Genomic DNA, 57,383 nt, shown 5'->3' with positions numbered 1-57,383 from the left:
CCTGCTGGCCGCAATTAGAACATAACAAGAACAGATATGCGCGAGTCGGTGGATCATCTTGCCCGGGTAAGGCGGCGTATCGCGGGAATCGCGAGGGAAGACCGCAACCGTCCGGATGGCCGCTTTTCGACTGGGCACGAAGAGCTGGATGCGATGTTAGAGGGTGGATTCGCCCGTGCGCGGCTTCATGAATTCTTCGCGCTGGACGTAGGAGATTGCGCGAGCGCGGCCGGGTTTGCGACGATGCTGGCGATCCGGGCAACTGAAACAGAGGCACCCCTGCTCTGGCTTCGCTGCGATGATGCCCGGCGGCGGTCGGGTGATATTTACGCGCCGGGCGTAGCTGAACTGGGCAGCGATCCGAACCGGCTGATTCTTGCGATGGCACCCGATGCGGTTGCGCTGTTGCGAGGGGCAGCGGATGCGGCGCGATGCTCGGGATTACCGGTGCTGGTGGTCGAATGCTGGGGCAAATGCCCAGCGCTAGACCTGACTGCCAGCCGCCGCCTGGCGCTGGCAGCGGAACGGTCGGGAACGACGGTGATCATGCTTCGCGCCGATGCCAAACCTTCGCCGAGCGCGGCGGAAACCCGCTGGGCGGTCCGTGCTGCCAGATCGGCTGGTGAGGCGGGGCTTCCGGCCTTCGAAATCGAATTGCTGCGCCGCCGCTCCGGTCCCGCCGGAATGCGCTGGCATTTGGAGTGGAACCGTGACCAATCCATCTTCCGGGACCCGGCGCTATCTGGCGATCTGGTTTCCCGTTCTTCCCGCGGATCGGCTGCGACGTCAGCCGCCGCCTGATTTTGCGCCCAAACAACCGTTCGCGCTCACCGGCAAAATTAAGGGCTCAATGCGGCTGGTTGCGCTCGACCCCAGCGCAGGACGGCTAGGATTGTCGAGCGGGCTTTCCCTGGCTGATGCACGGGCGCGCGTGCCCGAACTTGCGGTGTTTGATCATGATCCTGCGGCCGACCGGCGCTGGCTGGAGCGGTTGGCGGAAGCCTGCCTGCGCTACACGCCGATGGTTGCGCTCGATCCGCCGGACGGGCTGGTCATGGACATCAGCGGCTGTTCCCATTTGTTCGGCGGCGAGGAGGGTCTGGCGGAGGATACCGGGCGGCGACTGCGGGCAACTGGAATGACGGTCCGGATCGCGGCAGGTAACACATCGGCGGCGGCGCGTGCCCTGGCCCGCAACCCATGGCAGGGAGGCGACGAATGCAAGGCCATCCGCTCCCTTGGCATCACCGCGCTGGAACTGGGCGAGGAAGCGACACAAGCCTTGCTCCGCGCAGGTTTGAAAACGGTCGGCGACATGGCGGTGCGGCCAATGTCGGGGCTTGCCGCGCGGTTCAGCGGCGAGGGGGTCGAGCGGTTGCGGCACCTGCTGGGCGAGGTCGAACGGCCGATTGTTCCGATCAGGCCACCCGCGCCGGTGACGGCCGAGCGCCGATTTGCCGAACCAGTCGCGCACACAGAATACGCCTTGTCCGTCCTGTCCGAACTGGTCGCCGAAGTGGGCGAGGAGATGGGACGCCGGGATATCGGTGGGCGCCGATTCGATGCGACATTTTTCCGTAGTGACGGGATGACGCGAACCCTGTCGGTCGAGACCGGCCGACCGGTTCGCGACGCGAACAGCGTCGTCCGCCTAATTCGCGAGCGGGTCGAAGGGTTGAGCGATCCAATCGATCCCGGCTTTGGCTTCGACGTCATCCGGATCGACGTACCGGTCATCGAACCGCTGGCCGCGGCCCAGTTGAAACTGGAAGGCGGATCGATCAGCGAGATGCAGATGGCGGCACTAATTGACCGTCTTACCACCCGTCTTGGCCGCGACCGCGTGCGTCGCTTGGCACCGGTCGATACCCATATTCCCGAACAGGCGCAGATTGCCCTGCCCGCGGTGGAAGACATGAAGCCCGCCGCGTGGCAAGTGTCGGAGGCCGGTGAACCGCCGTCGCGCCCCTTGCATCTGTTCGATCCGCCTCAGCCAATCGAAGTAATGGCCGAAGTCCCGGACGGCCCGCCGCACCGATTCAAGTGGCGGCAAGGCTTCCACTATATCCGCCTTTTCGAAGGCCCTGAGCGAATCGCTAGCGAATGGTGGCGGCGCAAGGACGGCGCCGTCGACCGGCCAGGCCTGACCCGAGATTATTATCGGGTAGAAGATGCGCGCGGGCGGCGCTTCTGGATATTCCGTCACGGTCTCTATGAGGAGAAAAACAAGCCCGGCTGGTACCTGCATGGTCTGTTTGCGTGAGCGCGCCAGCCTTCGCAGAACTGGTCGCGGCGACCAATTACAGCTTCCTTCGCGGCGCTTCGCATCCGGCCGACATGATAGCACGCGCGATCCAGCTGGGCTTGACTGGCATCGGCATCGCCGACCGCAACACGGTTGCTGGCGTGGTCCGCGCCTGGGTGGCGCTGCGCGAAGGACCGGTTCGCGCCCAAGAGAAGATCAGCGAGGAGCGAACGAGGAGTAGCCGCCCCGCCAAGTTGAAGTCCGAGGAACAGGCGCTGTTCCAGACCGACCTAAAGTTGGTTGTGGGTGCGCGACTGGTGTTCATCGACGGCACCCCGGACATCGTCGCCTATCCGACAAGCCGGCGCGGCTGGGGCCGACTGACGCGGCTGCTGACCGTTGGCAATTTGCGGGCGATCAAGGGAAACTGCATCCTACGGTTCGATGACCTTGCCGCCTTTCACCAGGAACTGGCGCTGATCGTCATGCCGACCTCCAGCGCGGTGGAGCAGGAGACGCATCGAAGTCCGGTTGAGTTCGACCGGTCCGATCCGGGGACCGGACCCCGTCTGGTCGAGGTCAGCCCGCGTACCTTGTTCGATACCCTGGACAGGTTGACGCGGATCGCGCCCGGCCGAGTGTGGCTAGGCCTTTCCATGCCCCGACAGGGCGCCGATGCGCGGCGCGCGGCCCGGCTGGCCGGGACGGCGCAGGAGGCAGGCGTACCATTGCTGGCTACCAACGATGCGCTCTATGCGGAAAGCGCGCAGCGGCCCCTGCACGATATCCTCACCTGTATCCGTGAGGGAACGACGATCCATGCCGCGGGCCGGAAGCTGGAGGCGAACGGCGAGCGACACCTGAAGTCCCCGCTGGAAATGGCCAAGCTGTTCTCGGCCCATCCCGATGCGATCGCCCAGACTCAGCGGCTGCTCGACATGATCGACTTCACGCTCGACCAGCTGCGCTACGAATATCCGCACGAGCCTGTGCCGGAGGGCTGGGACGCCGATGGCTGGTTAGCGCACCTGGCTTGGGAGGCGGCGCACAAGCGTCATGGACCGGTCCTTCCCGAACAGCTGGTCAAGCTGATCGAGGAGGAACTCGAACTGATCCGCGAGCGACGCTACGCATATTATTTCCTGACCGTGCACGACCTGGTCAGGTTTGCACGGGAAGAGTGCACGCCACCGATCCTCTGCCAAGGCCGTGGCTCCGCGGCCAATTCGGCGGTTTGCTTCCTGCTCGGCGTCACCTCGATCGACCCGATGAAGCATGACCTGCTTTTCTCGCGCTTCATCTCCGAGGAACGCGACGAGCCGCCCGACATCGATGTCGATTTCGAGCATGAGCGGCGCGAAGAGGTGATGCAGTATATCTATAGCCGCTATGGGCGGCACCGGGCAGGGATCGCGGCAACCGTCATCCATTACCGGTCACGAAGCACGGTCAGGGAAGTGGCCAAGGCGCTGGGCCTGAGTGAAGACGTGTCCGCGCGCATTGCCTCAACCGTTTGGGGAAGCTGGTCGGGAGACTTGGGCGACGAGCGGATTTCCGAGGCCGGGTTCGACCTCGCCAATCCGCAGATCGTGCGGATGCGGGCTCTTTGCCGCCAACTGCTGGGATCGCCTTTCCCTCGTCACCTGTCGCAACATGTGGGCGGCTATGTGCTGACCGAGGATCGGCTCGACGAAACGGTGCCTCTTCATCATGCGGCGATGGAGAACCGCACGTTCATCGAATGGGACAAGGACGACATCGATGCCTTGGGCCTGATGAAGGTCGACGTGCTGGCGCTGGGGATGCTGACCTGCATCCAGAAATGCTTCGACCTGATGCGTAAGCATGATCTCGGCGATCACACGCTGGAAGTGGATATCGACGCCGCCGATGAGGCAGTGTTCGACATGCTGTGCAAGGGCGACAGCATTGGCGTGTTCCAGGTCGAAAGCCGGGCGCAGATCAACATGCTGCCGAGGCTCAAGCCCCGGACGCTTTATGACCTAACGGTGCAGGTGGCGATCGTCCGGCCAGGCCCGATCGAGGGGGACATGGTCCATCCCTATTTGCGCCGGCGAGCGGGCGTTGATCCGGTCGAATTTCCATCGCCCAAGCCGCCCCATGATCCGAACGAATTGAGAAAGCTGCTGGGTAAGACCTTTGGCGTTCCCCTATTCCAGGAACAGGCAATGAGACTGGCCATCGTCGCCGCCGATTTCACACCTAATGAAGCGAACCGGTTGCGCCGTGCGATGGCAACCTTCCGCCATGTCGGCGGCATGGATGCGTTCAAGGAAAAGCTGGTCGAGGGGATGATCGGGCGCGGTTACGAGCGCGACTTCGCCGAGCGATGCTACAAGCAGATCGAGGGGTTTGGCAGCTACGGATTTCCCGAAAGCCATGCCCTGTCCTTCGCCCGGCTGGTCTACGTGTCGTCGTGGATTAAATGCCATCATCCGGCGGTGTTTGCAGCCGGTATCCTCAATTCGCAGCCGATGGGTTTTTACGCCCCGGCGCAACTGGTGCGCGACGCGATCGAGCACGGCGTCGAGGTGCGCCACGTGGACATCAATACCAGCGACTGGGACTGCACGCTGGAAAAATGCGAGGATGGCAGCCACGCGGTGCGGCTGGGTTTCCGTCAGATGGACGGGTTTCGTTCGGCTTGGGCGGAAGCGTTATGCGCGGCGCGGCAGGAGGGGCCGTTCCGCGACCTGGAAGATTTAGCGCGGCGGGCATCTCTGTCCCGGCCGGCGCTTCGGTTGCTGGCGTCAGCCGATGCCTGCCGATCGGTCGGCTTAGGACGGCGCGAGGCGTTGTGGGAAGCGCGGCGGATGCCGGGCGAGCAACTTCCCTTGTTCGCGGCAGCCGATGCGGAGGAACTGGCCGCTGAGCCTGATGCAATGCTCCCTGCGATGCCGCTCAACGAGCAGGTGGTAGCCGATTACCAGACGCTTCGCCTTTCCTTGAAAGGGCATCCCATGTGCTTCCTGCGCGACCTGTTTCGGTCGGAAGGGGTGTTAAGCTGCGCGGAAACGTCGGCAGCAAAAAACGGGAAACGTGTCCGGACTGCGGGCGTGGTGCTGGTGCGCCAACGGCCGGGCAAGGGCAATGCCGTCTTTATGACCATCGAGGATGAGACGGGGGTCACCAACATCCTCCTTTGGGCAAGCGATTTCGAAAAGCAGCGACGGGCAGTGATGGGATCGCGCCTGATGATGATCGAGGGAGTAGTCCAGCGTAGTAAGGAGGGGATTGTTCACCTGATGGCCAGCCGGATCATCGACCGGACGACTGAACTCGACCGCCTTTCGCAGGCCGACAAGCCGACGATCCCGCTATCACGCGCCGACGAATTCTGGCGGCCGCAGCATCCTCGCGGCCACAGCCACCAGGGGCAGCATCATCCGCACCCGCGCAATGTGCGGATCCTGCCTAAGTCGCGTGATTTCCATTAGGCTTAAAGCGCCTCGATAACCGTCACATTGGCGATGCCGCCGCCCTCGCACATCGTTTGCAGGCCATAGCGCTTACCCCGCGCGCGGATTGCGTGAACAAGCGTCGCCATCAGCTTCGTGCCGCTAGCGCCAAGCGGATGGCCGAGCGCGATCGCTCCACCGTTGACGTTAAGGCGCTCAGGGTTGCCGCCCACTTCCTTCAGCCACGCAAGCGGGACCGGGGCGAACGCCTCGTTCACCTCGTACAGATCAATATCGTCGAGCTTGCGGCCCGACCGCTCGAGCGCGCGCCGCGTCGCCCTGATCGGCTCGTCCAGCATGATCACCGGATCGCCCGCCGTAACGGTGAGATTGTCGATCCTCGCCAGCGGAGTCAGGCCATGCTCTTTCAGAGCGCGCTCCGACACAACCAGCACGCCAGATGCGCCGTCGCACACCTGACTGGCATTGCCAGCGGTAATGACACCATCGGCGGATATGCTTTTGAGGCCGCCAAGCGCCTCCAGGCTGGCATCCGCGCGAATGCCTTCGTCGCGGTCGTGGCGGCGCGCATTGCCTTCCTTGTCGACACCCTCGATGATGACGACTTCGCGATCGAAGGCGCCGCCATCTGCGGCCGCGGCAGCCTTGCGATGGCTGGACAGGGCGAAGCGGTCCAACTCTTCGCGGTCAAACCCATACTTACGCGCCACCATCTCGGCGCCGGTGAACTGGCTGAACTCGTTGACGCCGTAGCGTTCCTTGATCGACGTGGGCCAAGGCCCGATGCCGATGCCCGCCTGCATTGGCAGAATAACCGGCGTTCCCATCGGCACGCGCGTCATGCTTTCGACGCCCGCGGCGATCACCACGTCCTGGGTCCCACTCATCACGGCCTGAGCCGCGAAGTGCAGCGCTTGCTGAGAGCTCCCGCATTGGCGGTCAATGCTTACGGCAGGGACGGTATCGGGCAGTTTAGAGGCCATCACCATGTTCCGGCCGATGTGGAAGCTTTGTTCGCCGACCTGGCTGACGCAGCCGACGATCACATCCTCGATGGCTGCCGGGTCGATGCCGCTGTTCTCGACCAAGGCGTTGAGCACTGCCGCGCCAAGGTCGGCGGGATGCCAATCGCGTAATGCGCCGCCACGACGACCGCCCGCCGTCCGCAAAGCTTCCACTATGTAGGCCTCGGCCATGCTCAGTCTCCGTGGGGGATGGACCAGGCGAGGACAAATCGACCGTCGCTGGCAAGGTTTGAAGGATCCTCGACCAGCCCGCATTCGCCCGCCGCGAGATCATTTACGGGTAGGTCGATGGGCAACACTTGCGCGTCGCGAACGCCTTGGGGAAGCGGAGGCGGTGCGTTGACGCACCAGGCCACTCCGAAATGAGGACCGTCGACCAGCACCACGCTTTCGTCGGCCAGGTGGTGGTCGAGCGGGTGGCTGTGAGGCCGGGCGTGGACGGCATGGGCAGCCTCTTCCAGATGAAGCTCGCGCGGGCGGCCATAGTCGTAAAGCCGATAGGTCAGATCGACCGCCTGCTGGATTTCAAGCACGGTCAGGCCGGGTCCCAATGCGTGCACCGTCCCGGCCGGATTATAGATGAAGTCGCCGCGCTTCGGCTGGCGCCAGTCCATGAGATCGACGATCGAGCCATCTCGAGCAGCTGCCATCAACTCTTTTGCCGGGACGTCACGAACCGTGCCGATCCCCAGTTCCGCGTCGGCGGCTACGTCCAAGACGATCCAGCACTCGTCCTTGCCACGCGGATAGCCGCGCTCGCGGGCGAGTTTGTCATCAGGGTGCACCTGGATCGACAGGCGCTCGGTAGTAAACAGATACTTCGCCATGACATCGAGCATCATTCCGACGGGCGGCTCGAACCAGATTTCGCCAACCTGACGATCTGGATCGACCGCGAAGCGCGGATCGATTCCACACCGCCCCCAAGGCTTGTCGACAATTCGGGTCGTCAGCTTCAGCACGCTATCTTTACTCCATCGCGGCGACGAGTTCCTTTAGGGGAAGGAAGGCAAATCCGATCGAGCTGTCCGAAATGCCATAGGGCATGAACAATTGGGCGCCGACCCGCATCGCACCGCAGGTGTATACGACATTTGGCACATAACCGTTGCGGTCATCGTCCTCCGCTTGAAGTACCGGATGCCGGGTACGCCCGATGATCTTGGACGGATCGTCATGGTCGAGCAGGATTGCACCGATCGAATATTGCCTCATTGCTCCGACGCCGTGCGTCAGGACCAGCCAACCCTCGTCGATTTCGATCGGAGCGCCGCAATTGCCGATCTGGATGAACTCCCACGCATATTTGGGCGTCATCAGCAGCTCGCCGCCGTCCCAACGCGCAAGGTCGTCGGAGCGGAGGAGGAAGAGGTTCTGTCCGTCCTGCCGGCCGACCATCATGTATTGGCCGCCGATCTTCCGCGGGAAAAGGGCCATGCCCTTGTTGCGGGCCGCATCGCCGGCCATTGGGATGAGGTCGATTTCGCGGAAGTTTGCGGTCCGCATCAGTTCCGAGCGGATGTCCCGGCCGGAATAGGCAGTGTAAGTGCCGATATATTCCTGCCGTCCGTCATCGTGAGTGAAATGAGTTAGCCGCAGATCTTCAAGCCCGTTTGCTTGCGCGGGCGTCACGGGAAAGATCACCATTCCCGAAGGATTGGTGTCTTCTTGCCGATAAACGGTGATGGGTCCATCGCATTGGGCGCAGTCGAGGTGCGGTGCATCGACCGCCGTCGCGAAGGGGGGTTCTGGCTGGAGCTCGAACGCACCGTTGGCACCGACCAGCCCCTCGCGAAAAGCGATTGAACTGATGTGCCCTTCGCCCACGGCGCGAAGCGACATGATGATCCGCACTGTAGTCGGATCCAGTCCGCTCTGGTCGGGATGCGGCACAACGCTGGGGTTCATCAGCGCCGCGGCAGCGTAGCTATATTCGTGACAGAAATAGGCGCCGATGAGCTGCTTGCGCTTATCCCCGATCCCTTCGAGGGAAAGGTCGAGCATCTCGCAAATTTGGTCGAAGCGGCGAAGGAACACTTTGCGGGTCTGCCAATGGCGTCGCTCGAAATCCCGCATGACGGTGCCCAGCTGCTGACCAACCTCACGATCGTTGAGCGAAAGAACCGCCGTCACCAGCCGCTGGGCACGTCCCGGCTCGGACTTGGTACCCTGCCAAGCCAAGTGAAAGGGGCGAACGACGACACGCGAAGGGTCCGCTTTGAGCCGGAGCGGATGAAGCTTGGACTGGATCATGGGCCTTTAATGGAGCGCGAGTGGCCTCGCTTCTGCGTCCATGGCGTCGTCCTGTCCACCCCGGACGGGCTTTCCAAAGCGCTGCATCGACTGTGCCGCCAGATGAAGCGAAAGGATCGATTCCGCCCCCTGATTGCGATTGATGCCGGTTGCCATCAGTCCGTCGCAACAGCTTCCGTCGGACGGGTCGGCAATCGGCACGCCTGCGTCATTGTCGCCAAAGAACCAACCGAAGACCTGTCGCGCGACGTCATGCCAGCGCCTTTCGCCCGTTGCCTCGAAGGCAGCTGATGCGGCCGCGATCGTTGCGGCCGCTTCCAGCGGTTGCTGGTCGAAGGCCAGCGGCGGCTGGTAAGGCCGCCCAAAACCGTTCGACCCAATCGGCCGGAACTTGCTGCGCGGGCCGGTCTGCCTGCCGATGAGCCATTCGAGCGTGCGCAGCCCAAGTTCAACCGGTCGTGAATCGCCGAGCGCTTGCCCGGACCGGATCAGCGCTTCAGGAAGTCGGGCGTTATCATAGGCGAGCACGGGTTCGAACCAGTCCCAGCCCGCGCGCGAAGCCTGGCCATGAAGCTTCGTCAGTTGCTCTGCGGAATGGCGCATAAGCGGCGCCGCTAGCGGATGCTCGCTGAACTCCGCAGCACCAAGGGCAGAGATTGCTGCCGCTCGCGGTGAATGAAGCGCAGCCAGATGCGGCGCGCTTTCCTCGAACAAATGACGGGCCCAGCTTCGGATTCCGGGGTCATCAGCCTTTGTAGCAAAGCCGAGTGCCCACAGCGTCCGCCCGTTGCTGTCCTCAGACCCCTCTGGCTCGAGCCATCGGCGATCGTAGGACATGAAGTTGCGAAATCGGCCAATATCCCTGTTCCAGCCATGCTGGACGAACGCCGCATAGGTGAAGGCAAGCGAACGCGCCTCGTCGTCGTTCCGGCCCACCATCACCATTAGCGCCCGCGCGTTGTCATCGATGCAATAGCCGTGATCGCGGTCCGGTACCGCAAGCCGCGCGTGCTGCGCCATGCCGACCGGATCGGTCATTCGCGTGATCGCATTGAGCGGAAGTAGGGATGGGGAGGGTGAGGCCGGTGCTTTAACGCCTTCTGGCCGGCGGCGAACCGCCAATGGTGCGAGTGCTCGCTCGACGACCTTTGGCCATAGCATCGTCCTACCGCGCCCATAGGCAGCACGGGAAAGCGCCGCGCGGCGCTCATCGTCATCGAGTAGGGCTGTCACGGCAGTGGCCAGTGCTTTCGGATCGGCCGGCGGCACCAGCACGCCATGATCGTCAGCCAAGATTTCGCGGGCATGGACATAGGGAGTCGATACGACCGGCTTCCCGACCGCCACGGCGTAGCTGAGCGTGCCGGATGTCACTTGGTTCATGTTGAGATAGGGCGTGATGTAGACGTCGCTCGCCTGCAGCATGTCGAGCAGCTGTTCCTGCTCAACAAAGGCATCGACGAAGATCAGCCGGTCGGCGATGCCCAGCTCAACGGCCCGATCCTCCAAAGATCGCCGATGGGCTTCGCCCTCGTGCCGGACGAGGTTGGGATGGGTCGCGCCGACGACGGCATAAGTTGCGTCCGGGTGTTTGGCGAGGATCGCCGGCATTGCCTCGATCATGTGCCGAATGCCCTTGTCCGGAGCGAGCAAGCCAAAGGTCATCAGCACCTTGCTGCCGGCCCAGCCAAAGCGTTCCTTCATATCGTCCGGCCGGCAGAGCGGACGATCGGGCACCCCATGCGGGATGATGTGCATGCGGCGGGGATCGACGCTATATCGCCGCCGCAATATCTCGGCGCCTCGGCTGGCCATCACGATCACCGCTTCGGCGCGAGCCAGGAGCCGACGCAAAACGACGTCTTCCTCGTCAGAGGGAGTGTCGGTCACCGTGTGCAAGGTAATGATCAGCGGCAGCCGCGACGCCTCCAGCAATTCGAGGATATGTGAACCGGCAGGACCGCCAAAAATGCCAAACTCATGCTGAAGCCAAATAGCCTCTGCTCCGCTGGCGTCGATTTTCGCAGCGCTTGATCGGTGCGCGGCAGCATCGGTTGCGGCGATAGTCCGGATATCACAGGCGTACGTGACGCCTGACCCGTCGTCCATGGCGTAATGGTCGAGGACCAAGGCCGGGTATCGGTCGCGAAGCGCATCGGCGACGTGGGTAGTAAACGTTGCCAGGCCGCATTTGCGAGGCAAGGCGTTGCCGATGAGTGCCAGATGCCTGATAGGGCAAGACTGCCTGCCGGGCGATGGTGGATCGTCCGCAATGGGCTGCAAGATGTCGATGTCGAGCGTCACGCCTCGGCCTCCATGGGAACAGGGGGGTGTCCGCCAGATCGGGACTCACCCCGTTTCCTCAACGCTCCCATCATACCATGGGTTGCACACCGTTTCGCATCTGCACAAAAAAATTCGCCGCGATGCGAAATCGGGTCGCCGCGTTTGCCTAGGCGACCTCTCCCGCCGCAACCGCGCTCGACCAGGCCCATTGGAAATTATAGCCGCCGAGCCAGCCGGTGACGTCCACAGCCTCGCCGATAATAAATAGACCCGGGATCTTTTTGCACTCCATTGTGCGGGAGGACAACTCGTCGCTTGAGATACCGCCGACGGTGACTTCCGCCTTGGCATAGCCTTCGCTGCCGTTCGGCCGGAATGCCCAGCGGTGAAGTGTCTCCTCGGCCAACGCCAACGTGCGGTCGGTGATCCCTCCCACCGCCCCAGAGATATTGAGCCGCTCTGCCAGGGCCGCGGCCAAGCGTGACGGCAGCGATTGCTCCAGCAGTCGCAAGATCGACTGGCGGGGGTCATCGCGTTTCGTCGCCGCCAGCCAGCCGCTCCGGGAGTCTGGCAGGAAATCAATGAAGACCGGCTCACCGTTCCGCCAGTAGCTGGAAACCTGCAGAATAGCCGGACCCGACAGGCCGCGATGCGTGAACAGGGCAGCCTCCCGGAAGGAGGGACTCTGTCCGGCATGAGCGACGACCTCAGTCGCGACGCCCGACAGTGTCCGGAACAGCGCTTCGTCGCCAGACAGGGTTAGGGGCACGAGCGCCGGGCGCGGCTCGACCAGTTTCAGCCCCATCGACTTGGCCAGTGCATAGACAAAACCGGTTGCGCCCATTTTCGGGATAGACGGGCCACCAGTAGCGAGAATCAGAGCAGGGGCCTCCGCGGAGCGGTCGTTACAGCGGATGCTAAAGGCAGCCCCATTTCGTTCGACAGTCGCCGGGTGGCCCAGCCACAGCTCTACGGCGGCTTCGCTGCACTCCTTCCACAAAAGGTCGACGATTTGCCGCGCGGACCCGTCGCAAAAGAGCTGGCCGAGCGTTTTCTCGTGCCAAGCGATCCCGTGTCGTTCGACCAGGTCGAGGAAGTCGTACTGCGTATAGCGGGCCAGTGCGGACTTCATGAAATGCGGGTTGGCCGAGATATAACGGTCCGGTGCAGCGTAAAGATTGGTGAAGTTGCACCGTCCACCGCCGGAGATCAGGATTTTCTTGCCCGGCTCGTCCGCATGATCGACCAACAGCACGCGTCGGCCTCGCTTTCCCGCCACGCGCGCGGCCATCATGCCGGCGGCCCCGGCGCCTAGTATGATGACATCGAATCGTTGCACGGCGCTGCAAGATACGGCGCGCGGCATCCGGTCAAGCGCTGCGTTAACGCCCACGCGCTCTCCCCAAGCTTGGCAGGTTACGCTAGAGCGCCAACCGATGAGCGCGACCTTGGTCTCCAACGATGGCTGGTTTCCTGCGAGCTGGCGAACCCGGCCGGTGCGCCAGATGCCGCCCTATGCCGATGAGTTCGTAGTTCGAAGTGTCGAAGCGCGACTGTCGGGCGCGGCGCCAGTCGTCTCCAGCGAGGATTGCGGGCGTCTGCGCGACCGGATGGCCGGTCTGGCCGGGGGCAGCGGCTTCTTGCTGCAAGGCGGAGATTGTGCGGAGAGCTTTGATGATCCGGTTGCCGAGCAGGTTGCCGGGATCACTGGACTTTTCGACGCCATGGCTGAGGTCTTGTCGCCCGCGATCGGCGGGCCGCTAATTGAGGTGGCGAGGATCGCCGGCCAGTTTGCGAAGCCGCGCAGCGCGTCTACCGAAGAGCATGACGGCGTGGTGCTCCCTGCCTATCGCGGCGACATCGTCAACGGGATTACCTTCGATGCCACTGCACGCCGCGCCGACCCGGGCCGGATGATCAGGGCGCACATGCAGTCGGTCGGAACGGCGGCCAGCCTAGCGGCTATGCGGGATGCAGCCTCGCCAATTTATACGAGCCACGAAGCGCTGCTGCTCCCGTATGAAGAGGCGCTGACACGGCGCGATCCATCGGGGCGCTGGTGGGCGACGTCAGGTCATATGCTGTGGCTTGGCGACCGGACGCGGCAGGTTGACGGCGCCCATGTCGAACATCTTCGCGGTATCGAGAATGTAGTTGGCGTGAAATGTGGTCCGGATCTCGGCGGCGACGAGCTAGTGCGGTTGGTCGATCGCCTCGACCCGCGCAACCGACCCGGTAAGCTGGTGATGATTGGGCGGTTCGGCGCACGGCAAATTGCGGATGCGCTGCCGCCTTTGCTGCGGGCCTTGCAGCGCGAGGGCCGGTCGGTTGTCTGGACCATCGATCCGATGCACGGGAACACGTCGATAAGCGGCAAGCGTAAGGTCCGGCGACTACCTGACATCCTGGCCGAGATTGACGCCTTTTTCGCAATTACCCGCGCAGAGTGCATCCACGGCGCCGGCATCCACTTGGAAATGAGCGCACTTGACGTAACCGAGTGCATCGGCGGGCGGGGACCGGCGTCGATCGACGAGCTGGAAAAAAACTGGCTGACTGCCTGCGATCCAAGACTCAATGCACGGCAGGCCGTCGACTTGGCCGCCCATGTCGCGGAACTGCTTGCTTGAACCTTGTTGCGAGACCGTGTCGTGCCCTGACCGGCGAGGTATCGATCCCCGGCGACAAAAGTTGTTCCCATCGCGCTCTAATCCTGGGTGCGATTGCAGACGGGAAAACCCGGATTCGCGGCCTCCTGGAAAGCAGCGACGTCCTATCCACAATAGCCGCCCTGCGGGCCTTGGGCGTACAGATTGAAAAGTGCGGGAAAGGCGAATGGGTCGTGAACGGTGGTCAATGGTCGACGCCAGCCGATGCTGTTGACTGCGGCAATAGCGGCACGTCGGCACGTCTGCTAATCGGTGCACTTTCCAGCATGCCGGGTGTCTCCGCGACCGTCACCGGCGATTCTTCCTTGTCGTCGCGGCCGATGGCCCGCTTGACCGGACCGCTGGTGCAAATGGGGGCGCGCATCGATGGCGGCGACCGGCTGCCGCTAAGCGTTCATGGCGGGCGGCTGGGCGGTATCGAGCATCGCAACGTCCCGCCATCGGCGCAGGTGAAGTCAGCGGTCTTGATCGCCGGACTGTCGACCAATGCTCCGGTTCGCATCGTCGAGCCGGTGCCGAGCCGGGACCATACCGAAATCATGCTGGCGGCCTTCGGTTGCCCGGTCAGCGTCGACGACACGCCCGGCGGCTGGGTCATTACCCTTGGTAATCAAAGGCGTCTTCTCGGTTGCGATCTGACCATAGGCGCCGATCCCTCATCCGCCGCCTTCCCGCTCGTCGCGGCGGCCATTGCTCCTGGGTCGGACGTGTTGGTGAGGGGGATGCTCGTCAATCCGCTGCGGACCGGGCTGTACGAAACGCTGGAGTCCATGGGTGCGGATATCGAATTGTCCAACGAGCGGATCCAGTCGGGCGAGATCGTCGCAGACATCCGGCTGCGCTACGCGCCGCTTCGCGCGTGCCACGTCCGCGCCGACCGCATCTCGGCCATGATCGACGAGATCCCTGCGCTGTCGGTTGCCTGCGCCTTCGCGGACGGGGAAAGCGTCATCGAGGGCCTGTCGGAACTTCGAGTGAAAGAAAGCGATCGGCTTGGTAGGATTGTGGCCGGGCTGACTGCCTGCGGCGTGGTGGCTCTTGCCGATGGGGACGCTCTACGCATTTTCGGTCGCGGCCGCGCGCGGGGCGGCGCGCGCATTACGACGCACGGCGATCACCGGATTGCGATGGCCTTCCTCATGCTCGGGCTTGGTGCGAGCAATCCGGTGGAGGTTGACGAGGCGGCGATGATCGCCACCAGTTTTCCGGACTTCACTGATACGATGCGCGGCATCGGGGCTGATATCGAATGAGCATCAACAGCTTCGGACACCTTTTTCGGCTGACGACTTGGGGCGAAAGCCATGGGCCGGCAATCGGCTGCGTGGTCGATGGTTGTCCTCCGGGTCTGACGCTGGATGATGCCCAGGTGCAGCGGTTGCTGGACCTTCGGCGGCCGGGCACTTCGACGATGGTCTCGCCTCGGCAAGAGCCAGACCGCGTTCGAATCCTGTCGGGCGTGTATGATGGCCGGACAACCGGTACGCCGATCGCGATGATGATCGACAATGTCGATGCTCGCAGCGCAGATTACCCGAAGGATGCGCCGCATCGGCTGGGGCATGCCGATTTTACTTACGATACAAAATATGGCTTTCGCGATCCGCGAGGCGGTGGCCGTGCATCGGCGCGGGAGACGGCAATGCGGGTCGCAGGCGGGTCGGTTGCGCGGCTGGTGATCCCTGAAGTCGAAATTACGGCGCGCGTCGTAGAAATCGGTGGAGAGGCCGACGAAGCGCGCTGGGCGGCGATGCTCGATCAGGCGCGGGCCCATAGCGACAGCCTTGGCGCGGTCATCGAATGCGTGGCGACGGGTGTGCCCGCCGGATGGGGAGCCCCGGTCTATGCCAAGCTAGACGCCGAGCTGGCCGGGGCATGCATGGGGATCAACGCGGTCAAGGGCGTGGAGATCGGCGAGGGCTTTGCGGCGGGCCGCGCAAGGGGGAAAGAAAGCCTGGATGCTACGCGCACAAGTGGCATCGATGGGGGGATTTCGACCGGACAGCCGATCGTGATCCGTCTGGCCTTCAAACCAACCTCGAGCATTGGAATCGGCGGTCGGCATGACCCCTGTGTAGGAATTCGCGGGGCGCCGGTGGTCGAGGCGATGGTGGCGCTGGTCCTGGCCGACCAAAAGCTGCTGCACCGTGGCCAGTGCGGCTAGTGGCACTTGAAGCGGTCAAAGGGTTCCAAGCAGTCGCGGCAACGCCACTGGGCTTTGCACGGCGTGGAACCGAAGCGGCTAATTTCTTCTGTATTGGCTGATCCGCAGCGAGGACAGGTGGCGGTCTTTGCCGGGTCGGGCGGCGCGATACCGTAGGCGGCAAGCTTCTCGCGGCCGACCTGGCTGATCCAGTCGGTCGTCCAGGGCGGCGACAAGACCGTTTCGATAGCGACCGTGCTAAAGCCCGACGCGTTAAGCGCTTCGCGGATCGATTGTTCGATCACCTGCGTCGCGGGGCAGCCGGAGTAGGTTGGGGTAATCACGACCTTGCCGTCGTGGACGGCGCGGACGATGCCAAGGTCGACGATCGATAGTGCCGGGATTTCGGGATCGGGAACGCCTTCCAGCACGGACCAGATGGCGGCCGGATCCATTACACCCGCTCCAGCGCCAGCGCGATCCCCTGGCCGACCCCAATGCACATGGTGGCGATCGCTCGGTTCGATCCGCTGCGCTGCAGTTCCTCGGTCGCGGTCAGGGCGAGGCGTGCGCCAGACATCCCGAGCGGATGGCCGAGGGCGATCGCGCCCCCGTTCGGATTTACATGGCTGGCGTCGTCGGCAAGTCCGAGCTGGCGCATGACGGCCAGACCCTGCGCGGCAAAGGCTTCATTCAGTTCGACGATGTCGATGTCACCGATAGTGAGTCCGAGCCGCTCCAGCAGCTTGAGGCTGGCCGGGGCCGGGCCAATGCCCATGATGCGCGGCGGGACACCCGCTACCGCGGCTCCGAGGACTTTAGCGCGAGGCGTGAGGCCATAGCGTTCGATGGCTTTGCGCGACGCGATGATCAGCGCGGCAGCGCCGTCGTTGACGCCGCTGGCGTTGCCAGCGGTGATCGACCCGCCCTCGCGGACGATGGGCTTCAGCGCTGCGAGCTTGTCGACGCTGGTTTCGCGCGGATGCTCGTCACGGTCGACGACCACCGGATCGCCCTTGCGTTGCGGAATCATCACCGGGACGATTTCGGCAGCAAGGCGGCCATTGGCTTGGGCAGCGGCGGCGCGGCGCTGGCTCTCGGCGGCGAAGCGGTCCTGGTCGTCGCGGCTGATTTGGAACTCGTCGGCAACGTTTTCGGCCGTTTCGGGCATGGAATCGATGCCGAACTCGGCCTTGAGCTGCTTGTTGACGAAGCGCCAGCCGATGGTCGTGTCATAGATGGCATTGGCGCGGCCAAAGGCACTTTCCGCCTTGGGCATAACGAACGGCGCGCGGGTCATGCTTTCGACGCCCCCGGCGATCATCAAATTGGCTTCGCCTGCCTTGATCGCGCGTGCAGCCATTGCGACCGCGTCGAGACCCGATCCGCACAGGCGATTGACTGTGGTTCCAGGCGCGGTGTCGCCGAGGCCCGCGAGCAGCGCCGCCATACGGGCCACGTTGCGATTATCCTCTCCCGCCTGGTTGGCACAACCGAGGATGACATCGTCGAGCGCCGCCCAGTCCACGCCAGGATTGCGCTCTTTCAGGGCGCGCAGCGGGATGGCAGCGAGATCGTCCGGCCGGACGTCTTTCAGCGCCCCGGCGTAGCGGCCGATGGGCGTCCGGATAGCGTCGCAGATGAAGGCGTCGGTCATTCGGCAACCCTACTCCGGCCCGAAGAGAAGTCGCGCCGTCGGTCCTGTCTCGCGACGCGCGCAGGCCGTTCGCGGTGCGTCCTCTCTCGAACAAGCTGCACTCGCTTTGCTCCGTTCCGCTTGCACTCGGCGATGCTCAAATGACCCCTCGACGCATCTGGTCGAGCTCGATGCTTTCGAACAGCGCCTTGAAATTGCCTTCGCCGAATCCTTCGTTGCCCTTGCGCTGGATGATTTCGAAGAAGATCGGGCCGATCACGTTCTGGGTGAAAATCTGCAGCAGCAGGCCTTGACCCTCGGTAGGCGCACCGTCGATCAGGATGCGGCGCTTTTCGAGTTCGGCGGTCGGCTCGCCATGGCCCTTCACCCGCTCGTCGACCAGTTCGTAATAAGTGTCGGGCGTGTCCTGGAACGGAATGCCACGATCACGCAGGATATCGACCGTCTTGTAGATGTCGTCACTGCCGAGCGCGATGTGCTGGATGCCTTCGCCCTTATATTCGCGCAGGAATTCCTCGATCTGACTTTTGTCGTCTTGACTCTCGTTTAAGGGAATCCGGATCTTGCCGCAGGGCGACGTCATTGCCTTGGAGAAGAGGCCGGTGACCTTTCCTTCGATGTCGAAGTAGCGGATTTCCTTGAAGTTGAAGAGACGCTCATAAAACTCGGCCCAGAAGCTCATCCGCCCGCGATTCACGTTGTGGGTCAGGTGATCGAGATAGGTGAGGTGGCTGGCGTGGCTTGCCTCCTGTTCATTCGCATCGGGCAGAAAGTCGAAATCGACATCGTAGATGGTGCCCTTGTGACCGTAGCGGTCTACGAAATAGAGGCGGGAGCCGCCGATGCCCTCGATCGCCGGAATGTCGAGCTCGCCTTCCGCGACATCTCCTTTCACGTCGGTTGCGCCGAGTTCGAGCGCGCGGGCATGGGCGGCCCTGGCGTCCTTCACCCGGAAGGCCATCGCGCAGGCGCACGGACCATGATCCTTGGCGAACTGCTCGGCAAAGCTGTCTTTTTCCGCGTTGATGATGAAGTTGATGTCGCCTTGGCGATGAAGGGTGACGTCCTTCCGCTTGTGCTTCGCGACGGCCGGGAAGCCCATCTTGGCGAAAAGCGAGCGCAGAAGCTCTGGATCGGGCGCGGCATATTCGACGAATTCGAAACCGTCGGTGCCCATCGGATTCTCGAGGCCCAACGGGCCGAGCTCGATGGAAGGGGCGGCGGTGGCCATGGTTATGTCTCCTTTGCGCCGCCCATCTGCGCTTGCCGCCTCGCCATTGCAAGGCGTAGGACGCCGGGATGGACATTCCCGACGGCTGGACGACCAGCGACGACGGCAAGGCGATCGAAAAATCGTTCCGTTTCAAGGATTTTTCCGAAGCGTTCGCCTTTCTCACGCGCGTCGCGCTCCATGCTGAGAAAGCCGACCATCACCCGGAATTCACCAGCGCCTGGAATCGCCTCCATTTCCGGCTGACCACGCATGACGCTGACGGGGTCACCGGTCGCGATACGGCGCTAGCCGAGGTCATCGACCGGCTGGCGCGGCCATCTGGCGTTCAGGCGGCGGGTGGAATAGGGGAAGCGTAATGATTGCCCCAACCGCCCTTTCTCGTGTTTCGCCGACGCTACGTTCGGCTGCGGCCCCCTATTATCGATACGCGGTGGGGACCTGCTGAGGCCAGTTACGTCCAGCTTTAGGGAACCACTGCCCCGCCAAGCCTCGCTTCGGCGGGGTTTTTCTTTGTCCGAAAGGATCGTTCGATGTTCAATCCCCAGCCACCCATTGCCGGAAGCGCCCCTGCCTCGTGGCACCAGCAGCTAGTGCCACAGGAGTGGGCCCGGTTCACGGCCGACGACCATCGCGTATGGGACAGGTTGTACAAACGGCAGCTGCCTTATCTGGGTGACCGGATCGTCCGGCCATTCCTTGATGGACTGGAAGGGCTGGGACTGGGCGACGGGGGAATCCCCGAGCTTGAAGCGCTCAGTGACCGGCTGGAAGCGATGACGGGCTGGCGGCTGGTATCGGTAGCGGGCATCGTGCCGGACCACGCCTTCTTTGACATGCTGGCGGATCGCCACTTCCCGATCGGCAACTTTATCCGGTCCACCGACAGCCTCGATTATCTGGAGGAGCCAGACTGCTTCCACGACATTTTCGGTCATGTGCCGATGCTCACGAACCGGCATGTCGCCCGGCTAATGGAAGCGATGGGACGACTTGGCGGGTCCGCCATTGCTGCGGGGCATGGCGAGCAGGTGAGCCGCCTTTACTGGCACTCGGTGGAGTTCGGTCTTGCCCGCGAGAGCGGCGAGGTCAAAATCCTTGGCGCAGGTTTGGCGTCCAGCTTCGGCGAGGCGCATTTCGCATTGGAAGCAGACGTCCCGCGACCCCGCTTCACGTTGCCCGATGCCGCAGGCACGCCATACCGGAACGACTGTTTCCAGCCGCTTTACTTCGTGTCCGACTCTCTTGAGGGCGTCGCAACGGAGCTGGAATCGGTCGACCTTGACGCGTTGATGGCCTTGAGCAACCAGGCCTCGCTAGGTCGCCGCGGGCTTTAGCGGGACGCGAGATCGTCCGGCGAAGGTTCACCAACGCCGGACAGCATGGCACGATAATCGTCAACCAGCGCCTGGCAGTTGCGCAGCCCGATCTTCAATTCCGCACTCAGCTCTTCGACCTCTGCATGAGGGTCGGTGGTGAAATCGTCTTCCATGAGGCAACCCGATGATTTTTATGAAAAACTATCGGGGAGCCGATCGGGTGCCACGGCTCAACGACGGTCGCTGCCCGTTCGTCGATAGTCCTGGTTAATGAACGGAGCGGTGACGATCGCCTTCGGTACCTGCATCGATCCTCGCGGGGTGACAGGGCAGGGGTGCGACCGCTATGCGCGCTGGCATGAATGAAACCCCGGTAGCACGCGAATATCGAACCGGCTCTGATCCGCGCACGCTGCGCGATGCGCTGGGCTGCTTCGCGACAGGTGTCACCGTCGTTACCTGCATTGACGAGGACGGGAGCCCGGTCGGGCTGACCGCCAACAGCTTCACATCGCTGAGCCTCGACCCGCCGCTGTTGCTGGTTTGCGTCGCCAAGTCGGCGGCAAGCGCTGGACCTCTGAGCGCAGCCGAGCATTTCGCGGTCAATGTCCTGCAGACCGGCCAACGGCCCGCGTCAATCACTTTTTCAACGCGCGTCGAGGACAGGTTCGGCTGCACCGAGTGGAGCGAAGGCGAGCATGGCGCGCCCGTACTAATGGATTCGCTGTCGGTATTCGAATGCCGGCGGCATGCGATCCACGAGGGCGGCGACCATTTCATATTGGTCGGTGAAGTTGTGAAGGCGACGTTCGAACCCGGCCTCGATCCGCTGCTCTATTTCCGGGGCAGCTACCGCCGTCTGCACTTCGATTAGCTGAGTATCGCCGCGCTGACCGATCTACAGGTGCGTGACTTAACGTGAAAAAAACGGCAGCGTTCGCGCATGGCTGACCGGGGGAAAATCGAGTCGCCAGGGGGCAGGGCTCGCGGCAGTAAAGCCGCGGGGCGGCAGTCGCCGGGTGGGGCAATCGGGGACCAGACCGGCAACCTGGTCGGGGTGCTGGATTTCCGGCGCATGTTGGCGATCGCCGACGCGCTGCCGGTCCTGATCGCCTATCTCGATTCCGGGCAACGTTATTTGTTCGTCAATCGCGCGCTGGCCGATTGGCTTGGCATGCCGCGCCGCCAGGTACTTGGACGGTCGATGCGCGACGTGCTGGGCGAGGAAGCGTACAAATCTCGTGAACCGATGATCCGGGCGGCGCTTGCCGGGGAGCGGCAATGGTTCGCGGCGAATTTTGATCACCCGACGCGTGGTCCTCTAGCCGTGCAGTCCGAATATGTGCCGCAGCGCGGGGCCGACGGTTCCGTCGAGGGCGTCGTGCTGCTGATCCAGGACGTGACCGAGCAGCGTGCGGCGGAGCGGTCGCTTCGGGAAAGCGAGGCAAGGTTCCGCCGCATCGCCGACAGCGCCCCGGCGCTGATGTGGGTCAGCCGGCTCGACCGGTCACGCGACTTTGTCAACGAAGCCTATGCCGAGTTCGTGGGCTTGGACGTCAAGGACGCCTGCCAGTTCGATTGGCGCGCCGCTATCCACCCGGATGACGCCGAGCGCGTCGTGGCCGAAAGCATCGCCGGCGAAGCAAGCCTGAAGCGATTCACGCTGGAAGCGCGCTATCGGCGGGCGGACGGCGAATATCGCTGGCTGAGATCCGTGTCGCAGCCTCGCTTCGGACCTGACGGTGAGCTGGTTGGATTTATCGGCGTGGGTTCCGACGTGACCGCGGAAAAGGATGCGGAGAGCGAGTTGAAGGCGCAGGTCGCAGCGCGGACTGCGGCGCTTGGCGAAAGCGAAGCGCGGGTGCGGGCGCTGTTCGATTCCGCGCTGGAGATGATCGGGCTGCTCGACCTCGATGGCCGTTACGTCGAGGTCAACCGATCGGCGCTGGATTCGCTTGGGCTCACTCCTGAACAGGTCGTCGGCAAGCATCCGTGGGAGATCGGGCCGTTCAGCGGTCATCCGGAAAGCCAGGAAAAACTTCGGCAACTTGTCGGACAGGCGGCTGGCGGCGCAACCGCCACCGCCGAGATGCAGATCGACACTGTCGGCGGTCAGGCCAGCCTGATCGTTTCGATGAAGCCGGTGATGGGCGACGACGGGAAGCCGATGTTCCTGCTGGGCGAAGGCCGCGACATCACCGAGCTGAAATCGACGCAGGACCAGCTCCGGCAGGCGCAGAAGATGGAAGCGCTCGGCCAGCTCACCGGCGGAATCGCGCACGACTTCAACAATTTGCTAACGGTGGTCGTTGGCGGCCTCGACCTCATCACCAAGCGGGTCGAGGACGAAAAGCTGCTGCGCTACGCGACGAATGCGCTGTCCGCGGCGGAACGGGGGGCGAGGCTGACCGCCCAGCTGCTGGCGTTCAGCCGGGTCCAGCGACTGGAGGTCAAGCCAACCTATGTCGCGCCACTGATTGAAGAGATGCGGCCGTTGCTGCGTAATGTGCTGGGACCCGGCATTGAAAAGGTGTTCGACCTAGACCCGCACCTGATGCCGGTCATGGCCGACCCGACGCAGTTGGAAGTCGCGGTGCTGAACCTCGCGATCAACGCTCGCGACGCAATGCCCGAGGGCGGCACGTTGACCATCAGCAGTCGGCGGCGGCGGATCAGCGACGATCCGGAGCTGGAGCCCGGCCATTATGTCGAGCTTTCCATCTCGGACACGGGGGAAGGGATGACGCCGGAGGTGCTGGCGCGTGCGATCGAGCCCTTTTTCACAACCAAGGAGGTGGGCAAGGGCACCGGGCTTGGTCTGTCGATGGTCTATGGCATGACGCGCCAATCGGGCGGCACGGCGCGGATCGAAAGCGAGCCGGGCGTCGGCACGACGGTGAAGCTCTATTTCCGCCGGGCGACGCGGGACGCCGAAGTGCCGCTGAGCAATGGCGAGACCGGCGACATGCTCCGCCGTCAGCAGGGCAAGGCGACGATCCTGGTGATCGACGACGACGACGATGTCCGCCAGTTCATCGCCGCCAGCCTGGAAGAATACGGTCATGAGGTGGTCGAAGCCGCCGATGGGCGCGAGGGGATCGACCGTTTCGCGGAGGTCGCGCCTGACCTTGTCATCTTGGACTTCGTCATGCCGGGCCTGTCGGGGGCAGAAGTGGCCGCGCACATTAGGGCGACCAAGCCGGGCCAGCGCATCCTGTTCGTTTCCGGCTATAGCGAGACCGACGCGATCCGGAAGGTGGCGCCGGACGCGGAAATCCTGCCGAAGCCGTTCAGGGCGACCGTGCTGGACGAAGCGGTAAGGGACGCGCTCGCAACTTCCTGACGATGCCGGACGTTTCAGCGGTGTTCAGTCAGGGAGGTGACGTGATGCTGAAATCGGTTCTGCTCGCGGGGTTGCTCATGGTGAGCCTCGGTGCTGCGGCGCAGACCGCGCCGGTTCAGCACGCAAGCGTCAATCCGCGGGCCAACGAACTGTTCGACCGCGAGCCGCTGCTCAAAAGCTGGGCGCTACGCATTCACGACCGCAACCATGACGGCTGGCTTACCTCCTTCGAGGCGGCTGCGGCCGCGGAGAGTTTTCGCGACGTGGCAGATGCGGATCGGGACGGACGGGTCAGCCTGCGCGAATATGGCGCCGCGCTGGAATTTATCCGCGCTCGATACTGATCGTCAGCCTGCCATCCGCTTCGCGCCGAGGCCCATCACCATCTGGTTAGCGCGGTCGTACGACAGGGGGCGGCCGAACAAATAGCCCTGGATCGTGTCGCAACCGAGGTCGCGCATCCGCTCGAAATCTTCCGCCGTTTCCACACCTTCGGCAGTAATCGACATGCGGAACGACTTGGCTAGCTGGACGATCGACTGGATGATCGCGACGTTCTCGGGCCGCGATCCAGCTTCGCGAACAAAGCTTCCGTCGATCTTGAGCTTGTGGAAGACGGCCTTGTTTAGATAGCCGATCGACGAATAGCCGGTGCCAAAATCGTCGAGCGCGATGCCGACGCCGAGTGCGCGGAGGCGGCGAAGCACGTCTAGCGTGGCGCCATTGTCGCCGAGGAACACGCCTTCGGTGACTTCCAACTCCAGCCGATTCGCGGGCAGTTTGAAGCGGGCCAGCGCTTGGCTTACAACGTTGGGCAGGGCCGGCAGGATAATCTGCTTCGGGCTGATGTTCAGCGCGACGGTGATCGGCTCGGGCCAGGTGGCGGCGGTTCGGCAAGCCTCTTCGATGACCCATTCGCCAATGATCGGCATCAGGCCGCTTTCTTCAGCGACCGGAATGAACACGTTCGGCGGCACAAAGCCGCGCTGCGGATGGTTCCAGCGAATGAGCGCTTCGAATCCAACGAGCTTCTGCGTCTTGGCGTTGACCAGCGGCTGGTAGACGAGGTGAAACTGCTTGGCGGCGATGGCGCCGCGCAGGTCGGTTTCCAGTCGTACCCGGTCGTCCTGCTCAGTCTGCAGTTCCGAGGAGAAATATTTAACCACGCCGCGGCCGGCACCCTTCGCTTCGTAGAGCGCAAGGTCGGCCTTGAGGATCAGGTCGTCCACGGTCGCCCCGTCGATTGGGCCGAACGCGCAGCCGATGGACACGCCGATTCGGATTTCGGTCTGGTCGATGAGATAAGGCTCGGCGATCGAGCGGATGATTCCTTCGGCCAGCTGCTCCACCTTGTGGCGCGACTGGGCGTCCGTCAGCACGATGGCGAATTCGTCGCCGCCCATGCGGCCGACGTGCCCGTCGGGCCCAACTTGGTCGCACAGCCGCTTCGCCACGGCCTGCAGAACGGCGTCGCCCTTCGGGTGGCCAAATGTGTCGTTGACCGGCTTGAAGCCATCAAGGTCGAGAAACATAATCGCGCAGGGGACATTACTGCTCGTCGCGCCGCGCAATGCTTCGCCCAATAGCTGACGTACGCGGCCACGGTTGGGGAGACCGGAAAGGACGTCGACGTTGGCAAGATGCGTCAGGCGTTCCTGCGTGTGGCGGATTTCGGTGATGTCGCTGCCGACGCCGCGGAAACCTTCGAAGCGTCCGGCCGTGTCGACGATAGGGTCGCCGGCGATCGAAATCCAGCGCTCGCCGCGCGCGGTTTTCAGTTCCATCTCGAGTGCATTGAAGGGCTGCTTGGCAAGCAGGACGCGGCCAAGTTCAGCATGGCCACCCAATAGAGCAGGCAGTGAATGACCTAGCAGCTGGCCGGCCGGGCGGCCGAGGAGCGCGCTCATGCGGCTGGAGATATAGGTAACGCGGTTTTCGCTATCGACCTGCCACAGCCAGCCCACACCGCGCTGCTCATACTCCTGCAGCAACAGGCTCGCGCTTTCCGATTGCGATCCATAGTCGGCATTGGTCTTGAGCTGGCCGAAGGCCCAGCGGGCAACGGTCAGCACTCCCACTATCGCCACGCCGAGCGTGAAGAGAATGGCCAGCATATTATCGAAAAGGACGCCGTTTCGGCCGACCAGCAACGTATAGCTGAGTCCCGCCGTAAAGAGCGCCATCCACGCCGTCACGCAGGCCGGGACCACGACGAGCCCAAGCGCGGCGATGCCGAGGCCAGCGATCAGGGTCGCGGCCACCGTCTGGCTTTCCGGAGCGAGGGCAGGGAAGGCGAGGATGGGGAGCGACAGCCAAACCACGGCGCGGGCAATGATGTCGCCGACCATCAGCCATTTCGGCAGCTTGCGGCCCGAACGGCCGACATGGGTAACGGCCTGTGTGCGGGCGACCTGCATCGCACCAAGATTGGTTGCGACGACCGCGGCGGTCCATCCGAGCAGATAGTGCGCTGGCACATGGCCGAACAGAATCATTGCCATCAGAATGGCGGCAACGCTGTTCGCGGCAGCGAAGAAGGGCGCGAACTGGCCGCGTGCGATCAACTGCGCATCGCGCAGCGGGCTACTGCCGTCCGCTTCTTGCGACGTCACGCCCAGCGATTCGCCGTCGGGCAGGCGCGCTGAAATCATACGCTTGTAACGGTCTGGAGCCTCGTACATCCGGTCATCCGTCTGGCTTGAAGGCCAGCAAATAACCGGACGACCGTTACTTCGCGGTTAAAAAGCGGGTCACTTTTATTCTTAAAGCAGGTCCAGCTTATCCAGGTCGCGGGTCGTGACAGGATGATAGCCGGGCCGTGCCTTGGCATAGACCCGGACCGCAATTGGGCGACCCCATTGCGCATCTTCGGCGAGCGCAGTGATCAGCGGCCGGACGAATTTACGGCGCCCCTGCATGGTCAGAAACTCCTCGAGTGCCGGCACCGCGGGAGCGAACCGATTCGCAACCGCCAGTGTCAGGAAGGCAAAGCGCAACTCGTTGTTTCCCGCTCGAGAAAGATTGAAGGCATTGTCGAGCGCAGCGAGCCGCTCGGCAGGCTGGTCGGGGTCGATCTTGTTGAGGAAGCGGAGCCGTTCGTCGGTCGTCCACTTGGCCCAGTTTGCGCTGGGCAGCGTGCCGCTCTCGAACGATTCGACGGCCGCGTCTACCTCGGCGAACGCCTGCGGATCGGCCTTGGCGATGTTCGACGGGATGCCCGACTGGTTGACCCACTGATCGAGCATCAGCCGTTGTTCCAGCGACTGGTCGCCCTTGATCAGATTTTCGCGAATGTCGGCCAGGAAGATGCTCGTCGTTACCGGCTGGAACTCGTGGCGGCTGAACCAGCCCTTGAGCCACTCGTCGAACTTCTCGCGGCCCACGATTGTCTCGATCGTGCGCAGGAATGCCGCGCCTTTTTCATAGGCAATATCGGTCAAACCCGAGTCGGGATGGCGGCCCTTCAGGTCAATGTGCAAGCGCGTGTCCGCGCCCGTGATTCCGCCATTGTCTTCAATTGCCTTGTTCATCGCGTCTAGGCCGAGTGCGACCTGCTGCGCCGCGACCTTCGGCCCATAGACCTTCTCAATGATCCGGCGCTCGGCGTAGGTCGTCATCCCCTCGTTGAGCCAGAAATCGGCCCAAGTCGCGTTGGTCGCAAGGTTACCCGACCAGCTGTGCGCGAGCTCATGGGCGACAAGGCTGACAAGGCTCTTGTCGCCGGCGATGAAGGTCGGAGTTAGGAAGGTCAGCGTCGGGTTTTCCATGCCGCCGAACGGGAAGGACGGAGGCAGGACGAGCATGTCGTAACGGCCCCACTTGTAGGGACCATAGAGATCCTCGGCCGCGTCAACCATCTTCTCGGTGTCGGCCAGCTCGGCAGCCGCCTTTTCAACCGTGACCGGTTCCGCCCAGACGCCGGTGCGCGGGCCGAGGTCGCGGAAGGCAAGGTCGCCAACGGCGATTGCGATCAGGTAAGGCGCCACCGGATGCTCCATCGCGAAAGTGAAGGTGCGCGTGTCGCCTTCGGACACCGGTTCCCCGATGCGCGGCGCGCTCATCACGGCGGTTAGCGGCGCCGGAACCTTGATCTTAGCCTTCCAGCTCTGGCGGATGCCCGGTGAATCTTGGGTCGGAATCCAACTGCGATTTTCGATCGACTGGCCCTGGCTGAGCAGGAAGGGATGCTTCTTGCCCGCAGTCTGCTCGGGTGTCAGCCACTGAAGCGCGCCGGCATCCGGCGCCGACTTGTAGCGGATGACGACCTTGCGTTTGTCGCCCATCTGGATCGCCAGCGGCGCACCGAGATTCTCGTCGTTCGCGCCCACCTTGTAGGGCAACGGCTGGCCCGCTTCGTCGGTGATAGCCTCGATCTCCAGCCCCTTGTCGTCGAGGATGATTTCCTTCGCGCCCGGCTTGGCCTGGATATCCAGCGTAGCTGTTCCACCGACCTGCTTGGCGTTGAAATCGACCGCGAGGTCGAGATCGATATTCGTGACCCGCGCTTCCAAGGGCTTGGCGTAGCTGTGGATGTCCATCGCGTCGGGCGTATCTAGGATTGGCGCCACGGCGGCATCCCGTGCCGCCGGAGCAGGGGCGGTACCAGACTCGCAAGACATTAGCAGGATGGCCGCTGCGGCGGCAACCAGGGGACGAATGGTCAAATCACTCTCCGGGATTGAATGCGCTCAGGCTGCTTCGCCGACCGCCTTATAGACTGTGTTAATCGGCCGCGAGAGGACGCGGCGGACCATCGGTTCGAAAAATTCGAGCGGCGCGCTGTCGTAGGATGCATCAAATGCCGCTTGGTCATAGAGCTCGCAGAAGCGCGTCGTATCCTCGAAATGCTTATGCCCGCGAAACGCCTCGCGCATGTCGCGGTTCATGCCGAGATAGTGAAAGAAATAATATCCCTGAAAGATGCCGTGATGCTCGACGATCCAATGGGTCTTTTCATCGACGAACGGCTTGAGGATGGCGGCGGCAATATCGGGGTGGTTGTAGCTGCCTAGCGTGTCCCCGATGTCGTGCAGCAACGCAGCGACGACATAGGTTTCGCCCTCCCCGGCGCGATGGGCGCGGGTCGCGGTTTGCAGGCTGTGCTGCAGCCGGTCGATCGGGAAACCGCCATAGTCGCCGTCGAGCAGTTTCAGGTGGGCGAGCACTCGGTCAGGCAGGTTGGCGGCGAACGGCGCGAACTGCTGGCCAATGGCGGCCCAATCCTGCGCGGTCGACTCCTCCATCGATCGGAAGGTGGCGCGCGGCGCGTCGCTGTTCATCCTCGGCACTCCTTGGCTCGGTTGCACCTTAGACCCGTCGGACGGCGGACGCCAAGCCTAGGCGGATGCGGGCTGGCGGCCTATATCGCGCCAATGCAACCACTCACAGCAGTGAAGGGCGATAATGGCGAGCGATAGCGTCCGCGCTCTGGCGGAGGCTGCTGCGCAGGGTCACGTGCCCGCCGCCCGCAACAACAAGGGGCCGGCGCGTCCCTTCCTCGCGGGGGTCGGGCTCGACCGGCCGTTCTTCGACGACAAGAATCGCGCCTTCTGGGTCCTGCAGTCGATCGGCTGGACCGGTTTCTTCTTCCTGAGAACCATTTCCGGTCTCGCGAACTCGCTGGGCGCGATGTTCGTCGTCCACACGCTTCTGCTGACGGCCACAGGCTATTCGCTGACGCTGCTAATGGCGTCTCTGTACCGGCGGTTAATCGTCATGCGCGCGTTGTGGACTGTGGCAATCAGCCTGTTCACCGTCGTCATCGCCGCTGCCGCATTTTCCTTCATCGAAACGTGGAGTCTGGCGACCTTCATCAACCCAGAATTCAAGCCGGCGGGGATGCAGTTCTTCGGCGCGATCATCCTCGATTTCTCGATCCTCGCGGCGTGGTCTGCGCTCTATTACGGCATCAACTATTATCTGCTGCTGGAGGAGGAAATCGACCAGCGCTCGCAGCTGGAAAGCCAAGCAAGCTCGGCGCAGCTGGCCATGCTGCGCTATCAGCTGAACCCGCACTTTCTGTTCAATACGCTCAACAGCATTTCGACCCTGGTGCTACTGAAGCAGACGGAGCGGGCCAATGCTATGTTGTCCCGGCTGTCCTCCTTCCTTCGCTACACGCTGGTCAACGAGCCGACTGCCAAGGTGACGCTGGTACAGGAGGTGGAGACCCTGAAGCTCTATCTCGAGATCGAGAAGATGCGGTTCGAAGACCGGCTCCGCCCGCATTTCAAGATCGAGGGGGACACGATCGGGGCGCGACTGCCCTCGCTTCTGCTCCAGCCACTAATCGAGAATGCGATCAAATATGCCGTAACCCCGGCAGAGAACGGGGCCGATATATGGGTCACCGCGCGGCGCGAGGGACGGGCCGTGCGGATCGAGGTAGCCGACAGTGGGCCGGGGCCGGGGGCCGCACCGATCGATGCTCAGTCGACCGGAGTCGGACTGGCGAACATTCAGGACCGTCTGGCGCAGGCCTATGGACCGGCCCATGGATTTGCGACCCGAACGAACGAACATGGGGGGTTCAGCGTTATCATCGAAATTCCGCTAGATACCGACCAGAAGGACGAGCAATGACCATCCGAACAATCCTCGTCGACGACGAGCCGCTGGCTACGCAGGGCCTGCGCCTCCGTCTGGAGGCGCACGACGACGTAGAAGTGGTCGCAACCGCCGCCAACGGCCGAGAGGCGATCCGCGCGATTAAGACGCACAAGCCCGACCTAGTCTTCCTCGACATCCAAATGCCGGGGTTCGACGGTTTTTCGGTGATTTCGGGGATGATGGAGGTCGAACCGCCGCTGTTCGTGTTCGTTACCGCGTATAACGAGCATGCGCTGCGCGCATTCGAGGCGCAGGCGGTCGATTACCTCATGAAGCCGGTCGAAGAGGACCGGCTGGCGGCAACGCTCGACCGTGTCCGGCAGCGCCTGACGGAGAAGCGCGGCGCCGAGGAAGCCGAGCGGCTGAAGGAAGCGCTGGCCGAACATGCGCCGGAGGCGGCCGAAGAACTGGCCGATGCGTCTTCCGAAGGCCCGGCGTCCAACCGCTTCGAGAAGATGATCAACATCCGTGATCAGGGGCAGATTTTCCGCGTCGACGTGGACACGATCGAACGGATCGATGCTGCCGGCGATTACATGTGCATCCAGACCGGCGACAACACGCTGATCCTTCGCGAGACGATGAAGGACTTGGAAAAGCGGCTCGACCCACGCCGCTTCCAGCGCGTGCACCGCTCGACGATCGTCAACCTCGACCTCGTGCGGCAGGTGAAGCCGCACACCAACGGCGAGTGTTTCTTAGTGCTGGACAGCGGCGCCCAGGTGAAGGTGTCGCGCAGCTATCGCGACGTGGTGGCGCGCTTCGTCCACTGATCCGCTGCTCGTCGAAGCGCGCTGGAGTCCGCCGCGACTCCTCGATTAAGGACTGCCGATGACGAAGTTTTCCTGGCTCGCCGCCGCCTCCGCCCTGTCCATGATCGCGCTTTCGGGCTGCGAAGTATCGAAACAGGCGGAGGGCAACGCCGTGTCCGCCGAAGCGCCCGGCGCGGACGGGCTGTCCAAGCTAGCGCGGATCGAGATGACGACCGACACCGGCTACCTCAGCGCGGAGGAGAAAGAAGTCGTCAACTTGCTTATCCAGGCATCGAACTTGATGAGCGAAATCTATAAAAGGCAGTCGACGCCCGATTACGACAAGCTTCGTGCCGAGGTGGTGGCGAAGAATGATCTAGCGCTGTTCGAGCGGTTCGACGCGTTTTTCGGCCCGTGGGATCCGGTCAATGACGGAGAGGCGTTCTTCGGCGGAAAGCCAAAGCCGGCGGGCGCGGGCTTTTATCCGGCGGATCTAACCAAGGCCGAGTTTGACAAATATCTGGCAGCGCATCCGGAAGAAGTAGCGAAGCTGACCGACCCTTATACCGTCGTGAAGCGGCAGGGGGACAAGCTAGTCGCGGTGCCCTATTCGGTCGAGTATAAGCAGTGGCTGGAGCCCGCAGCGAAGCTGCTCGAGCAGGCCGCGGCGAAGACGAGGAATCCCTCGCTTCAGAAATTCCTGTCCCTTCGCGCACAGGCCTTCCGCACCGACGACTATTTCCAGTCGGAACTCGCCTGGATGGACCTGAAGGACACGCCGATCGAAATCGCGATCGGCCCGTATGAGGTCTACACCGACGAGCTTTATGGCCGGAAGACTGCGTTCGAGAGCTTTTTGACCTTGAAGGACCCGAAGGAATCGTCGGCGCTGGACGTCTACAAGGGCCATTTGCGCGACATGGAGGCCAACCTTCCGGTTGAGGAAAGCTACAAGAACTTCCAGCGCGGCTTCGAATCGCCAATTGCGGTCGCGGATCAGATTAAGGGGGGTGGCGATAATGTCCCGGGCATCCAGACCGTCGCGTTCAACCTGCCCAACGACGAGCGGGTTCGCGAGGCCAAGGGTGCGAAGAAGGTTATCCTTCGTAATGTGCTAGGCGCGAAATATGAGCGCATCTTGGCCCCGATGGCGAGCCTGACGCTGGTAACGGAACAGTCCGGCGACGTGACCAAGAAATATATGTTCCTTGAAACGCTGTTCCACGAACTGTCCCACAGCTTGGGGCCGGGATCGATCGTCGTTAACGGGCGCACGACAACGGTCGACAAGGAGCTGAAGGAAATCAGTTCGGGCTTCGAAGAGGCGAAAGCTGATGTCATGGGCGCTTGGAACATCCTCTATATGATGGACAAGGGCGTGCTTCCGGCTGCGGAGAAGAAGCAGATTCGCGCGACTTATGTGGCCGGGCTTTTCCGTGCGATGCGGTTCGGTACCGGCGAGGCGCACGGCAAGGGCGCGGCGATGCAGTATCGTTTCCTTCGCGACCGCGGCGGCATCGTGTGGGACGCACAGGCGAAGCGGTTCCGGATCGACGAAGCCAAGATCGATTCCGCAATTCGCGACCTGGTCGGAGCGATCGTTCGGCTGCAGGGCAATGGCGATTATGCTGGAACCAAGGCGTTTCTCGACAAGTGGGCGGTTCTCGACCCCGAAGCGCAGCAAGTCATCGATACGATGAAGGACATTCCCGTGGATATCCGGCCGGTCTACCCGGACCGGATCTGACGGCCGCACCGCAAGGAGGGGCGCAATGGCACGAGTGACGGGTCTGGGCGGCGTCTTCTACAAAGTGGCCGATCCCGAAAAGACGCGAGCCTGGTACGAGGAGCACTTCAGCATCGGTGGCGAATGGGGCGCGATGTTTCCGTTCAAGAGCGACGATGCGGACGGCTTCGCGCTCCTGTCGCCGTTCAAGGCGGGTAGCGACTATTTCGACCCAAGCACGCTGCCATTCATGATTAACCTGCGTGTTGACGATCTCGATGGCATGGTCGCCGACCTCAGCGCCAAGGGCATTGAGATTTTGGGGCGGCAGGACGAGGATTATGGCCGCTTCGCTTGGATACTCGATCCCGACGGGCTGAAGGTCGAACTATGGCAACAGAAAGGACCGGCCCCAAATGAGCAGCAAGTATGAAACCTTCGCCGCGCTCCACGCGCCCGGCGACCCGGTCATTTTCTACAACATCTGGGACGTCGGTAGCGCGCTCGCCGTTGTGAAGGCGGGCGCGAAGGCGCTGGCGACGGGCAGCCACCCAGTGGCCGATGCCAACGGCTGGCCAGATGGCGAGCAGGTGCCCATCGATTTCGCCCTCGCCAATGCCCGCCGGATCGTGGACGCCGTCGACCTGCCGGTCACAGTTGATTTCGAAGGCGCTTATTCCACCGACCAGGAGGAGGGCGGCAGGAACGCGGCGCGTTTAAAGGGAACCGGCGCAGTTGGCTGCAATTTCGAGGATCAAAGGATCGGCGGGGAGGGAGTGCATCCACTGGATGTGCAGGTTCGGCGGATCCAAGCGATGCGGCGCGCCGTCGGCGAAGACTTCTTCATCAATGCCCGGACCGACCTGTACTTAAAAGTCAAAGAGCAGGACGACAGCTTGGTCGAACATGTAATCGAACGCGGAAAGGCATTTGCTGACGCCGGCGCGAATGGATTCTTCGTGCCCCGCCTCGCTGATCCCAAGCAGGTTGAGCGCGTCGTACGTGAAGTCCCGCTGCCGCTCAACCTAATCGCCTTTCCTGGCGCGCCGCTGAAATCCGATTGGGCGTCAGCGGGCGTCGCGCGTATCAGCCACGGGCCATTCCCGCACCGCGCGTTGATGGAGCAACTGACGGTAGCGGCGAAGGCGGCGATCGGCTAGGCGGTCTGCCGCCGCTGCCACGGCCAGCGGCGCGACGGGCCAGACTTCAAAACGCTCCGGCGGAAGATGGCCGAGGCCAGCTTAAGGATCAGGGCGACCCATAATACCTGCCAAACCAGCGCGATAACGTGCGGCCACAGCGCTTCCTCCTCCGCAGCGCGCGCGACCATGGCAAATGGGGAGGAAAGCGGGAACACCGCCGCCCCAATTGCCGCGGCGCTATCCGGCCGGCCGACGCCGAGCGATGCAAAGCCGAACAGCAGCACCTGCGACATGGTTACGGGCATCGACAGGGTCTGGACTTCCCGAACTGTCGAGGCCTGGGCGCCGATGCCGAGGAAGGTGGCACCGATCAGCAGGTAGCTCATCGAGAAATAGAGAAGGATGAAGAAGAGGAAGGCCGGCCAACCGACGGCCGGAGGGGGCAGGGATTCAAGCCCGCCCTTGGCATAGATGGCGATCGCTGCCGCACCCGCGCTGGTCCAAACGGTAATGCCGACAAGCGACATGGCGAGCATCGCGAACAGCTTTCCAAGGAAAATGGCGTCGACTGGGACTGCAGCGGCAAGAACCTCGATCACCTTGTTCGATTTTTCCTCGATCAGCTGTGACAGCAGCATGCCCGCGAGCAGGATGGTCAGCACGAACAGGATCGTCTGGCCCGCGCGGGCCGTGAGGTTTCGCGCGAAAGCGACCGAGCCCGAGGACGTCCGCGTCAGTGTCACCTCGACCGGCAATGAAGGCACCTGGAGAGACGAGCGCATCCTGACCGCTTCCTCGACGAAAAGGTTGATCTGCTGGACGGTGCGCCCGTCGGCGGTGACTGCACCGGTGAACTTGGGCGCGAACAGGCCGCCCTCCAGCACCCCCAGGATAGGATTGTCGGCAGAGGTCAGTAGCCGCTGCCGTTGTGCGGCCGCATCGGGTTCTGGGTCGACCCGCTGCAGCCTGACCAGCGGCCGGTCAGTGCCGAGCGGCTCGAATCGGTGTCGCGCCTTTTGGAGCAAGGCGAAGTCGGCTGGCGACGACACGACCGCTACCGTCGCGGGCGCGGCTGTCTCTTCGACTTGCGCACCGATGCCACCGAAGATGAAGCCGAGTCCGATGGGAAAGAGCGGGCCCAGCAGGAAGAAGAGGAACGTCTTGCTCAGCACCGTCGCCGAAAAATCGCGGCGGGCGATGACGAAAGCAGCGCGTATCGTTTCCGGCAATTTCATTCGGATCCCGCCTCCGCTGGCGAATGGCCCATTTCCCTTGCCGCCGCTTCCCCGGCGATGGCAATGAAGGCGTCGTGCAGCCCGGGCCGTTCGATGCTGAGTGTCTCAATGCCGGCCGCGCTGTCGAGCAACGCCTTCAGCAAGGGCTCCGGTCCGCCCTCGGGCAATTCGAAGCGCCATTCACCGGCAACATTTTTTGCTGAAGTGGGCAGCGCGCTGCGCCAGGGACCGTCCGCCATCCGAGTGCGGAGATGAACGATTGGCCGAAGCCGGCTTCGCGCTTCGTCCACCGCGCCTTCGAACGCCGCGCGGCCCTCTGCAATGATCGCCACGCGTTCGCACAAGCGCTCGGCATGGGCGATGACGTGAGTAGAGAAAATAACGGTCACCCCCGCCGCCGCCTGATCGCGGATCAGTTGCTCCAACTTTTCCTGGTTCAGCGCGTCGAGGCCGGAAAATGGCTCGTCTAGGACGATGAGCCTGGGCCGATGGACGATGGTCCCGAGGAGCTGGACGGTTTGCGCCATGCCCTTCGAGAGGGTGCGGATCGGGCGCTTGGCCCAATCCTCATGGCCGCGGTCCGACAGAAGTTGGAGCGCCCTTCGGCGGCCCTCCGCAATCGGCAGCCCGCGTAACGCGCCCATGAAGGCGATCGCCTCCGAGGCGGGCATCGTCGGGTAAAGGCCGCGCTCTTCGGGCAGGTAGCCCACCTCGCGCGCCACCTCGAGCGGCCGGTCGTGACCAAGCAGCGTGCGCGTGCCCGATGTGGGATCGATGATCCCCAGCATCATGCGCAGCGTTGTTGTTTTGCCTGCGCCGTTGGGGCCTAGGATGCCGGTGATGCTGCCCTCTGGGACGGTCAGGCTGACGCCGTCGACAGCGCGCTTGCCGTCGAAATCCTTGACGAGGTCCCGCGCCTCGGCGGCAATCGCTCTTTCCCCCATGGCGAACATGGGTAAAGGCTGGCAGGGCCATGACAAGCCTGAAGCAGCGGATTTTCGACAAGGCGGCGGAACTGGGATTCAGCGCCTGGGGCATTGCGCGCGCGAACGCGGCGCCGGAAGCTGGCGAAAGGCTAATGGACTGGTTGGCCGCCGGAAACCACGGCGAGATGGGTTGGATGGAAGAAAGGGCCGGCCAACGTTCCAGCCCGAACGGATTGTGGCCCGACGCAAAGTCGGTAATTGCGCTGGGTATGAGCTATGCGCCGGCGGTGGACCCGCTAGCGCTTGCCGATGCCGGGGATCGCGGCCGAATTTCGGTCTATGCGCAAGGCGCAGACTATCACAAGGTCGTGAAAAAGGCGCTGAAGGCGATGGGCCGCTGGCTCGCGGACGAGTGTGGATGCCAGCTTAAGGTCTTCGTCGATACTGCGCCCGTCATGGAAAAGCCGCTATCAGCAGCAGCCGGCGTTGGCTGGCAGGGGAAGCATAGCAACTTGCTCAACCGCGAGCATGGCAGCTGGCTGTTCCTCGGCATCATCTACACCACTCTGGATCTCGAGCCGGACGATCCGGCCGCCGAGCATTGCGGCAGCTGCACCCGCTGCATCGATGCTTGCCCGACACGCGCCATCGTCGCACCGCAACTGGTTGATGCACGACGGTGCATTTCATATCTCACCATCGAACTGGCCGGACCCATCCCAAACGAATTCCGGGAAGCGATCGGCAACCGGATTTACGGCTGCGACGATTGCCTTGCCGTCTGCCCGTGGAACCGGTTCGCCAGCGCGGCTCAGGCCAACAAGGCTTTTGCGCCGCGCGCCGAACTGGCAGCGCCCGCGCTCGCTGATCTCCTCTCGCTCGACGACGCTTCGTTCCGCGAGCTTTTCTCAGGGTCGCCGATCAAGCGGATCGGCGTCGCCAGGATGACGCGAAATTGCTTGATCGCTGCTGGGAACAGCGGCGAACTGTCGCTCCGGCCCTCGATCGAACGGCATTTAGGTAGCGATGATCCGGTGGTGGCGGACGCTGCCCGCTGGGCGCTAGAACGGCTTCAGCGCCTGCCGAGCCGCGCCTCGATCGCATAGACGCAGCTTTGAGCGCTGACATCGGCGCCTTGGAAATTGCGAGCCTCGACATAGCCAACGCGCGGCGTGCCGTTGCCTTCCGGATAGAGATAGGCGTCAAGGACGCAGGCCGGTCCGGCAAATTGCAGTTTCGTGCCGACACCCTCGCGAATCTGGATTCGCGGCCTGCCAAAATGTTCTGTCAGTTCGTGGGCCGTCATGCCGTTTAGGTTTCGATGTTCGTGATCGTTGGTCGTGACCGCATGACCGGCCGGCGACGTCGGTTGGGGCGCGGGCGTGGAAGCGCAGGCAGCGGCGAGCAGGGCGGCAATGGGGGCAAGGCGGCGCATCTCGCGCTGTTGTGACGAGCCGTCCGCGAACTGGCAAGCTTGTGTCCGGCGACCCGTGCCGCTAGGCGGCGCGACTTCTCCCCATCAGCAGGAACTTCGTCCATGACCGACACCCGCTTCGACGTGCTTTGCATCGGCAACGCCATCGTCGACGTAATTGCCGACGCCGAAGAGGGCTTCCTGACAGAACAGGGTCTCGACAAGGGATCGATGCGTCTGATCGACGAAGATGAAGCGGTCCGGCTGTATGGCGAGATGGGGCCTGGACGCGAGATTAGCGGCGGATCGGCCGGGAACACGGCGGCGGGCCTCGCGGCGCTCGGTATCAAGACCGGCTTTATCGGCCAGGTCGCCGACGACCAGCTAGGCAAAATCTACCAGCACGACATCCAAGCGCAGGGCATCGACTTCCTGGTGCCAGCCCGGAACGATGTCGGCGCGACGGCCCGCTGTCTCATCCTCGTGACGCCCGACGCGCAGCGGACGATGAACACCTTCCTCGGCGCCGCGCAGCGACTGGAGGCCCATTCCGTCAACATGGACGCCGTGGCGGATAGCGGCATTCTCTATCTTGAGGGCTATTTGTGGGACCCGTCGCAGCCACGTGCCGCGATGGAAGCGGCGATGGATGCCGCCCATGCGGCCGGGCGCAAGGTGGCCTTTACCCTGTCAGACACCTTCTGCGTCGACCGTCATCGCGACGGCTTTTGGCAGCTTCTCCGTGCGGGGAAGATCGATATTTTGTTTGCCAACGAGGCAGAGGCCAAGGCGATGGCGGAAGTCGATGATATCGACGACGCGGTCCGTGCGCTGGCCGAATTCGCCCCGACGCTGGCCGTGACGCGCAGCGAAAAGGGCGCCATTGCCATTGCCGGCGGCGAACGCGCTGAAGTGACAGCTGAGCCGATCGAGCGACTGGTCGACACGACCGGCGCGGGCGACCTATTCGCATCCGGCTTCCTTGCCGGGCAGGCGCGCGGCCTCGGATTAGAGGCGTCACTGAAGCTGGGTGCGGTAGCCGCGGCCGAAGTTATCCAGCATTATGGCGCTCGACCCGAAAAGAACTTGAGGGAACTGACGGGCGATCTCCTCGCCTAAGCTATTCCCGCAGCAGGCAACAAAAAAGGGGAGGCGGTGACGCCTCCCCTTCTTTTTAGGCAGATGCCCGTCCGCTCAGTCGCGGCTGCCCGGGACCGGTGCCCCCGGCATCGGCGCCGCATCGATTGGCGGAGCGTTGGGATCAAGCTCCGGAACTTCGATGATCCCGCGGCCGAGGTGGCTGTGGCTGCGACTGTAGCCGAAGTAGACAGCGAAGCCGACGATGGTCCAGATCGGCAGGACCATCATCGCCGCCGTCGGCAGGTTCAGGAACAGGAACACGGTGCCGAGGATCGTCAGTGGCCCGATGATCGCGAGACCCGGGACGCGGAACGGACGGGTCACGCCTGGCGCCTGCTTGCGAAGCAGCATCACGGCAATCGCTACCATCAGGAAGGCATAGAGCGTTCCGGCGTTGGCGATGTCCGCTAGCTGGCCGACCGGTAGGAAGGCCGCTGCGATAGCTACGACGACGCCCGTCATCGCGGTCACGACGTACGGCGTCTTCCACTTTGGGTGCACTTCCGACAGCTTCTCCGGTAGCAGGCCGTCGCGGGCCATCACGAAGAAGATGCGGGTCTGGCCGAACAGCAAGATCAGAATAACCGACGGCAGCGCCAAGAAGGCGGCGATGCCCAGCATATTGCCGACGCCCGAGAAGCCGATCTGGCGAAGGACGTGGGCAAGGGCTTCATTAGAGCAAACCAGCGCAGCGGAATGTTCCGGCATCGCGCACTGACGAGCCAGCTCTTCTGAACCTGCCGGGAAGGGAATGCCGTTCGGCCCCATGATCGGCTGGCCGCCGATGGTGCCAATCGCGCCGGCCGCGACGAGGATGTAGAAGACGGTGCAGAACAGCAGCGAGCCGATCAGGCCGATAGGGACGTTGCGCTGCGGGTCCTTGGTTTCCTCTGCCGCGGTAGAGACCGCGTCAAAGCCGACATAGGCGAAGAAGATCGTCGCCGCTGCGCCGACCGCGCCTACACCCGTGCCAAAGCCACCGAAGATGCCCGCGGGCAGGAACGGGTTGAACTTGTCCGGATCGAAATAGGCGCTGGTCAGCGTCAATGCGATGAACACAGTCAACGCTGTCACCTTGATCGCCACGAGCACCGCATTGACTCGGGCGCTCTCCGTAGTGCCGATCATCAGCAGCCAGGTGATCAGCAGGGCGATGACGAACGCGGGCAGGTTGATGAAACCGCCGGCGGCGCCGCCCAGTGCCAGCGGACCGGCACTGAGGTAGGCCGGTAGCTGTATCCCCAAGAACTCATTGAGGATGGTTCCCGTAAAATATCCTGACCAGCCAACGGACACGGCCGACGCGGCGATGGCATATTCTAGAACGAGGGCCCAGCCGACGGTCCAGGCAAGAAATTCGCCCATCGTAGCGTAGCTGTAGGTGTAGGCGGACCCTGCCACCGGAACCATCGCGGCGATCTCCGCATAGCAGAGCGCGGCGACTATGCAGACCAAGCCGGCGATGATGAACGCCAGCATCAGGCCAGGGCCGGCTTTCTGAGCGCCGGCGGCGGTTAGAACGAAAATACCGGTGCCGATGATGCAGCCGATACCGAACAATGTAAGCTGGAATGCGCCGAGCGTACGGTGCAGCGCCTTCTTCTGCGCCGTCGCAAGGATGGCGTCGAGCGGTTTGACGCGGTCGAGAATCATGGTCTTCCCCTTGAATGCGGGTGCCGTTCGTGCGGACCCGCCTTTTGTGCCGGGGAGCCTAGCGCTTCGAATCGCCTGCGCAAGCGCCGATTATCGTGCCTTTGCCTCTAGCGGGCGAGCATGGGGCCCAGAGGTTGCCCGCCGAACACATGGACATGGAGATGCGGCACTTCCTGTCCGCCACGCTTCCCGACATTTGAAAGAAGGCGATAACCCTGCGCGTCGGCGCCCGTCATCCGGGCGACCTGCCCGACCGCGCGGACAAAATCGGTGATCTCCGCTTCCGAGGCCTTTTCCGTAAAATCGTCCCAGCTGACATAGTTGCCCTTTGGAATGACAAGGACGTGGATCGGGGCGAGCGGATTGATGTCGTGAAACGCCAAGCTGTGCTCGGTCTCCAGCACCGTGCGGTTCGGAAGCTCCCCGCGAATAATCCGAGCGAAGATATTGGCGGGGTCATAGGGCGCTTTGGCGTCGATTGGCATGGGTTAGGGTTAACTCCGCTTGACCGTTTGGCGTCGCTCGCTACCACGAAAAGCGATGAGTGAGGAAACCCCTGAGTCCCTGATTCCCTATGACGAGATCGTCCAGGAGGCGCTGCGCGAGGTCGTCGGACGCGTGCTTCACGAGGTTTCGGCTGCAGGAGGGCTTCCCGGCGGCCATCATTTCTACATTACCTTCAAGACTACGATGCCGGGAGTTTCCATCCCCAAGCATCTCGCCGAGCGCTTCCCGGACGAGATGACGATCGTCATCCAGCATCGTTTCTGGGACCTAAAGGTCGAGGACGATCGGTTTTCGGTTGGGCTGAGCTTTGGTGGCGTGCCATCGACGCTGGTCGTGCCGTTCGCAGCCGTGACCGATTTCGTCGACCCGGCCGTGGACTTCAGCTTGAAGTTCCAGGCCAATGGCGCGCCGGAAGGTCACGAAGAACACGACGAGCCGGAAAATGACGCGCCGGTGATCGAGACCGAAGATGGTTCCAACGTCGTCAGCGTCGACTTCACCCGCAAAAAGTAGCCTGGCTTTTCTCGACTCCGGGGCTGCTGCTGGCTAACGGGCAACGCAATCCAGTCCCACTCGAGGAATGCTGCGTCCATGCCCACCAACACCCGCACAGAAACCGACAGCTTTGGCCCGATCGATGTCCCGGCCGACAGCTATTGGGGCGCACAGACCGAACGGTCGATCGGCAATTTCCCGTTCGGTGAACGCGAGCGGATGCCGGCCGAGATCGTTCATGCTTTGGGCTACGTGAAACAGGCAGCGGCGCGGGTGAATGCGCGCATCGGCGGCCTCGACGCTAACCTGGCGGAAGCGATCCAGCAGGCGGCGGAGGAGGTCGCGCGCGGCGATCTGGATAGCCAATTCCCCCTGGTCATCTGGCAGACGGGTTCGGGTACCCAATCCAACATGAATGCCAATGAAGTAATCGCCGGCCGGGCCAATGAGAAGCTGACCGGCAACCGTGGCGGCAAGGAGCCGGTCCATCCCAACGATCATGTGAACAAGGGGCAGTCGTCGAACGACAGCTTCCCGACCGCCATGCACATTGCGGCGGGCATCGCGGTGGTCCGAAAGCTGCTGCCGGCGCTGAACACGATCCGCACCCGTTTGGCCGACCAAGCCGAGCGGTGGGACCGGATCGTGAAGATCGGCCGCACGCACCTGCAGGATGCGACCCCGCTGACGCTGGGTCAGGAATTCTCCGGTTACGCCGCGATGATCGAGGATAATATTGCCCGGGTCGAAGCCGTTCTTCCCCGGGTCCTTCGCCTCGCCCAAGGCGGCACGGCGGTTGGCACGGGCCTGAATGCGCCGAAGGGATTTGCGGAAGCGTTCGCAAAAGAAGTCGCCAACCTCACGCAGCTTCCTTTCACTTCGGCGCCAAACAAGTTCGCCGAACTGGCGGCCCACGACACCATGGTCGAGCTGTCGGGCGTGCTCAACACCATCGCCGTTTCGCTAAGCAAGGTCGCCAACGACATTCGCCTGCTGGGCTCCGGCCCGCGCTGCGGTCTGGGCGAACTTAAGCTCCCGGAGAATGAGCCAGGCAGCTCGATCATGCCGGGCAAGGTCAACCCGACGCAGTGCGAAATGCTAACCATGGTCGCAGCCCAAGTTATGGGCAACCATGTCGCGGTGACCGTGGGCGGCCTGCAGGGGCATATGGAACTTAATGTGTTCAAGCCGCTCATCGGCGCGAACGTCATCCGGTCGATCAACCTGCTGAGCATCGGCATGGAAAGCTTTACCGAGCGGACGCTGGACGGGCTTGAGCCAGATGAGACCCGCATTGCCGAGTTGATGAACAAGTCGTTGATGCTCGTCACGGCGCTCGCGCCGGAAATCGGCTACGACAACGCTGCGACGATCGCCAAGCATGCGCACAAGAAGGGTCAGACGTTAAAGGAAGCCGGTTTGGACCTCGGCCTCGTCGACGAAGAAACCTTTGACCGTGTCGTCAAGCCGGGGGAAATGCTCGGTCGGTAAATGAGGGAGCTGCCCATGTTCGCCAGTATGCCAGTTCGCATTGCCCTGATCGTAGCGTCCTTGCTGGTGGTGGCGGGCTGCGCATCGCGGCCGGCGCCCGCTCCGGTGGCAATTCCCGGAGCAACGGGCATGGCGCCCGCCGCTGCGGCTCTCGCGCCGGCGGCTTATATGCAACTGGCGGCGTCAAGCGCGCTATTTGCAGTCCGTGCGTCGGACTTGGTCGCGCAGCGGACGGGCGATGCAAGGCTTCGCGAAGTGGCGCGCGCTATCGCTCAGGACCAGCGCGGCATCGGCTCGCAGCTGAATTTCGCCGGCCGCAGGCTCGACCTGTTGCCAAGCGCCGCGCTGACCAGCGAGCAAGCGGCAGACCTCAGCCGGTTGGAAAGCGTGGGCGACGTCGACAAGCTATATCGCCAGGTAATGGATCCCGTCCTGACCCGCGCCGCCCAATTGCACGCGGCCTTCGCAGTTCGCGGATCGAGTCCCACGCTTCGTCCGGCTGCCCAAATGGCGGCGCCGGCCACGCGCCGAAATCTTCAGCAATTGCGCCGACGCTAAAGCTTCCAGCCGAAACGAACGCCAATATTGTCGATGCCGGGGTTCTGGCCGCCGAACAGCTGGGCGTGGCTCAAATGAACCCAGCTTGCCTCGACACTGGCTCGGTCCGAGATATGGTAGCCAATTCCCAGTTCCGGCTCAAATAGGATGCGACTACCGAATGCGATCTTGTCGGCGCGGTTGAAGTTGCTGTCGGACCCATTGTGGATGGCGAGGCCGAGACCGGGACGGACGAACAAACGTCTGCCGAAATGCGCCGACATTCCGATGGCTGCGTAGCTCGTTTCGCCATTGGTGTTGAGCGCGCCGAACGCATAGGGCTGCAACGGTGTCGAGCCGATGTGGCCACCGCGGTAGCCGAGCTGGATATCGACCCCGTCCTCGATCCCGCTCTTCGTCGATACGGTGTCGACGTCATGGATATATAAGCCGCCGAAAACCTCGCCTGCATTTGCCGGCGCGGCGAGGAGCAACCCGCAAGTCGCGGAGATAAAGAGTTTTTTCATCGCGATTGGCTATAACGCCGGCGGCCCGGCGACAAGTCTAGTCTGCCTGCCAGGCCCGCAAAGCGTCGCTGGGTGCGAGCAGCATCCAGACATTGAGCGTCAGATTGTCGCGGATGACGACGAGCGGCGCCAGTTCCAGTGAAATAACGATGGCAATGCTCGCCCAGACCGGCAGCTGTCGGGCGACCACAAACCCGATCACCATCATGACGATATCGCTGGCGGAGTTTAGGATGGAATCGCCGGAATAGCCGAGCGCGATAGTCGTTTCGCGGTACCGGTCGATGACCATCGGCGTGTTTTCCGCGATCTCCCATGCCGCTTCGATCAGCAGCGCGACCGCGAAGCGCTGCTCGACCGTCGACCGCCGCCACAAGAGGTGCAATGCAGCGTAGAAGAGGAAGCCGTGCACGATATGGCTTGGGCTGTACCAGTCGGCCAGCATCTGGCTTTGAGTCGGGCCGACGCGGCCCCACACTTCCACCGAACCGCACGTGCAGATCGGTGGTCGCCCCATTGCCATCAGGATGGCTATGGATAGCGCAATGACGAACAAGGACGAGAGGAGCGGCTTTGGGCGCTCGAATGCGGAAGGCATGGCGACGGAGTAGGGTGCGTCGCAGTGCTTGCCAAGCCGCCCACCGTGGCGCACGAATCGCGCCATGTTGCGCCTGTTTGGTCCCGGATGCTCTCCAAAGCCCATCGATGCCGGCGATGTGGCCTCGGGGCTTCAGCACGCGGTTTGGGTCGATCTCCTCGAGCCGACCAAGGCAGAAGAAGCGGTCGCCGAAAAGATTATCGGCACCAACATTCCTACTCGCGAGGAAATGCTGGAGATTGAGCCGTCGTCGCGTCTCTACGAGAAGGACGGCGTCTTTTTCATGACGATGTCCGTGGTGTTCGGCATCAAGGATGGCGAACCGGCGACTGATCCAGTCACCTTCATGTTGACCAAATCCCACCTCGTCACCGTTCGCTATATCGACCCGACACCGTTCGTCGTATTCGCCGAACATGCATACGCAGAAGCCGAGGACATAACCGACGCACTCGGCGTGCTGGTCCGCCTCCTTGATGCGATCGTCGACCGGATAGCCGATGAATTGGAGGAGGCAGGAAGGGACATCGCCACGATTTCGCGTCAGGTGTTCGAGCGGCATTCGAACAAGAGGCGCCGCAATCCCGAGCTGCGCTATGAGGCACTGATGATCCGTATCGGTGAGATGCAGCGGTTGCTGGCACGGCTTCGTGAAAGCTCGGTCAGCACTAGCCGGACTCTTGGCTACCTTGGGTCGCTGGACATCATGGGAGACCGCGACAGTGCTCGGCGGCACGTCAAAAGCCTGCTTGGGGACACAAGAGCGCTTGACGACCACAGCGACTTTTTGGCCGAGAACCTGAACTTCCTGCTCGACGCCTCACTGGGCATGATCAACCTCGAACAGAATTTCGTCATGAAGATATTCTCGGTGGTAGCGGTCGTCCTGATGCCGCCGACCCTGATTGCCGGTATTTACGGGATGAACTTCGAACATATGCCGGAACTGAAATGGGTGTTCGGCTATCCCATGTCGCTGGCGCTGATCCTGGCCAGCGCGATCCTTCCCTATTGGTGGGCGAGGCGAAAAGGCTGGCTCTAAGGCCAGCCACCCTTTGTCATGACAGGCCATTCTTGCTAGGGGCGCGGCCAACCGCCGCCGGACCCCGCGCGGCCCCATTCGAACATGTAGAGGAAAGCCATGATCCCGACCGGCCAGGACAGCCTGAAAACCCGTTCCGCGCTGGAAGCCGGAGGCAAGAGCTACACTTATTATTCGCTGGAGAAGGCCGGCGCGCAGCTGGGCGACGTTAGCCGCTTGCCTTTTTCGATGAAGGTCCTGCTCGAAAACCTGCTTCGGTTCGAAGACGGAACGACGGTTACCAAGGACGACCTGCAGGCGATGGCCGACTGGCTGAAGGATCGCCGGATCAACCGCGAGATCCAGTATCGTCCAGCGCGCGTGCTGATGCAGGACTTCACCGGGGTTCCGGCCGTCGTTGACCTCGCTGCGATGCGCGACGCCATGAAGAATCTTGGCGGCGACCCCCAGAAGATCAACCCGCTCGTCCCCGTGCACCTCGTCATCGACCATAGCGTTATGGTTGACGAATTCGGCACTCCCAAGGCGTTCGAGGACAATGTCGCGCTCGAATACCAGCGGAATGCCGAGCGATACGAGTTCCTGAAATGGGGCAGCCAGAGCTTTGACAACTTCAAGGTGGTTCCGCCGGGCACCGGCATCTGCCACCAGGTGAACCTTGAGCATATCGCGCAGACCGTCTGGACGAGCGTGGACCAGGCTGGCACCGAAATCGCCTACCCCGATACGCTGGTCGGCACGGACAGCCACACGACGATGGTCAACGGTCTTGGCGTGCTCGGATGGGGCGTGGGCGGCATCGAGGCGGAGGCAGCGATGCTCGGCCAGCCGGTGTCGATGCTCATCCCCGAAGTCGTCGGCTTCCGCCTGTCGGGCGAACTGAAGGAAGGCATTACCGCCACTGACCTGGTGCTGACCGTCACCCAGATGCTTCGCGCCAAGGGCGTCGTCGGCCGCTTCGTCGAATTCTTCGGACCGGGCCTCGATGCGCTCAGCCTCGCCGACCGCGCGACAATTGCCAACATGGCGCCCGAATATGGTGCGACCTGTGGCTTCTTCCCGATTGATGAGCGGACGATCGACTACCTCCGCCTAACCGGCCGTGACGAGAATCGCATTGCTCTCGTTCGCGAATATGCCAAGGCGCAGGGAATGTGGCGTGACAGCACGACGCCTGACCCGCTGTTCACGGACACGCTGGACCTCGACATGTCGACGGTCGAGCCGTCGCTGGCAGGCCCGAAGCGGCCGCAGGACCGCGTTCGCCTCAGCGAAGTCGACGAACTGTTCAATGCGGAGCTGGAAGGCACTTACAAAAAGTCGCTCGAATCCATCCGCTGCCCGGTCGACGGGGAGGACTATGGCGTTGCAAACGGCGACGTCATGATCGCCGCCATCACCAGCTGCACGAACACCTCCAACCCTAGTGTGCTCATCGCCGCCGGCCTCGTTGCTCGCAAGGCGCGGGCTCTCGGCCTGACCCGCAAGCCATGGGTCAAGACGTCGCTGGCACCGGGAAGCCAAGTCGTCACCGAATATCTCAACGCGGCGGGATTGAGCGAAGACCTAGACGCGATCGGTTTCAACCTTGTCGGTTATGGCTGTACCACTTGCATCGGTAATTCTGGCCCACTCGCGCCGGCGATTTCGAAGGCGATCAATGAAAACGACCTGGTTGCTGCCTCGGTTCTGTCGGGTAACCGCAACTTCGAAGGGCGGGTCTCGCCCGACTGCCGCGCCAACTATCTGGCGTCGCCGCCGCTGGTCGTCGCCTATGCGCTCTTCGGCACAGTAACGAAGGACATTACCAAGACCCCGATTGGCCAGGACCAGAACGGCAAGGACGTCTTCCTGAAGGACATTTGGCCGTCGAACGAGGAAATTCGCGAACTTATCGACGCGCATGTCTCGCGTGATATGTTCCAAGACCGCTATGCCGACGTCTTCCGCGGCGACGAGCGCTGGCGCTCCATCGCGGTAACGGGCGGCGATACATATGCATGGCCGGCCAACTCCACATACATTCAGAATCCGCCCTACTTTAAGGGCATGACAATGACGCCGAAGCCGCTCACCGACATTGAGGGTGCACGCGCCCTGGCGCTGTTCGGAGATTCAATTACAACCGATCACATTTCACCGGCCGGCTCGATCAAGGCCGACAGCCCGGCGGGTAAGTATCTGAACGACCACGAGGTCGCCCGCGCTGACTTCAATAGCTACGGCGCGCGCCGCGGTAACCATGAAGTGATGATGCGCGGTACCTTCGCCAACATCCGCATCCGGAACCGGATGCTAGACGGCGTCGAAGGCGGCTTCACAAAGGGGCCGTCCGGTAACACGCAGGCCATCTACGACGCGGCCATGGAGTATGCGCAACAGGGGACGCCCCTGATCGTGGTTGCCGGCAAGGAATATGGCACCGGCTCGTCGCGCGACTGGGCAGCGAAAGGTACTATTCTGCTGGGCGTCCGCGCAGTGTTGGCCGAAAGCTTTGAGCGCATCCACCGTTCGAACCTTGTCGGTATGGGCGTCCTTCCCCTGCAGTTCGCGGAGGGTGAAAATGCCGCGACCTACAATCTCGACGGCGGCGAAACCTTCTCGATCGACGGCGTTGTCTCAATCGAACCACGACAGAATATCACGGTGAAGGTCACCCGCGCGAATGGCGAAACATTCGACATCGTCGCCCGCTGCCGCATCGATACGTTCAACGAGCTGGAATATTACCGGTCGGGCGGCATTCTGCAGTTTGTTCTGCGCAACCTCGCTGCCTAGGCGAGTGCAGCCCTAAGCCATTTCGGGAGGACGGCGTGCTCCGGCACGTCGTCGACCCGGGCGTGAACGACGGCTAGGCCGTGCTCAGGATAGAGTGCCCGTGCCTGGCCCGCGTCGCAGTCCTCCACGACCAGCAGCCGGCGATTGACTTTATGGCGCCAGTTCATGCGCGCTGTATTCTCCTGCCCCACGAAGCAGCCTTTGGTGAAGCTGACCCCGTTGAGCTCCGCGGCGTTGCATTCCAGCCAGAGGAGATCGCCGAGCTCGATCCGGCCCTCGCAAACGCCGAGCCGCAGGCGGTGTTCGAGCCAGCCTTTCGCGGGCTCGTCCGCCGGACCCAGCCAGCGGCGGCCCAGTTGTTCCAGTCTTGGGTCCGGCGCGCCCATTCGTCCGTCCGCTTGCCAATGAACAAAGAGGCCCGTGTCCCGCTCGATCGAGATCGGGCGCCGCAGGCGATAGATGGACAGCCGCCTTGCAAGATCGTCGGCCGCGGCGGCTTCGCAGTCGATCAACAAGTCCTCTCCGTCGGGCCACACAATGAAATCGAACAGGCATTTTCCTTGGGGCGTGAGAAGCCCCGCCCAAACCGGCAGGTCCCCAGTCACATCCTGCGTCACCAAGCTTTGGATGAAGTCGCGGACGCCATCGCCCGAAAGTCGCAGGATGGCGCGGTCCGCCAACATGGTCGGCACTGGGGTGGTGGTTGGCATGCCCCTTAGCTAAGGAGCGCGCGTGACTTTGCAATCGATCACTATCCGCCGGCCCGACGATTGGCACGTCCATTTGCGCGACGGCGACATGCTCAAGCTGGTGGCGCCTTACACGGCACGCCAGTTCGCCCGAGCGATCGTCATGCCCAACCTCATCCCGCCGGTTACGACAGTCGCACAGGCAGCATCCTACCGCGACCGCATTGTCGCCGCGGCAGGCGATAGCTTCACGCCGCTAATGACCTGCTATCTGACGGACCTCGCTGATCCAGACGAGATCGGGCGCGGGCATGTGGAGGGCGCTTGGGTCGCGGCGAAGCTTTATCCCGCAGGCGCGACGACCAATAGCGACAGCGGCGTCACCGACATCCGCAACATCCATCCCGCACTGGAGCGGATGCAGGCGATCGGTATGCCCCTGCTCGTGCATGGTGAAGTCACGAGCCCCGACATCGATGTGTTTGACCGCGAAGCAGTGTTCATCGACCGCGTGCTTGACCCGCTGGTTCGTGACTTTCCTGCCCTCAAGATCGTCTTCGAACATATCACGACGCGTCAGGCGGCCCAGTTCGTGGCCGAAGCGTCGTCGGCCGTCGGCGCGACCATCACGCCGCAGCACCTGATGCTCAACCGCAACGCCCTGTTCCAGGGCGGGCTCAGGCCGCATGCCTATTGTCTGCCGGTAGTGAAGCGGGAGGAGCACCGTCTCGCCGTGCGTGCTGCGGCAGTTAGCGGCAGCTCCAAATTCTTTCTTGGGACCGACAGTGCGCCCCACGTCCGCGGCGCCAAGGAAAGCAGTTGCGGCTGCGCTGGTCTATTCAACGCGCCCTATGCCCTGGAGGCCTATGCGCAGGTGTTCGACGAAGAAGGCGCGCTGGACCGACTGGAAGGTTTCGCCAGCCTCAACGGCCCAGCCTTCTATGGATTGCCCTTGAACCCAGGCACCGTAACGTTGGAGCGGGCCGACGTGGATGTGCCGGACCGGATCGGTGAGGGCGAAGGTTCCGTAGTGCCTTATGGCGCCGGTGGCCGGTTCGGCTGGCGAATGGCCTAAGCGGAGCTTCCGGTTCCTTTAGGGCCAACCATTGAGCCAAAGAATTTCTCGACCCGGTCGTAACATTCGCATGATCGCTGCTCGAGGCCTTCGCGGTCGTGGACCTCGATGATTCCGCGGCGGGTGGTAATGAGGCCTTCATCTTGGAGCTCGCGCGCAACCGCATTGACAGTCGTCCGCTGGACGCCGAGCAGCCTGGCGAGCGACTCCTGAGTAAGGGCAAGGCGGCTTCCGGCACGGTCCTGCGCGGTCAGCAGCCACCGTGCTGCACGCGATTCGATCGAATGGAAGCTGTTGCAGGCCACGGTCTGCATGATTTGGGCAAGCAGGTAATCGGCGTAGCGGCAGAACAGGTTCCGCAGGTGCCCCGACAGCGACTTGGCCTCCTCGACGACTGCCATTGGAATGCGGATCGCGGGGCCGGGGACCATGACCTCGGCCCGTGAAAAGGCGGGAATGTTGCCACAACTGACGATGCCGCCGACAGCGCCTTCGCGCCCTATGGAAGCCACCTCGACCGACCGCCCGTCTTCCATTTCCACCACCAGCGAAATCATTGCCGGCCCAAACGGAAAGATCGAGCTGTCGACGTTTACCCCGCGCCGGAGCACCGTTGCGCCAGTCTCAAGCTCGATCAGTCTCGCCTTACCGTCGAGCAGATGGCGAAGCTCGTCCGGGAAGGTGGACAGCAACCGGTTTTCAGCGAAACCGGCCTCGACCGAAGGCGCGCGCGGCACAGCCTCTCGAACTTGGGACATCGCGAAATCTCCAGCGCGGAAAACAGGTTTCCAATGATCCGGCTGCGCTTTCGTTTCATCAGACCCACGGATTCGGCAATTTCCCGCGCGAAGGGCGGTTGAACCCCGCGACGCGGTTCGCTACAGCCCCGCCGCAATGCCGCAGTTCCCGGAGACGTGGGTGAGTGGCTGAAACCAACGCTTTGCTAAAGCGTCATACGGGAAACTGTATCGAGGGTTCGAATCCCTCCGTCTCCGCCAGCCGCCACTTTGCTCCTATTTCTTTGCGATCCATGCCCCCGTGGCGTCGTACGTCTTCCCATCTGCCGGATAGACGAACGGGAATTCCCAGCGACCAATCACTTCTTCGGCATTGGGGCCGGTGAACAAGCCCAGGAAACTGTTCGGCCCCACGAGCGACGTATTGAACCGCCCGGAGAAATTCGCCGTACCGGACGAATAGACGGTATCAACAAAAGATAGCATGCCGAGGTCGTAAACCGATTCGAACGTATTCAAATAAGGGTGGATTGCCCCGCCCAATGTCCCGGCACCAAAATCGAATTGCAGGTTTACGGACCCCCCCGTGCCTCCGACAAGGTAGTCTTGCTGCAGCAGGTTGGTCTGGCCGCTGAAATATCCGTCATAAGTTGCGCTTCCCGCCACGGGAACCGAGCAGCATGAGCCATATCGTCGTTGATAGTCGAGCTTTCGCGCATAGTCTCATGGCCGCCGCCTCTGCTTCGGCGGCATCATCGACGTATTCCGACTCGTATTCCTATGACGATGAGCTGACGGATTACCGATGAAGCCCGGACGCCTTCCTAGGCCTTGAGATCGGCAGCCTTCATTTCGGCTTCCCGCTCGAACAGACGCGCCAATTGCGCCAGCCCGTTGAGGTAAGGTGGCGGGCACCACTGATCACGATATCCGGCAGCCGCGGCGGCGCGTAGTGTCCACATCGGATCGGCTAGGTGTGGCCGCGCCAGCGCGATCAGGTCGGCGCGCCCGGCGGTGAGGATTGCGTTGGCTTGGTCGGGATCGGTGATGTTGCCTACCGCCATCGTCGCAAGATGCGCCTCGTTGCGAATCTTGTCGGAAAACGGCGTCTGGAACATCCGGCCGTAAACCGGCCGTGCGTCCGCCCAAGTCTGGCCGGCCGATACATCGATCAGATCCGCACCCGAGCGTGCGAATGCCTGGGCGATGGCGATGGCGTCTTCGGGCGTGATCCCTTCATCGCCAGCCCAGTCATTAGCCGAGATCCGGACGGACATCGGCCGACCGCCCGGCCAGGCGGCCCGCATGGCTTCAAACACTTCGAGTGGAAAGCGGAGCCGGTTTTCGAGGCTGCCGCCATAATCGTCGCTGCGCCGGTTCTGCAGGGGCGTGATAAAGCTCGATAACAGATAACCATGCGCCGCGTGCAGTTCGATCATGTCGAAGCCTGCTGCCAACGCCATCCTAGTTGAAGCCACGAACTGGTCTCTGACCTCGTCCATATCGGCCCGCGTCATGGATCGCGGCTGCTGGTTGCGATTGCTCCACGCCACGTCCGACGCCGCGATTAATGGCCAGTTTCCTTCAGGCAGCGGCGCGTCGGCTTCCTCCCAGCCGAGTTGGGTCGAGCCCTTGGCGCCCGAATGGCCAAGCTGGAGGCAGATCTTAGCCCTGCTGTTGGAATGAACGAAATTGGTGATCCGCCGCCACGCATCGATATGCGCCGGATCGTACATACCCGTGCAGCCAGGCGTGATTCGGCCGGTGGGAGAGACGCAGGTCATCTCCGTAAAGACCAGTCCCGCGCCACCTTGGGCGCGAGCGCCATAATGGACGAGGTGGAAGTCGCCAGGCGTCCCGTCATTCGCGGAATAGGTCGCCATCGGCGACACGACGATGCGATTTTCGATCGACATGTCGCGAAGTTTGAACGGTGCGAATATGGGCCAGGCGTGCTTGGCTTCGCCCGTCGCCCGCTCCCAGAAGCGCGCCTCTGTAGCCTCGAGCCAGTCCCGATCGCGTAGCCGCAAATTCTCGTGGCTGATCCGCTGCGAGCGGGTCATCAGCGAATAGGCGAACTGCCACGGCTCGAATTCGAGATAGCGTTCGACCGCTTCGAACCATTCGGTCGAATTTCGAGCGCTGTTCTGGAGCTTGAGGACTTCGAGGTTCCGCTCGGCCTGATACTCCTCCAGCGCTGCCGCGCGATCGAGTCCGGGGCGATTGAGCACTTCGGCCAGCTTGATCGCGTCTTCAAGTGCAAGCTTTGTCCCGGATCCGATGGAAAAATGGGCCGTGTGCGCCGCATCACCGAGGAGAATGATTTTGTCGTGGTGCCATCGCTCGCAAATGATGCGCCGAAATTTGAGCCACGCGGCCGATCCGCGCAGGTGCGTGGCATTACTTAGTAGAGGCTGTCCATCCAGGTGGCGCGTGAAGATGCGTTCGCATTCCGCAATCACTTGTCCCTGATCCATCGTGTCAAACCCAAGCCCACGCCAGGTTTGCTCAGAACTTTCGACGATGAATGTCGAGCAATCGTCGGCGAAGCGATAGGCGTGCGCCCAGATCCAGCCCGCGTCCGTTTTCTCGAACGCGAAGGTAAATGCGTCGAACGTCTTTGGCGTACCCAGCCAGACGAACCGGTTGGCACGTTCCTGGACATCGACCCCGAAGCGATCGGCGTAGGTTTCTCGGAATCTGCTGTTGATGCCGTCTGCGGCAATGATCAGGTCCCAATCGTGCCAGGCGGCAAGATCGGGGCTGCACTCTTGCTCATAATGAAGCTGGATGCCGAGCTCGCGGGCTCGGCTGGACAAGATTTCCAGCAGTCGCTTCCGGCCGATCCCAATGAAGCCATGCCCGGATGATCGGACGCACTTGCCATGGATGTGGATGTCGATGTCGTCCCAATGGGCGAACTCTTCCCTGATAATCCCGCCCGAAACCGGATCGTTTGCCATCAGGTTTTCAACAGTCTGGTCCGAAAAGACGACGCCCCAGCCAAACGTGACGCCTTCCGCGTTCCGCTCGAAAACATGAATGTCGTGCTGTGGGTCGCGAAGTTTCGTCGAGATCGCGAAATAAAGCCCCGCGGGTCCGCCACCGATGCACGCAATCTTCAAGGCCTTCTCTCTCCTCCCTGACGCGGTGTAGCCGCGCTGCGAAGCGGATGCACTAACTCAAATGGTCGGGGGCGGGCGCGGCCGAGTCGCATTAGGAGGCGCTGCGAGTCGCGCTTGTCGTCGTCAAACTCGACGGATTTTCCCAAAGCGGGACGGTATTCCCACAATTTTTTCCACAGCCCGGGAGGGCGCGGGGGTTTGGCTTGAATCCGTCAGAATCCGACGATAGCTGCTGTTAACTTTCTGGTAACGATAATTATAAAATTAACGAAAATTAACTTTCCGAATATAGTGTGAATCTATAGGCACCCTAATGCTAAAGCTATTCAACGTTAGTGCGATTACGACAATGGTATTAATTGGCTGATTCGATAGTCAAGTAACAGATTTACTGCCTATAACAGTAAATCTTAACCAAGAATTAGTCGTAGACGGAAGCTAGTTTCCGCGCTTGGAAGCTGCAACGGAGTCGCGTCAGCTTGATAAATATCGCTCCAGATGGTTCTTTTCATTCACGAGCGCGGGGGCGGTCTCGACTAATCCATGACCGCGTTAACCGAATCCGGTTAACCGGCTTAACCCCCGCCCAAAGGACTGAACGCGTCGCGGCCCTGCCGCGCCGCCACTGGGCAAGAGGTGGTTATGCGGTACGAAGATACTTCGCACATGGGCGGCTTCCAGGCGTCGGGACCCGACGCGCGTGGCGACAACGACGCGATCCCGGCGGGCTCGAAAGCGCCGGCAACCGGCAACGTAATCACGGGCGAGGGCACTCAGACGGGGCCGTCGGGTTCCGACATGGCGACGGGAGCCCACATTACCGCGATCGAAGGCGCTGGCGGCAAGGACGCCAGCTTCGCCGGGGGCAAGCTCGCAGTATCTGGCGAGCATGGCCGTCTCACGATCGATGCTGAAGGCAACTATAGCTATCAGGCGAAGGCCAATGCGCCGGAAAATTCGCGCGACCGCTTCACCTATACGCTGGCCGATAGCCAAGGCGGCACGGATACGGCTGTCCTGACGATCGAAATCGGTAAGACGCCCGCAGTCATCAAGTCGAATGCGCAACAGGTCGTCGTGGGGCCCGACGGTGTCGTCGTCCTGCCGGCAGGTGTGCAACTCAGCGATATCATGATCGTCGGCCGCAACCTCGTGGTTAACCTGCCGGATGGTGGCCAGATGGTCATCATCGACGGCGCGGTGTTCGTCCCGCAACTCGTCCTTGACGGCGTCGAAGTGCCGGCGACCAACCTTGCCGCCCTGCTTGTCGGCCAGGAAATTGCGCCTGCCGCCGGAGACGGTCCGCCGCAGTCGAGTGGCGGTAACTTCCAAGTCCCCGTGGCGCCGCTCGATCCCGGGGTGCCGCTGGGCGACCTGATCCCGCCGACCGAATATGGTTATCAACCGCCAGAAGTTCGCGAAGTTTTCGACATTATCGATCGCGAGCCGGAAATCTTTGTGCAGCCCGACGGCCAACCGGCGTCAGTCGCCGCTATCGACTCTGTTGATGAAAAGGGCCTGCCGACCCGTAACGAAGGAGAACCGGAAGGCAGCGGCGAGGAAGCCGCTGCGGGCGCCAATGGCGACACCAGCGAAGCGACAGGCGGCAACATCATTTACGATTCGCCTGACGGCGTCGCGGCGATCACGATCAACGGCGTGGCAATTGTCAGTGTCGGCCAAGTGATTCCCGGTGATTATGGCGACCTTATCATCACGAGCATTGCTCCCGGTCAGATCGGATACAGCTACACGCTGACCGACAATACCTCGGGTGACGTGACGCATGATGATTTCCTTGTTGAGTTGACTGACAGCGACGGAGACGTCGCAACCGCCACTCTGACAATTAACATTGTGGATGACGTTCCGACGGCCCGGCCGGACACCGACGCGCTAGGTATCGGCGAGGCAACTGCAACGGGTAACGTCATGACGGATGCAGCCCCCGGGGACGCTGGCGACAGTGACACGAACGCCGCCGATACGGTTGGTGCCGACGATGCGACACTAACGTCGGTTAGCGGCGCTGGCGGCAGCGACGCAACTTTCGAAGGTGGGGTGTTGGTTGTCGATGGCCAGTATGGCGTGCTGACGATCGATGCTGAAGGTAACTACACCTACACGCGAAATGAGAATGCGCCAGGAGGCGTGACCGACGTATTCAATTACACGCTCACTGATGGCGATGGAGACACGTCTTCCTCTACATTGACGATCACCATCCCGGATGCGTTTCCCGATTTGGCAGATCCGGCTCTCGTTCGTCTTGACGATGACGCGGTGGGCAGCGAGGGCAACGCGGGCGGTCCCGAGGATGACGTAAACTCTGCCGGTCTGCCGGGCCAGCTCGCTGGTACGGGCGGCGATGGTGATCTCGACTACAACTTCACCGGCCTCAACACGCTTCCCACGGGCTTCACGACTAACTTGGTGAACGCCGGGACTCTGCAGATTTTGCAGGGCGCGACCGTTGTGCTGACTATCACGCTCGACAATGAAACGGGCGCGTTCAACGTTGTCCAGAACAACCCCATCGATCACCCATCACTGGATGGGGCCGCGGGCGACGATGTTGAGAACAACCTGATATTTTCGATAGGCGTAGAAGTGGAAGATGCCGACGGCGATACCGATCCGGCGACTATCACGATCAATGTCGACGACGATACGCCGGTCGTTAATGTCGAGCTGGATCGAGAAGGTGCAGTCACAGTCGATGAGAGTGGTCCGGCGGGGGCTTCCACGATCAACTTCGGTGGGACCGAAGGCGACGACCAGGATGTGCCGGGCAGCGGTCCAATAGGCCGAGCTGTTGGTGCGACCGCCATCGTTGATGCTACAGCGCTCTTCGGTGCAGATGGCCCTTCTGGGGCCGGTCTGACCTATGCCCTGCAGCTGGGCGGCTCTGACACGGAACTGACTCTGACCGATGGTTCGGCTATCGAACTTCAATTGGTCAACGGCGTCATCGTCGGCATGGTGTCCGAAGGTCCCCATGCCGGTGAAGCCGCATTCGCTATCGCGATCGATCCGTCGACTGGTATTGCAACTGTCGAGCTCTATTTGAGCCTCGACCATCCGGTGAACCCGGATCCGAACGACCAGTTACAGCTTGGTCCGAACACGGTCGACGTGGTCGTGAGCGCAACGGACGGGGACGGCGACACGGTAACGAGCGATCCCGTCGACGTTTCGGGCTTGTTTAATTTTAATGATGACGGCCCGGCGGTCGATCCTGTTCTGGACGCGGAGGCGACGGTCACGGTGGACGAGAGTCTCCCGTCGACGGCTCCGGCGATCAACACGGGTGCGATCGTCAAGGGTGACGATCCTGACCTCGCTGGCGGACTTGCGCTGGGCCAGGCCAACTCGGGCGTGGCGGTTGTCGATGCCAATGCGGTGTTCGGTGCTGACGGTCCGGCTGCGGGCGGTGGCATCAGCTATGCGCTGAGCATCACCAATGTCGTCTCCGGCGTGACCCTGACTGACGGTTCGGCGATCAACCTGCAGCTGGTTGGCGGCGTGATCGTTGGCGTGGTGGCTGCTGGTACCTTCGCAGGTCAGGCCGCAT

Annotated in this window: 48 protein-coding genes and 1 tRNA gene; 26 read left to right on the top strand and 23 right to left on the bottom strand. The window is 62.5% G+C overall.

The genetic code is table 11. The annotated features are described in order from the left end of the window. Positions 1-36 precede the first annotated feature (36 nt). The 3 genes from D3M59_RS12290 to D3M59_RS11595 are packed head-to-tail and all read left to right on the top strand — an operon-like array spanning position 37 to position 5,703. The gene (locus D3M59_RS12290; RefSeq protein WP_233543250.1) at positions 37-801 is read left to right on the top strand and encodes an ImuA family protein; all 765 of its coding nucleotides are present in this window, start codon (positions 37-39) and stop codon (positions 799-801) included. Continuing rightward, positions 710-2,263, top strand: a complete 1,554-nt coding sequence (locus D3M59_RS11600; RefSeq protein ID WP_267896966.1) for a Y-family DNA polymerase — start codon at positions 710-712, stop codon at positions 2,261-2,263. The genes D3M59_RS12290 and D3M59_RS11600 overlap by 92 nt, the downstream gene beginning before the upstream one ends. Further along, the gene (locus D3M59_RS11595; RefSeq protein WP_119533842.1) at positions 2,260-5,703 is read left to right on the top strand and encodes an error-prone DNA polymerase; all 3,444 of its coding nucleotides are present in this window, start codon (positions 2,260-2,262) and stop codon (positions 5,701-5,703) included. The genes D3M59_RS11600 and D3M59_RS11595 overlap by 4 nt, the downstream gene beginning before the upstream one ends. Positions 5,704-5,705: 2 nt before the next feature. On the opposite strand, the gene D3M59_RS11590 is transcribed toward D3M59_RS11595, so the two are convergent. From D3M59_RS11590 to D3M59_RS11570, 5 genes are all read right to left on the bottom strand, one after another. After that, complete coding sequence (locus tag D3M59_RS11590) at positions 5,706-6,881, bottom strand: acetyl-CoA C-acetyltransferase (RefSeq protein WP_119533841.1); 1,176 nt, start codon at positions 6,879-6,881, stop codon at positions 5,706-5,708. Positions 6,882-6,883: 2 nt separating this feature from the next. Then, positions 6,884-7,672, bottom strand: a complete 789-nt coding sequence (locus D3M59_RS11585; RefSeq protein ID WP_119533840.1) for a class I mannose-6-phosphate isomerase — start codon at positions 7,670-7,672, stop codon at positions 6,884-6,886. Positions 7,673-7,679: 7 nt separating this feature from the next. Continuing rightward, on the bottom strand, positions 7,680-8,963 hold the full coding sequence (locus D3M59_RS11580; RefSeq protein WP_119533839.1) for a glycoside hydrolase family 130 protein: 1,284 nt from the start codon (positions 8,961-8,963) through the stop codon (positions 7,680-7,682). Between the two features lie 6 nt (positions 8,964-8,969). Continuing rightward, the gene (locus D3M59_RS11575; RefSeq protein ID WP_233543248.1) at positions 8,970-11,267 is read right to left on the bottom strand and encodes a glycosyltransferase family 4 protein; all 2,298 of its coding nucleotides are present in this window, start codon (positions 11,265-11,267) and stop codon (positions 8,970-8,972) included. A 148-nt stretch (positions 11,268-11,415) separates the two neighbouring features. Next, complete coding sequence (locus D3M59_RS11570) at positions 11,416-12,615, bottom strand: BaiN/RdsA family NAD(P)/FAD-dependent oxidoreductase (protein WP_119533901.1); 1,200 nt, start codon at positions 12,613-12,615, stop codon at positions 11,416-11,418. Between the two features lie 70 nt (positions 12,616-12,685). Here D3M59_RS11570 and D3M59_RS11565 point away from each other — a divergent pair, with 70 nt between their 5' ends. From D3M59_RS11565 to D3M59_RS11555, 3 genes are read left to right on the top strand one after another with little or no spacing between them, the layout of a single operon-like run. Next, entirely contained in the window at positions 12,686-13,879 is a 1,194-nt protein-coding gene (locus D3M59_RS11565; protein ID WP_119533838.1) for a 3-deoxy-7-phosphoheptulonate synthase, read from the top strand. Continuing rightward, on the top strand, positions 13,876-15,171 hold the full coding sequence (gene aroA / locus D3M59_RS11560) for a 3-phosphoshikimate 1-carboxyvinyltransferase (protein ID WP_119533837.1): 1,296 nt from the start codon (positions 13,876-13,878) through the stop codon (positions 15,169-15,171). The genes D3M59_RS11565 and aroA overlap by 4 nt, the downstream gene beginning before the upstream one ends. After that, a complete protein-coding gene (locus tag D3M59_RS11555; RefSeq protein ID WP_119533836.1) occupies positions 15,168-16,082 on the top strand; it encodes a chorismate synthase in 915 nt (304 codons plus the stop codon). Before aroA ends, D3M59_RS11555 begins: the two co-directional genes overlap by 4 nt. Here D3M59_RS11555 and paaD read toward each other — a convergent pair. The 3 genes from paaD to hppD form a co-directional block, all read right to left on the bottom strand. Further along, on the bottom strand, positions 16,079-16,516 hold the full coding sequence (paaD, locus tag D3M59_RS11550) for a 1,2-phenylacetyl-CoA epoxidase subunit PaaD (protein WP_119533835.1): 438 nt from the start codon (positions 16,514-16,516) through the stop codon (positions 16,079-16,081). The two genes, D3M59_RS11555 and paaD, sit on opposite strands and share 4 nt — an antisense overlap. Beyond that, positions 16,516-17,718, bottom strand: coding sequence for a 3-oxoadipyl-CoA thiolase (pcaF, locus tag D3M59_RS11545; RefSeq protein WP_119533834.1), 1,203 nt, complete (start codon positions 17,716-17,718; stop codon positions 16,516-16,518). The genes paaD and pcaF overlap by 1 nt, the downstream gene beginning before the upstream one ends. A gap of 136 nt (positions 17,719-17,854) precedes the next feature. Then, a complete protein-coding gene (gene hppD, locus D3M59_RS11540; RefSeq protein WP_119533833.1) occupies positions 17,855-18,949 on the bottom strand; it encodes a 4-hydroxyphenylpyruvate dioxygenase in 1,095 nt (364 codons plus the stop codon). Between the two features lie 68 nt (positions 18,950-19,017). Here hppD and D3M59_RS11535 point away from each other — a divergent pair, with 68 nt between their 5' ends. After that, entirely contained in the window at positions 19,018-19,308 is a 291-nt protein-coding gene (locus D3M59_RS11535) for a 4a-hydroxytetrahydrobiopterin dehydratase (protein ID WP_119533832.1), read from the top strand. Between the two features lie 174 nt (positions 19,309-19,482). Then, positions 19,483-20,286 (top strand): phenylalanine 4-monooxygenase, encoded by an 804-nt coding sequence (locus tag D3M59_RS11530; RefSeq protein ID WP_119533831.1) that lies wholly within the window; start codon positions 19,483-19,485, stop codon positions 20,284-20,286. Here the strand turns inward: D3M59_RS11530 and D3M59_RS12140 are convergent. Continuing rightward, positions 20,283-20,441, bottom strand: coding sequence for a hypothetical protein (locus D3M59_RS12140; protein ID WP_158582020.1), 159 nt, complete (start codon positions 20,439-20,441; stop codon positions 20,283-20,285). The genes D3M59_RS11530 and D3M59_RS12140 overlap by 4 nt on opposite strands. Positions 20,442-20,626: 185 nt before the next feature. On the opposite strand from D3M59_RS12140, the gene D3M59_RS11525 reads away from it, so the two are divergent. From D3M59_RS11525 to D3M59_RS11515, 3 genes are all read left to right on the top strand, one after another. Next, a complete protein-coding gene (locus D3M59_RS11525; protein ID WP_233543247.1) occupies positions 20,627-21,142 on the top strand; it encodes a flavin reductase family protein in 516 nt (171 codons plus the stop codon). A 69-nt stretch (positions 21,143-21,211) separates the two neighbouring features. Continuing rightward, the gene (locus tag D3M59_RS11520) at positions 21,212-23,611 is read left to right on the top strand and encodes a PAS domain S-box protein (RefSeq protein ID WP_119533829.1); all 2,400 of its coding nucleotides are present in this window, start codon (positions 21,212-21,214) and stop codon (positions 23,609-23,611) included. Positions 23,612-23,613: 2 nt separating this feature from the next. Next, complete coding sequence (locus D3M59_RS11515; protein ID WP_119533828.1) at positions 23,614-23,955, top strand: hypothetical protein; 342 nt, start codon at positions 23,614-23,616, stop codon at positions 23,953-23,955. Between the two features lie 3 nt (positions 23,956-23,958). On the opposite strand, the gene D3M59_RS11510 is transcribed toward D3M59_RS11515, so the two are convergent. The 3 genes from D3M59_RS11510 to D3M59_RS11500 form a co-directional block, all read right to left on the bottom strand. Beyond that, a complete protein-coding gene (locus D3M59_RS11510; protein WP_119533827.1) occupies positions 23,959-26,292 on the bottom strand; it encodes a putative bifunctional diguanylate cyclase/phosphodiesterase in 2,334 nt (777 codons plus the stop codon). Positions 26,293-26,373: 81 nt separating this feature from the next. Next, entirely contained in the window at positions 26,374-28,275 is a 1,902-nt protein-coding gene (locus tag D3M59_RS11505; protein WP_233543246.1) for a M1 family metallopeptidase, read from the bottom strand. Between the two features lie 24 nt (positions 28,276-28,299). Beyond that, on the bottom strand, positions 28,300-28,890 hold the full coding sequence (locus D3M59_RS11500; RefSeq protein ID WP_119533826.1) for an HD domain-containing protein: 591 nt from the start codon (positions 28,888-28,890) through the stop codon (positions 28,300-28,302). A gap of 124 nt (positions 28,891-29,014) precedes the next feature. Between D3M59_RS11500 and D3M59_RS11495 the strand changes: the two genes are divergently transcribed. The 5 genes from D3M59_RS11495 to D3M59_RS11475 are packed head-to-tail and all read left to right on the top strand — an operon-like array spanning position 29,015 to position 33,858. Continuing rightward, positions 29,015-30,193 (top strand): sensor histidine kinase, encoded by a 1,179-nt coding sequence (locus D3M59_RS11495; protein ID WP_119533825.1) that lies wholly within the window; start codon positions 29,015-29,017, stop codon positions 30,191-30,193. Then, positions 30,190-30,993 (top strand): LytR/AlgR family response regulator transcription factor, encoded by an 804-nt coding sequence (locus tag D3M59_RS11490; RefSeq protein ID WP_119533824.1) that lies wholly within the window; start codon positions 30,190-30,192, stop codon positions 30,991-30,993. Before D3M59_RS11495 ends, D3M59_RS11490 begins: the two co-directional genes overlap by 4 nt. A 58-nt stretch (positions 30,994-31,051) precedes the next feature. Continuing rightward, positions 31,052-32,719, top strand: coding sequence for a dipeptidyl-peptidase 3 family protein (locus tag D3M59_RS11485; RefSeq protein WP_119533823.1), 1,668 nt, complete (start codon positions 31,052-31,054; stop codon positions 32,717-32,719). Between the two features lie 25 nt (positions 32,720-32,744). Further along, positions 32,745-33,131, top strand: coding sequence for a VOC family protein (locus D3M59_RS11480; protein WP_119533822.1), 387 nt, complete (start codon positions 32,745-32,747; stop codon positions 33,129-33,131). Further along, entirely contained in the window at positions 33,115-33,858 is a 744-nt protein-coding gene (locus D3M59_RS11475) for an isocitrate lyase/PEP mutase family protein (protein ID WP_119533821.1), read from the top strand. The genes D3M59_RS11480 and D3M59_RS11475 overlap by 17 nt, the downstream gene beginning before the upstream one ends. Here D3M59_RS11475 and D3M59_RS11470 read toward each other — a convergent pair. Continuing rightward, positions 33,855-35,075 carry an ABC transporter permease gene (locus D3M59_RS11470; protein ID WP_119533820.1) on the bottom strand — a complete coding sequence of 407 codons (1,221 nt, stop codon included), beginning with the start codon at positions 35,073-35,075 and terminating at the stop codon, positions 33,855-33,857. The two genes, D3M59_RS11475 and D3M59_RS11470, sit on opposite strands and share 4 nt — an antisense overlap. Next, entirely contained in the window at positions 35,072-36,028 is a 957-nt protein-coding gene (locus tag D3M59_RS11465; protein WP_119533819.1) for an ABC transporter ATP-binding protein, read from the bottom strand. The genes D3M59_RS11470 and D3M59_RS11465 overlap by 4 nt, the downstream gene beginning before the upstream one ends. Positions 36,029-36,048: 20 nt before the next feature. Between D3M59_RS11465 and queG the strand changes: the two genes are divergently transcribed. Next, complete coding sequence (gene queG / locus D3M59_RS11460; protein WP_119533818.1) at positions 36,049-37,107, top strand: tRNA epoxyqueuosine(34) reductase QueG; 1,059 nt, start codon at positions 36,049-36,051, stop codon at positions 37,105-37,107. On the opposite strand, the gene D3M59_RS11455 is transcribed toward queG, so the two are convergent. Then, complete coding sequence (locus D3M59_RS11455) at positions 37,074-37,436, bottom strand: hypothetical protein (protein WP_119533817.1); 363 nt, start codon at positions 37,434-37,436, stop codon at positions 37,074-37,076. The two genes, queG and D3M59_RS11455, sit on opposite strands and share 34 nt — an antisense overlap. Before the next feature lie 102 nt (positions 37,437-37,538). Here D3M59_RS11455 and D3M59_RS11450 point away from each other — a divergent pair, with 102 nt between their 5' ends. Further along, positions 37,539-38,534, top strand: a complete 996-nt coding sequence (locus tag D3M59_RS11450; protein ID WP_119533816.1) for an adenosine kinase — start codon at positions 37,539-37,541, stop codon at positions 38,532-38,534. A gap of 75 nt (positions 38,535-38,609) precedes the next feature. Here the strand turns inward: D3M59_RS11450 and D3M59_RS11445 are convergent, their stop codons facing one another. Both D3M59_RS11445 and D3M59_RS11440 read right to left on the bottom strand, forming a co-directional pair. After that, on the bottom strand, positions 38,610-40,208 hold the full coding sequence (locus D3M59_RS11445; RefSeq protein ID WP_119533815.1) for an amino acid permease: 1,599 nt from the start codon (positions 40,206-40,208) through the stop codon (positions 38,610-38,612). 107 nt (positions 40,209-40,315) lie between these two features. Continuing rightward, complete coding sequence (locus D3M59_RS11440) at positions 40,316-40,693, bottom strand: histidine triad nucleotide-binding protein (RefSeq protein ID WP_119533814.1); 378 nt, start codon at positions 40,691-40,693, stop codon at positions 40,316-40,318. 55 nt (positions 40,694-40,748) lie between these two features. Between D3M59_RS11440 and D3M59_RS11435 the strand changes: the two genes are divergently transcribed. From D3M59_RS11435 to D3M59_RS11425, 3 genes are all read left to right on the top strand, one after another. Then, positions 40,749-41,228, top strand: a complete 480-nt coding sequence (locus tag D3M59_RS11435; protein ID WP_119533813.1) for an SspB family protein — start codon at positions 40,749-40,751, stop codon at positions 41,226-41,228. Positions 41,229-41,306: 78 nt separating this feature from the next. Continuing rightward, positions 41,307-42,701 carry a class II fumarate hydratase gene (fumC, locus tag D3M59_RS11430; protein WP_119533812.1) on the top strand — a complete coding sequence of 465 codons (1,395 nt, stop codon included), beginning with the start codon at positions 41,307-41,309 and terminating at the stop codon, positions 42,699-42,701. Positions 42,702-42,716: 15 nt separating this feature from the next. Beyond that, entirely contained in the window at positions 42,717-43,259 is a 543-nt protein-coding gene (locus tag D3M59_RS11425; RefSeq protein ID WP_158582019.1) for a DUF4142 domain-containing protein, read from the top strand. On the opposite strand, the gene D3M59_RS11420 is transcribed toward D3M59_RS11425, so the two are convergent. Both D3M59_RS11420 and D3M59_RS11415 read right to left on the bottom strand, forming a co-directional pair. After that, on the bottom strand, positions 43,256-43,765 hold the full coding sequence (locus D3M59_RS11420; RefSeq protein WP_119533810.1) for an acyloxyacyl hydrolase: 510 nt from the start codon (positions 43,763-43,765) through the stop codon (positions 43,256-43,258). The two genes, D3M59_RS11425 and D3M59_RS11420, sit on opposite strands and share 4 nt — an antisense overlap. Before the next feature lie 37 nt (positions 43,766-43,802). Further along, positions 43,803-44,363, bottom strand: coding sequence for a DUF2585 family protein (locus D3M59_RS11415; protein WP_119533899.1), 561 nt, complete (start codon positions 44,361-44,363; stop codon positions 43,803-43,805). 64 nt (positions 44,364-44,427) lie between these two features. Here D3M59_RS11415 and D3M59_RS11410 point away from each other — a divergent pair, with 64 nt between their 5' ends. Together D3M59_RS11410 and acnA are read left to right on the top strand one after the other, a co-directional pair. Then, positions 44,428-45,405: a magnesium transporter CorA family protein gene (locus D3M59_RS11410; protein ID WP_119533809.1), complete on the top strand. Its 978-nt coding sequence runs from the start codon at positions 44,428-44,430 to the stop codon at positions 45,403-45,405. A gap of 99 nt (positions 45,406-45,504) precedes the next feature. Next, positions 45,505-48,183: an aconitate hydratase AcnA gene (gene acnA, locus D3M59_RS11405; protein WP_119533808.1), complete on the top strand. Its 2,679-nt coding sequence runs from the start codon at positions 45,505-45,507 to the stop codon at positions 48,181-48,183. On the opposite strand, the gene ygfZ is transcribed toward acnA, so the two are convergent. After that, positions 48,180-48,893: a CAF17-like 4Fe-4S cluster assembly/insertion protein YgfZ gene (ygfZ, locus tag D3M59_RS11400; protein ID WP_119533807.1), complete on the bottom strand. Its 714-nt coding sequence runs from the start codon at positions 48,891-48,893 to the stop codon at positions 48,180-48,182. The genes acnA and ygfZ overlap by 4 nt on opposite strands. A 22-nt stretch (positions 48,894-48,915) precedes the next feature. Here ygfZ and pyrC point away from each other — a divergent pair, with 22 nt between their 5' ends. Beyond that, positions 48,916-49,947 carry a dihydroorotase gene (gene pyrC / locus D3M59_RS11395; protein ID WP_233543245.1) on the top strand — a complete coding sequence of 344 codons (1,032 nt, stop codon included), beginning with the start codon at positions 48,916-48,918 and terminating at the stop codon, positions 49,945-49,947. Here the strand turns inward: pyrC and D3M59_RS11390 are convergent. Then, positions 49,944-50,705, bottom strand: a complete 762-nt coding sequence (locus D3M59_RS11390) for a Crp/Fnr family transcriptional regulator (protein WP_119533805.1) — start codon at positions 50,703-50,705, stop codon at positions 49,944-49,946. The genes pyrC and D3M59_RS11390 overlap by 4 nt on opposite strands. 150 nt (positions 50,706-50,855) lie before the next feature. Here D3M59_RS11390 and D3M59_RS11385 point away from each other — a divergent pair. Beyond that, a tRNA-Ser gene (locus D3M59_RS11385) sits at positions 50,856-50,945 on the top strand. Between the two features lie 15 nt (positions 50,946-50,960). On the opposite strand, the gene D3M59_RS11380 is transcribed toward D3M59_RS11385, so the two are convergent. Both D3M59_RS11380 and D3M59_RS11375 read right to left on the bottom strand, forming a co-directional pair. Further along, positions 50,961-51,350, bottom strand: a complete 390-nt coding sequence (locus D3M59_RS11380; RefSeq protein WP_119533804.1) for a HupA family protein — start codon at positions 51,348-51,350, stop codon at positions 50,961-50,963. 158 nt (positions 51,351-51,508) lie between these two features. Then, complete coding sequence (locus D3M59_RS11375; RefSeq protein WP_119533803.1) at positions 51,509-53,809, bottom strand: bifunctional salicylyl-CoA 5-hydroxylase/oxidoreductase; 2,301 nt, start codon at positions 53,807-53,809, stop codon at positions 51,509-51,511. A gap of 642 nt (positions 53,810-54,451) precedes the next feature. On the opposite strand from D3M59_RS11375, the gene D3M59_RS11370 reads away from it, so the two are divergent. Then, the coding region (locus tag D3M59_RS11370; RefSeq protein ID WP_199662523.1) for a DUF5801 repeats-in-toxin domain-containing protein at positions 54,452-57,383 on the top strand (2,932 nt) is incomplete at its 3' end.

Origin of the sequence: Sphingomonas edaphi, from assembly GCF_003583725.1 — a bacterium.
GTDB lineage: Bacteria > Pseudomonadota > Alphaproteobacteria > Sphingomonadales > Sphingomonadaceae > Sphingomicrobium > Sphingomicrobium edaphi.
Note: the sequence above shows the minus strand (reverse complement) of the source record. Positions and strands in the feature narration are given on the sequence as shown.

Coding starts and splice junctions, on each gene's coding strand:
- D3M59_RS12290 (WP_233543250.1), top strand. CDS start 37: ATGCGCGAGTCGGTGGATCATCTTGCCCGGGTAAGGCGGCGTATCGCG.
- D3M59_RS11590 (WP_119533841.1), bottom strand. CDS start 6,881: ATGGCCGAGGCCTACATAGTGGAAGCTTTGCGGACGGCGGGCGGTCGT.
- D3M59_RS11580 (WP_119533839.1), bottom strand. CDS start 8,963: ATGATCCAGTCCAAGCTTCATCCGCTCCGGCTCAAAGCGGACCCTTCG.
- D3M59_RS11570 (WP_119533901.1), bottom strand. CDS start 12,615: ATGCCGCGCGCCGTATCTTGCAGCGCCGTGCAACGATTCGATGTCATC.
- D3M59_RS11565 (WP_119533838.1), top strand. CDS start 12,686: ATGAGCGCGACCTTGGTCTCCAACGATGGCTGGTTTCCTGCGAGCTGG.
- D3M59_RS11555 (WP_119533836.1), top strand. CDS start 15,168: ATGAGCATCAACAGCTTCGGACACCTTTTTCGGCTGACGACTTGGGGC.
- paaD (WP_119533835.1), bottom strand. CDS start 16,516: ATGGATCCGGCCGCCATCTGGTCCGTGCTGGAAGGCGTTCCCGATCCC.
- pcaF (WP_119533834.1), bottom strand. CDS start 17,718: ATGACCGACGCCTTCATCTGCGACGCTATCCGGACGCCCATCGGCCGC.
- hppD (WP_119533833.1), bottom strand. CDS start 18,949: ATGGCCACCGCCGCCCCTTCCATCGAGCTCGGCCCGTTGGGCCTCGAG.
- D3M59_RS11535 (WP_119533832.1), top strand. CDS start 19,018: ATGGACATTCCCGACGGCTGGACGACCAGCGACGACGGCAAGGCGATC.
- D3M59_RS11530 (WP_119533831.1), top strand. CDS start 19,483: ATGTTCAATCCCCAGCCACCCATTGCCGGAAGCGCCCCTGCCTCGTGG.
- D3M59_RS12140 (WP_158582020.1), bottom strand. CDS start 20,441: ATGGAAGACGATTTCACCACCGACCCTCATGCAGAGGTCGAAGAGCTG.
- D3M59_RS11525 (WP_233543247.1), top strand. CDS start 20,627: ATGAATGAAACCCCGGTAGCACGCGAATATCGAACCGGCTCTGATCCG.
- D3M59_RS11520 (WP_119533829.1), top strand. CDS start 21,212: ATGGCTGACCGGGGGAAAATCGAGTCGCCAGGGGGCAGGGCTCGCGGC.
- D3M59_RS11515 (WP_119533828.1), top strand. CDS start 23,614: ATGCCGGACGTTTCAGCGGTGTTCAGTCAGGGAGGTGACGTGATGCTG.
- D3M59_RS11510 (WP_119533827.1), bottom strand. CDS start 26,292: ATGTACGAGGCTCCAGACCGTTACAAGCGTATGATTTCAGCGCGCCTG.
- D3M59_RS11500 (WP_119533826.1), bottom strand. CDS start 28,890: ATGAACAGCGACGCGCCGCGCGCCACCTTCCGATCGATGGAGGAGTCG.
- D3M59_RS11495 (WP_119533825.1), top strand. CDS start 29,015: ATGGCGAGCGATAGCGTCCGCGCTCTGGCGGAGGCTGCTGCGCAGGGT.
- D3M59_RS11490 (WP_119533824.1), top strand. CDS start 30,190: ATGACCATCCGAACAATCCTCGTCGACGACGAGCCGCTGGCTACGCAG.
- D3M59_RS11485 (WP_119533823.1), top strand. CDS start 31,052: ATGACGAAGTTTTCCTGGCTCGCCGCCGCCTCCGCCCTGTCCATGATC.
- D3M59_RS11480 (WP_119533822.1), top strand. CDS start 32,745: ATGGCACGAGTGACGGGTCTGGGCGGCGTCTTCTACAAAGTGGCCGAT.
- D3M59_RS11475 (WP_119533821.1), top strand. CDS start 33,115: ATGAGCAGCAAGTATGAAACCTTCGCCGCGCTCCACGCGCCCGGCGAC.
- D3M59_RS11470 (WP_119533820.1), bottom strand. CDS start 35,075: ATGAAATTGCCGGAAACGATACGCGCTGCTTTCGTCATCGCCCGCCGC.
- D3M59_RS11465 (WP_119533819.1), bottom strand. CDS start 36,028: ATGTTCGCCATGGGGGAAAGAGCGATTGCCGCCGAGGCGCGGGACCTC.
- queG (WP_119533818.1), top strand. CDS start 36,049: ATGACAAGCCTGAAGCAGCGGATTTTCGACAAGGCGGCGGAACTGGGA.
- D3M59_RS11455 (WP_119533817.1), bottom strand. CDS start 37,436: ATGCGCCGCCTTGCCCCCATTGCCGCCCTGCTCGCCGCTGCCTGCGCT.
- D3M59_RS11450 (WP_119533816.1), top strand. CDS start 37,539: ATGACCGACACCCGCTTCGACGTGCTTTGCATCGGCAACGCCATCGTC.
- D3M59_RS11445 (WP_119533815.1), bottom strand. CDS start 40,208: ATGATTCTCGACCGCGTCAAACCGCTCGACGCCATCCTTGCGACGGCG.
- D3M59_RS11440 (WP_119533814.1), bottom strand. CDS start 40,693: ATGCCAATCGACGCCAAAGCGCCCTATGACCCCGCCAATATCTTCGCT.
- D3M59_RS11435 (WP_119533813.1), top strand. CDS start 40,749: ATGAGTGAGGAAACCCCTGAGTCCCTGATTCCCTATGACGAGATCGTC.
- fumC (WP_119533812.1), top strand. CDS start 41,307: ATGCCCACCAACACCCGCACAGAAACCGACAGCTTTGGCCCGATCGAT.
- D3M59_RS11425 (WP_158582019.1), top strand. CDS start 42,717: ATGTTCGCCAGTATGCCAGTTCGCATTGCCCTGATCGTAGCGTCCTTG.
- D3M59_RS11420 (WP_119533810.1), bottom strand. CDS start 43,765: ATGAAAAAACTCTTTATCTCCGCGACTTGCGGGTTGCTCCTCGCCGCG.
- D3M59_RS11415 (WP_119533899.1), bottom strand. CDS start 44,363: ATGCCTTCCGCATTCGAGCGCCCAAAGCCGCTCCTCTCGTCCTTGTTC.
- D3M59_RS11410 (WP_119533809.1), top strand. CDS start 44,428: ATGTTGCGCCTGTTTGGTCCCGGATGCTCTCCAAAGCCCATCGATGCC.
- acnA (WP_119533808.1), top strand. CDS start 45,505: ATGATCCCGACCGGCCAGGACAGCCTGAAAACCCGTTCCGCGCTGGAA.
- ygfZ (WP_119533807.1), bottom strand. CDS start 48,893: ATGCCAACCACCACCCCAGTGCCGACCATGTTGGCGGACCGCGCCATC.
- D3M59_RS11390 (WP_119533805.1), bottom strand. CDS start 50,705: ATGTCCCAAGTTCGAGAGGCTGTGCCGCGCGCGCCTTCGGTCGAGGCC.